This window comes from Pedobacter glucosidilyticus (genome assembly GCF_002483235.1).
GTDB lineage: Bacteria > Bacteroidota > Bacteroidia > Sphingobacteriales > Sphingobacteriaceae > Pseudopedobacter > Pseudopedobacter glucosidilyticum_B.
The window spans coordinates 247-57,917 of the sequence record NZ_DLHN01000028.1 but is presented as its reverse complement, the minus strand read 5'-3'; the positions used below and the strand labels follow the sequence as shown (position 1 = coordinate 57,917).

Annotated in this window: 37 protein-coding genes (1 of these 37 running past the window's edge); 10 read left to right on the top strand and 27 right to left on the bottom strand. The window is 33.8% G+C overall.

Annotation, left to right across the window (positions count from 1 at the left end):
- The 5 genes from B2745_RS12595 to dinB all read right to left on the bottom strand — a co-directional run.
- Positions 1 to 571, bottom strand: partial view of a hypothetical protein gene (locus B2745_RS12595; protein ID WP_304067187.1) — the 5' portion only. The gene continues 101 nt to the left of window position 1, outside the view; only the first 571 of its 672 coding nucleotides appear in the window; it begins with the start codon at positions 569 to 571; its stop codon lies beyond the left edge, outside the window.
- A gap of 12 nt (positions 572 to 583) precedes the next feature.
- Positions 584 to 1,840, bottom strand: coding sequence for a dihydroorotase (locus B2745_RS12590; RefSeq protein WP_304067184.1), 1,257 nt, complete (start codon positions 1,838 to 1,840; stop codon positions 584 to 586).
- Positions 1,841 to 1,842: 2 nt separating this feature from the next.
- Complete coding sequence (locus tag B2745_RS12585) at positions 1,843 to 3,888, bottom strand: BatA domain-containing protein (protein ID WP_304067182.1); 2,046 nt, start codon at positions 3,886 to 3,888, stop codon at positions 1,843 to 1,845.
- A gap of 111 nt (positions 3,889 to 3,999) precedes the next feature.
- Positions 4,000 to 6,972 carry a DNA polymerase III subunit alpha gene (locus B2745_RS12580; RefSeq protein WP_304067179.1) on the bottom strand — a complete coding sequence of 991 codons (2,973 nt, stop codon included), beginning with the start codon at positions 6,970 to 6,972 and terminating at the stop codon, positions 4,000 to 4,002.
- Between the two features lie 297 nt (positions 6,973 to 7,269).
- Positions 7,270 to 8,451: a DNA polymerase IV gene (dinB, locus tag B2745_RS12575; protein ID WP_304067176.1), complete on the bottom strand. Its 1,182-nt coding sequence runs from the start codon at positions 8,449 to 8,451 to the stop codon at positions 7,270 to 7,272.
- Positions 8,452 to 8,646: 195 nt separating this feature from the next.
- On the opposite strand from dinB, the gene B2745_RS12570 reads away from it, so the two are divergent.
- Together B2745_RS12570 and B2745_RS12565 are read left to right on the top strand one after the other, a co-directional pair.
- Positions 8,647 to 8,988, top strand: a complete 342-nt coding sequence (locus B2745_RS12570; RefSeq protein WP_304067173.1) for a hypothetical protein — start codon at positions 8,647 to 8,649, stop codon at positions 8,986 to 8,988.
- A 45-nt stretch (positions 8,989 to 9,033) separates the two neighbouring features.
- Complete coding sequence (locus tag B2745_RS12565; RefSeq protein ID WP_304067171.1) at positions 9,034 to 9,558, top strand: DUF3347 domain-containing protein; 525 nt, start codon at positions 9,034 to 9,036, stop codon at positions 9,556 to 9,558.
- Positions 9,559 to 9,615: 57 nt separating this feature from the next.
- Here B2745_RS12565 and B2745_RS12560 read toward each other — a convergent pair whose 3' ends face one another.
- The 4 genes from B2745_RS12560 to B2745_RS12545 form a co-directional block, all read right to left on the bottom strand.
- Entirely contained in the window at positions 9,616 to 12,987 is a 3,372-nt protein-coding gene (locus B2745_RS12560) for an efflux RND transporter permease subunit (RefSeq protein WP_304067168.1), read from the bottom strand.
- A gap of 61 nt (positions 12,988 to 13,048) precedes the next feature.
- Positions 13,049 to 14,137: an efflux RND transporter periplasmic adaptor subunit gene (locus B2745_RS12555; RefSeq protein WP_304067165.1), complete on the bottom strand. Its 1,089-nt coding sequence runs from the start codon at positions 14,135 to 14,137 to the stop codon at positions 13,049 to 13,051.
- 25 nt (positions 14,138 to 14,162) lie between these two features.
- Positions 14,163 to 15,515 (bottom strand): TolC family protein, encoded by a 1,353-nt coding sequence (locus tag B2745_RS12550; protein ID WP_304067162.1) that lies wholly within the window; start codon positions 15,513 to 15,515, stop codon positions 14,163 to 14,165.
- 7 nt (positions 15,516 to 15,522) lie between these two features.
- On the bottom strand, positions 15,523 to 16,134 hold the full coding sequence (locus B2745_RS12545) for a TetR/AcrR family transcriptional regulator (RefSeq protein WP_304067159.1): 612 nt from the start codon (positions 16,132 to 16,134) through the stop codon (positions 15,523 to 15,525).
- A 159-nt stretch (positions 16,135 to 16,293) separates the two neighbouring features.
- Between B2745_RS12545 and purB the strand changes: the two genes are divergently transcribed.
- Positions 16,294 to 17,640: an adenylosuccinate lyase gene (gene purB / locus B2745_RS12540; RefSeq protein WP_304067156.1), complete on the top strand. Its 1,347-nt coding sequence runs from the start codon at positions 16,294 to 16,296 to the stop codon at positions 17,638 to 17,640.
- Positions 17,641 to 17,776: 136 nt separating this feature from the next.
- On the opposite strand, the gene B2745_RS12535 is transcribed toward purB, so the two are convergent.
- From B2745_RS12535 to B2745_RS12500, 8 genes are all read right to left on the bottom strand, one after another.
- A complete protein-coding gene (locus B2745_RS12535; RefSeq protein ID WP_304067154.1) occupies positions 17,777 to 18,748 on the bottom strand; it encodes a YpdA family putative bacillithiol disulfide reductase in 972 nt (323 codons plus the stop codon).
- A gap of 35 nt (positions 18,749 to 18,783) precedes the next feature.
- Entirely contained in the window at positions 18,784 to 21,390 is a 2,607-nt protein-coding gene (locus tag B2745_RS12530; protein WP_304067151.1) for a glycoside hydrolase family 3 protein, read from the bottom strand.
- A gap of 11 nt (positions 21,391 to 21,401) precedes the next feature.
- A complete protein-coding gene (locus tag B2745_RS12525; RefSeq protein ID WP_304067148.1) occupies positions 21,402 to 24,095 on the bottom strand; it encodes a glycoside hydrolase family 2 TIM barrel-domain containing protein in 2,694 nt (897 codons plus the stop codon).
- Positions 24,085 to 25,521, bottom strand: coding sequence for a hypothetical protein (locus tag B2745_RS12520; RefSeq protein ID WP_304067145.1), 1,437 nt, complete (start codon positions 25,519 to 25,521; stop codon positions 24,085 to 24,087). Before B2745_RS12520 ends, B2745_RS12525 begins: the two co-directional genes overlap by 11 nt.
- A gap of 2 nt (positions 25,522 to 25,523) precedes the next feature.
- Positions 25,524 to 28,067, bottom strand: a complete 2,544-nt coding sequence (locus tag B2745_RS12515; RefSeq protein WP_304067142.1) for a T9SS type A sorting domain-containing protein — start codon at positions 28,065 to 28,067, stop codon at positions 25,524 to 25,526.
- Between the two features lie 100 nt (positions 28,068 to 28,167).
- Complete coding sequence (locus B2745_RS12510) at positions 28,168 to 29,685, bottom strand: DUF7594 domain-containing protein (protein ID WP_304067139.1); 1,518 nt, start codon at positions 29,683 to 29,685, stop codon at positions 28,168 to 28,170.
- Between the two features lie 11 nt (positions 29,686 to 29,696).
- Positions 29,697 to 31,211: a RagB/SusD family nutrient uptake outer membrane protein gene (locus B2745_RS12505; RefSeq protein WP_304067137.1), complete on the bottom strand. Its 1,515-nt coding sequence runs from the start codon at positions 31,209 to 31,211 to the stop codon at positions 29,697 to 29,699.
- A 4-nt stretch (positions 31,212 to 31,215) separates the two neighbouring features.
- Positions 31,216 to 34,296, bottom strand: a complete 3,081-nt coding sequence (locus tag B2745_RS12500; RefSeq protein ID WP_304067134.1) for a SusC/RagA family TonB-linked outer membrane protein — start codon at positions 34,294 to 34,296, stop codon at positions 31,216 to 31,218.
- 472 nt (positions 34,297 to 34,768) lie between these two features.
- Between B2745_RS12500 and B2745_RS12495 the strand changes: the two genes are divergently transcribed.
- Positions 34,769 to 36,325, top strand: a complete 1,557-nt coding sequence (locus B2745_RS12495) for a right-handed parallel beta-helix repeat-containing protein (protein WP_304067133.1) — start codon at positions 34,769 to 34,771, stop codon at positions 36,323 to 36,325.
- Here B2745_RS12495 and B2745_RS12490 read toward each other — a convergent pair.
- Positions 36,322 to 40,500 carry a hybrid sensor histidine kinase/response regulator transcription factor gene (locus B2745_RS12490; protein WP_304067130.1) on the bottom strand — a complete coding sequence of 1,393 codons (4,179 nt, stop codon included), beginning with the start codon at positions 40,498 to 40,500 and terminating at the stop codon, positions 36,322 to 36,324. The genes B2745_RS12495 and B2745_RS12490 overlap by 4 nt on opposite strands.
- 272 nt (positions 40,501 to 40,772) lie before the next feature.
- Positions 40,773 to 42,380 (bottom strand): alpha-L-fucosidase, encoded by a 1,608-nt coding sequence (locus B2745_RS12485; RefSeq protein ID WP_304067127.1) that lies wholly within the window; start codon positions 42,378 to 42,380, stop codon positions 40,773 to 40,775.
- Between the two features lie 165 nt (positions 42,381 to 42,545).
- Here B2745_RS12485 and dctA point away from each other — a divergent pair, with 165 nt between their 5' ends.
- Positions 42,546 to 43,790 carry a C4-dicarboxylate transporter DctA gene (dctA, locus tag B2745_RS12480; RefSeq protein WP_304067124.1) on the top strand — a complete coding sequence of 415 codons (1,245 nt, stop codon included), beginning with the start codon at positions 42,546 to 42,548 and terminating at the stop codon, positions 43,788 to 43,790.
- A gap of 4 nt (positions 43,791 to 43,794) precedes the next feature.
- Here dctA and B2745_RS12475 read toward each other — a convergent pair whose 3' ends face one another.
- From B2745_RS12475 to B2745_RS12455, 5 genes are all read right to left on the bottom strand, one after another.
- Positions 43,795 to 45,006 (bottom strand): hypothetical protein, encoded by a 1,212-nt coding sequence (locus B2745_RS12475; RefSeq protein ID WP_304067122.1) that lies wholly within the window; start codon positions 45,004 to 45,006, stop codon positions 43,795 to 43,797.
- Between the two features lie 138 nt (positions 45,007 to 45,144).
- Positions 45,145 to 45,678, bottom strand: coding sequence for a pyridoxamine 5'-phosphate oxidase family protein (locus tag B2745_RS12470; protein ID WP_026903583.1), 534 nt, complete (start codon positions 45,676 to 45,678; stop codon positions 45,145 to 45,147).
- A gap of 46 nt (positions 45,679 to 45,724) precedes the next feature.
- Entirely contained in the window at positions 45,725 to 46,633 is a 909-nt protein-coding gene (hemF, locus tag B2745_RS12465; RefSeq protein ID WP_304067119.1) for an oxygen-dependent coproporphyrinogen oxidase, read from the bottom strand.
- Positions 46,633 to 48,411 carry a chloride channel protein gene (locus B2745_RS12460; protein ID WP_304067114.1) on the bottom strand — a complete coding sequence of 593 codons (1,779 nt, stop codon included), beginning with the start codon at positions 48,409 to 48,411 and terminating at the stop codon, positions 46,633 to 46,635. Before B2745_RS12460 ends, hemF begins: the two co-directional genes overlap by 1 nt.
- Position 48,412: 1 nt before the next feature.
- Positions 48,413 to 49,633: an MFS transporter gene (locus B2745_RS12455; protein WP_304067111.1), complete on the bottom strand. Its 1,221-nt coding sequence runs from the start codon at positions 49,631 to 49,633 to the stop codon at positions 48,413 to 48,415.
- 144 nt (positions 49,634 to 49,777) lie between these two features.
- Here B2745_RS12455 and B2745_RS12450 point away from each other — a divergent pair, with 144 nt between their 5' ends.
- The gene (locus B2745_RS12450; RefSeq protein WP_304067108.1) at positions 49,778 to 50,938 is read left to right on the top strand and encodes an iron-containing alcohol dehydrogenase; all 1,161 of its coding nucleotides are present in this window, start codon (positions 49,778 to 49,780) and stop codon (positions 50,936 to 50,938) included.
- Between the two features lie 75 nt (positions 50,939 to 51,013).
- On the opposite strand, the gene rpsO is transcribed toward B2745_RS12450, so the two are convergent.
- Both rpsO and B2745_RS12440 read right to left on the bottom strand, forming a co-directional pair.
- Positions 51,014 to 51,298: a 30S ribosomal protein S15 gene (rpsO, locus tag B2745_RS12445; RefSeq protein WP_026903579.1), complete on the bottom strand. Its 285-nt coding sequence runs from the start codon at positions 51,296 to 51,298 to the stop codon at positions 51,014 to 51,016.
- A 78-nt stretch (positions 51,299 to 51,376) separates the two neighbouring features.
- Positions 51,377 to 52,171, bottom strand: coding sequence for a DUF547 domain-containing protein (locus B2745_RS12440; protein ID WP_304067106.1), 795 nt, complete (start codon positions 52,169 to 52,171; stop codon positions 51,377 to 51,379).
- A gap of 79 nt (positions 52,172 to 52,250) precedes the next feature.
- On the opposite strand from B2745_RS12440, the gene B2745_RS12435 reads away from it, so the two are divergent.
- The gene (locus B2745_RS12435; RefSeq protein ID WP_304067105.1) at positions 52,251 to 52,964 is read left to right on the top strand and encodes a TIGR04283 family arsenosugar biosynthesis glycosyltransferase; all 714 of its coding nucleotides are present in this window, start codon (positions 52,251 to 52,253) and stop codon (positions 52,962 to 52,964) included.
- Position 52,965: 1 nt separating this feature from the next.
- Positions 52,966 to 54,030, top strand: a complete 1,065-nt coding sequence (locus tag B2745_RS12430; protein WP_304067103.1) for a VOC family protein — start codon at positions 52,966 to 52,968, stop codon at positions 54,028 to 54,030.
- Here the strand turns inward: B2745_RS12430 and B2745_RS12425 are convergent.
- Positions 54,001 to 55,242 carry a 1-acyl-sn-glycerol-3-phosphate acyltransferase gene (locus tag B2745_RS12425; RefSeq protein WP_304067100.1) on the bottom strand — a complete coding sequence of 414 codons (1,242 nt, stop codon included), beginning with the start codon at positions 55,240 to 55,242 and terminating at the stop codon, positions 54,001 to 54,003. The two genes, B2745_RS12430 and B2745_RS12425, sit on opposite strands and share 30 nt — an antisense overlap.
- Before the next feature lie 53 nt (positions 55,243 to 55,295).
- Between B2745_RS12425 and B2745_RS12420 the strand changes: the two genes are divergently transcribed.
- Both B2745_RS12420 and B2745_RS12415 read left to right on the top strand, forming a co-directional pair.
- The gene (locus B2745_RS12420) at positions 55,296 to 57,053 is read left to right on the top strand and encodes an SLC13 family permease (RefSeq protein ID WP_304067097.1); all 1,758 of its coding nucleotides are present in this window, start codon (positions 55,296 to 55,298) and stop codon (positions 57,051 to 57,053) included.
- Positions 57,054 to 57,467, top strand: coding sequence for an acyl-CoA thioesterase (locus tag B2745_RS12415; protein WP_304067093.1), 414 nt, complete (start codon positions 57,054 to 57,056; stop codon positions 57,465 to 57,467).
- The last annotated feature ends 204 nt before the right edge of the window (positions 57,468 to 57,671 follow it).

Sequence of the window (57,671 nt, the reverse complement as noted above, 5' to 3'; positions counted from 1 at the left end):
TGATATTGAAGAAAAATGCCATCAGAGGGAAAAACAATTCTCTAATTTCTGAATCTGGAGAAAGCTTTTTAGATATTCTGGCAATTTCTTGAAGCGAGCTTTCCATTAATACTTGGTTGGCTATGACATCTTCATAAATACGGTGCTCGTCTTGAAACTCATCCTCATCAACCAACAAAAACTCTTTTAAATAGTCATCTAAAGAAGGGTTAATATCTTCATCATCACACTCTTTTAGATATAATAAAAGATTTAAAAGCTCGGTACCTCTATCAATAGTTTCTTCCTCTATTTTCTCCCATTCTGGAGATTCTAGATAATCTTCATCTAATTTTTTAGCGTCTTCTGCAAAAAAGTTGATTAACAACAAATCAAAAGTTAGCTCTCTTACCGGATCTAAAGCTGTTGAAGTATCAAAAACTTCATCCATAGCAGACAGTTTATCCATAAAATGCTGATCGGAACCAAATATGGTATTTAACTTCTTTAGTTCTTGTTGAGCAGATACACCTTCTAATGCAGAAAATGTGTTGAAAAGGCTCTCTAATGCTGCTTTTACTTTTGTGTCCATAAGCTTTTTATTTTATTTAGCTTCGTAAAGCTGATGATTATTAATGGTTAACCAAACTTTTCCTTTTAATTTTTCTCCTATAAAAGGCGAGTTTTTAGATTTTGAGTAATTATTTTCAGTTGTATAATCCCACTCGCTCTCATCAAACAAGGTTAAATTGGCTTGTACGCCTTCTTTAACTTCTGGCTGTGGTAAACCCAAGATATTTCTTGGACTAATTGCTAATTTTTCTACAATTTCTTGTGCTTTTAAACCCGCTTTAAATAGTAATGGCAAAACTGTTTGCAAACCTGTGATGCCGTAAGCAGCGGTTTCAAACTCTACTTCTTTAAACTCTATCTCGTGTGGCGTGTGCTGAGAAACAACAGCATCAATAGTGCCGTCTTTTATACCAGCAGTTAAAGCTTCAACATCAGCATTTGTTCTTAAAGGAGGTTTTACTTTATAATGGGTATCAAAATCATGTAAAGCTTGTTCTGTTAAAACTAAATGGTGGGCTGTAACATCGCAGGTAACTTGTAAACCTTTGGCTTTGGCAGCTTTAATAAGTTCAACGCTGTGTGCGGTAGAAATACTGGTAAAATGTATTTTAGATTGGGTATATTCTGCTAAATATAAGTCTCTTACAATCATTAATTCTTCGGCAATGTTAGGAATACCTTTCATCCCTAAATAGGTACTCATTTCGCCTTCATTCATTTTAGCTTTTCCGGCTATAGCGCTATCTTCGGGATAAGAAATTACCAAAGCATCAAAACCTTTAGCATATAATAAGGCTCTTTCCATTAAACCAGCGTCTTGTACAGGTGCTGTACCATCTGTAAAAGCTACAGCGCCAGACTGGGTCATATCGTACATTTCTGCAAGGTCTTTGCCTTCTTTCTTTTGCGAAATAGTACCATAAGGATAAATATCAACCAATAATCCTTTAGCTCTGTTTTTTAAATATTCTACCTGAGCTTTAGCATCTACAGGCGGCTGTGTATTAGGCATAACGCCAACCCCTGTATATCCACCGGCAGCTGCTGCTGCACTACCGCTTATAAAATCTTCCTTATTTTCTAATCCTAACTCTCCTAAATTAGCATTCAAGTCAAAAAAACCTACCGATAAGTATTTCCCTTTTGCATCAATAGTTTTAATATCAATTGGGTTAATATCAGTAGCTATTTTACTGATGATACCATTTTCTATCAGTACATCTACGACTTTTAAATGATGTGGAGAGGCAGGACTTACAAGCGTACAAGATTTTATAAGGATATTCATGATTAATTTATTGCAGTTTTATTTGCCTGGATATTGAAATACCTAACAAGAAGCATCTCAATAGCCAAAAATATCAAAATCAAAATTATACAAAGTTTCCATAAAGAAGCACCTAATTTCACTTCTTTTATCTGATTAGCTATGGATGATGTACCAGCTTCAATAATTTCGGTATTTTTTCCAAAACTATTATTCAAATCAGCATCACTGGCATAGCTTAAATCAGACTCTTTTCTACTTTGGTTAAAGGCCAGTACAGCCACTTGTTTATCTTGTTTGTAAAGTTCATAAAAACCTTGTTCTTTAACTTGGTCGGCAAAAAAAATAACCGTTCCTAAACTTGTATTTCTAAGTTCGGGTATAATTTCTTGTTGTACCGATTTTAATGTTAAAACTTCACTAGCGGCTAAATCAACATTATCTATTAACGCTGTTTCTTGCATCCCTAAAGTATAAAACAGGGTTTGCTCTTGCCTTTTTAGCAAAGCCATTTTAAATAAAAGCGGCAAAAACAAACCATGGTTAGTAAAATTAGAAATCTGCGGTTCTAGCGGTATGGCACTTAAATAAAGATTACCCTTCCCTACCTGATAAGCCTGCAAAAGAGGTAAAGCAGCATCAACCTCCATTAAATTTTGCTTATTGGTTTTGGTAACATTACTTAACTGGTAATAGCCAGATGTTTTAGGTAAATCTATTTGCTGAGGGATGTTTTCAAAAACGTTTTCAAAAACAGGATGCTTTAAATTTAAATTGGCAGCCATTACGCTATCTTTTTGGTAACGGATGGGGTAGTTTGTACCAGCTGCTTTTAGGAAATTGATGTAAGAAGGTAAATCAGCCGCTAGAGGCAAGAAAACACTTAAATTACCACCATTTTTAATATAAGCTGTCAATTGCTGACTTAAGCCCTCAGAAATACGCTTTAAATTATGCAGTACAATTAAATGTTGCTGTTTTAAATCGCTATAATTTATTTGGCTTTCGCCGATGCTTTGCACTTTGAAAAAGCTATCCGTATCAAAAGCTGATGAGATAGCATTAGCTTCTATAGTTGAATTGATGATGGTTATAGGGAGGTCTTTTTTAACCTGAAAAGCAAAAAATAAAGCATCATCAAAAACCATTGGATAATCTTTAACCCTCAACTCTCCTTTTTGCCAGCCGGTATTTAAACCAGAAAAAGTAAGGGTATCTAAACTGCTTTCTCTTGGTGCTATAGCTACTTTGCCAATAGCTTTTATTTGGTTATTGATTTTTAAAGTAAGCGATATATCTGCCAGGCTTTTATCAGAATAATTTTTTACCCTTACTACCAATTGCTCTTTACTTTGCGGACGATGCAAAGGAGAAATAAACCAAACACTATCTACCGCAACATTTGGTAAGCTATTGGCTTTTAGTTTAATGAGATGATATTTTGCTGTGCTATCTTTTTGTAACTGGAGATTATCTTGTTGCTGAAAATCAGACACCAGATAAGCGTGTTTTTGATAGCCGTTGTTGGTCTTAAAAAATCGTTCTTGTTGATTTAAAACTTGCTGATAATCATAGGCTCTTGCGCTAATTTCTATGGCATCTAAAGCTTCTAAAAAAGCTTCTCTATCTAATAATCGGTTTTGTGAACCATTAAAATCATTACTCAACAATTGAAATTTATCACTTAAACCATAAGTAGTTACAATTTCTCTGGCTTTGCGTTTGGCTTCATCTAGTAATCTTCCATCCTGGTTTACAGTTTCCATAGAGTAAGAGTTATCTATGTAAATACTTACCAAATGATTTTGCTGATTATTAATATCATCACCTTGAGGTATATAAGGCTTAGCGAAGGCTAATACTAGGAAAGTAACTGCTAAAATCCTACTTAATAAGATTAAGCGTTCTTTTATATTTCTTCTAGATGATGTTTGCTGCTGTATATCCTTTAAAAAGCTAGTATTAGAGAAATAAACTTTTTTGAACTTTCTAAAATTGAAAAGATGAATAATCACCGGAATGGCAATTAATAATAATCCGAAAAGAAATTCAGGATAATAAAGCTTCATTAAGCATCAAATATATTAATAAATCTGATTAGTTAACGGTGATTTATACAACAAAATGCTATTGACATGGCATTAACCTACTTAAAATTATGAGGTATTAAAATTTCTTCATCAATATAATTTTTTATTGCTTTCATTCGCATTCCACCAATGGAGTTTACGCATGTAACTTACTTCTAAAGTGTAAAAGTTAAACTCAGCAGTTACTTTTCCTTTAAGAAGATAACAGCCTTTACCTTTAAAAGTATATTTGGCTGCCACATCTGGAAATAAAACAGTATCTATCCAATTGCCATCTTCATCTAAAAAAGTTCCAAAATACATCACTACCCCGTGTTTGGTACGGGCATATTTGGTAGTTACTAAATGTCCAATAATTTGTACTTCTTGGTTTAAATATTCAGGAATATCCTTTGCTTTTATACTTTTAATATCGGGCTCATCAATCAATTTAAAAGGTGGATGAATGGTAAAACCTAGAATTTCCAGCTCATCAAGCATATCATTACGTTCATCATAATGTAATGGAGGCATGTTAAAATCGCTATTTATAGGTTGCTTAAATAAGGTGTCTTGTATAGGAGCTTGTAAGGGTTTGTTTAATAAAAAATGTACCTCCCAAAGTAAGGCTTGCTTGCTTTTTTGGGTAAACCTAAAAGCTCCAATTCTGATAAGTATGATGGTTTGTTCCAAACTAATAGCTGTACGTTCAACAAAATTTGCCAAGCTGATGTAGGGTTCCTGCTGTCTTTGGTATAATATGTTCTCTATCACCCTGTCTTCTAGGTTTGCAATATGTCTAAATCCTAAATAAATAGTTGTATTTGAGATATGAGTAAGGTAATGGCTTTGGTTAACACAAGGTAATTCTACCTTGGCACCAGCTTTACGGGCTTCGTGTACATAAAACTCGGTTTGGTAAAAACCACCCGCATTATTGATAACCCCTACCATAAACTCCAAAGGAAAATGTGCCTTTAAAAACATACTTTGGTAGCTTTCTACCGCAAAAGAAGCCGAATGCCCTTTGGCAAAAGAATAACCAGCAAAAGACTCTATCTGTCGCCATATTTCTGCTGCTAAAGCTGGCTCGTAACCTAGTTGTTGGCAATTTTTAAAGTATTTATCTCTAACCATCAAAAACTCGTTTCTAGAACGGTATTTACCAGACATACCTCTTCGTAAAACATCCGCTTCTGCTAAATCTAGTTGAGCAAATTCATGTGCTACTTTAATAACATCTTCTTGATAAACCATGATACCATAAGTCTCTTTCATCAAATCCCACATCGTTGGATGGGCGATAGATTCACCCTTATCAGGCATTTGATGGCGTAAAACATATTCTCGCATCATACCAGATTGTGCCACACCTGGCCTAATGATAGAACTTGCTGCTACTAACGTGAGATAATCGTTACAAGCTAGCTTTGCCAGCAACATCCGCATGGCTGGAGATTCTACATAAAAACATCCCATCAGATTACCACGTTCCAGATGTTCTATAATCTTTTTATCTTTCATGAAGCGAGGAACATCATGGATATCAATAACTACTCCTCTATTTTCTTGCACAATACTGATGGTGTCTTTGATGTGTCCTAAACCACGCTGACTTAAAATATCAAACTTATAAAGTCCTAAATCTTCGGCATTATACATATCAAACTGGCTTATAGGAAAACCTTTGGGCGGATGCGAAGTGGCTGTATAACAGTAAATAGGCTTTTCAGAAATTAAAATTCCACCAGCATGTATACTCAGATTACGCGGAAACTCATGAAGTGCTTTAGCAAAATGTACAATTTCTTTGTGTAATGGCTCTAGGGTATTTGGTTGCTCTAACCGAGTTAATATTTCTTCTATTTCTGCAAGAGGTAAACCATAAACTTTACCAAGCTCTCTTATAGCAGATTTAACCTGAAAAGTAGTGTAAGTTGCCTGTAAACAAGTATGTTCTGTACCGTATTGATCAAATATAAACTGGATAATTTCATCCCTATCCTGCCAAGAAAAATCAATATCAAAATCTGGTGGATTTTTACGATACACATTCATAAAACGCTCGAAATACAAATCAAGCTCAATGGGGTCCACATCAGTTATTTTTAAACAGTAAGCTACGATACTGTTAACTCCACTACCCCTTCCTATATAGTAAAAACCACGACTAATGGCAAAAGAAATGATTTCATGGTTAATTAAGAAATAAGATACATAACGTTGCTGCTTGATGAGATTTAGCTCTTTTTTTATGCGAGTTTCTATCTTGGCTGTTAAGTCTTTATACCTAACTTTTGCACCTTCATAGGTGAGTTTTTTTAGCTTTTCAAAATCCAGATTTAGCGCTTCTTCAAATTGCAGATGCGAGCTTAAAACGGCTTTATTTTTGTGTTGACCCAGTTTAAAATCTACAGGTTTACAAGCATATAACAATTGGGCTGTTTGAGCTAAAATTTGTGGGTAATCTTGATAAGCATCGGCGAAAGCCATTTCATCTAAAAAAACTTCTTTTCCGCTAGTGCTTAGCTCTGGCATTTTAGAAAGAATGGTGTTCTCATCTATACAACGTAATAATTTATATAGCTGCAAATCTTTAGTTTCGTTAAAACAAACCGTGTGTAGCAACACCATTTTATGGCGGTTTTTATGGTATCGTGGCAAATTTATATAATGTAAATCGTTAGGTTTTACCCCTATAAATTCGTGGTTTTGAAGCTCGGTAAATACCTTATCAGGATGAAAAGGATAAACTACAAAGCTATTCTTCAAGTAAGGACATCTCTCAGGAATAGTACTTTTTTCTTTTAGATAGGATGATAGTAAACGATTAAGTTCTTCAAAACCTTTTTCATTTTTGGCTATACCGATGAATTGCTGCTGTACATTATTTCTAAAATCGATACCGGGGATGATATCTAAACTACCTTTAGCCTCTCTAACACATTCTATAATAGCTGATGTGTTATTGATATCCGCTACAACCAAACGCTCTAAGCTTATAGCCCTAGCTTGTTGTACCAAATCCTGTGGTTTGATAGTACCGTATAGAAAACTAAAGTAGGTTTGACAATGGAGGTACATTTAGGTGGTTAGTTATTAGATGGTTAGGTTATTAGTTTGTTAGGTGGTTAGTTTATTGGGTGATTAGTTATTAGATGGTTAGGTTATTAGTTTGTTAGGTGGTTAGTATCATTAGTCACTAGTTTGTTGGGTGATTGGTCATTAGATGGTTAGTACCGATAGCTGTGGCGAGTTAGTATCATTAGTCATTAGTTCATTAGGATGGTTAGTTCATCGTGATAAGGAACGAAGTAGCAAACTCATTTTATACTATTTCTACCCTAGACTTCGGACGGCGGTCTTCGGTCTTCGGACTTTTTATGTCATCCCATTAAACGGATTAAAACTCCTATTTTCTATACCGATGCCTATGGCCCTGAATACGGTTTTGCTACCAAATCTTTTATTGAGTTTATCCATAGCTTGATAAAGATGAATTTGCTCTTCGCTATCTTGAAAAAGATTAATTTGATGATGTCCATGAACTAAATTGCTAAAACGTACACCTATAAGTCTGATGAGCATACGGCGGTTATACAATTTCTTAAAAAGCTCTTTCACTTGCGGAATAAGCAGGTGATCTGCCGAAGTATAAGGCACCTTAATTTGTTGTGTATGGGTATTAAAATCAGAATATCGTATTTTAACAGCTACGCATCCACACAAAAAATGTTCTTTCCGCATTTTAGAACATAAATCTTCTGTCATAGAAACCAGTAAAGCTTCTAGCATTTCTACATCCATGGTATCTTGCTCAAAAGTATTTTCGCTAGATAAGGATTTACGCTCTGTATAAGGCACCACAGGACTTAAATCTATACCATTTGCTTTTTCCCATATCATAATACCCGATTTTCCAAAGGCAGATTCTAGCAAGCGACAAGGCATTTCTTGTAAAGTTTGTACTTTTTGCACACCCATTCTACGCAAGCTTTCTGCTGTTTTATCGCCAATCATAGGAATTTTCTGGACTGGAAGAGGAGCTAAAAAAGGGCGCTCGGTACCATAATCTACATGTTTATAACCATTAGGTTTAGCTAAACCAGTAGCTACTTTAGAAACTGTTTTATTTTTTGATAAACCAAAAGATATAGGCAAACCGGTTTCATGTATTACCTTTTCCCTCAGTTCTGTTGCGTGTTTTAAAGTCCCGAAAAACTTATCCATACCCGTCATATCTATATAAAACTCGTCGATAGAGGTTTTCTCAAAAACCGGAACTTGTTCATCTATAATTTGAGTAACTTCTAAAGATGCTTTGCTATAACTTTCATAATCTCCGCGGATAAAAATCAAATCAGGGCAAAGCTGTTTGGCTAGTTTACCGGGCATGGCCGAGTGTACACCGTATTTTCTAGCCTCGTAGCTACAAGAAGCTACTACGCCACGGTCTCCGGAACCGCCTATAGCCACCGGTCTGTTTAACAAACGTGGATTGCTACGACATTCTACCGAAACAAAAAAAGAATCTAAGTCTATATGTATGATTTGCCTTTCCATCTTATCTAAATTCTTTATTTTTAAAACTAAATAAATTAGTTTTTATACAAAATTACTAAATTATTTAGCTAAAAATACAAGTACTTTTACAAATTATTTTAAAGAAAATAATTGCCAAAAAAAATTTAGAATAGCTAGTAAAAATTTACATCATAAACTATTGTGGTTTGTATAATTATTTTTATTTTTGAGAATATGATTTTTTCTACTAAAAGGATATTCATCTCATTAACAGTTATTGTACTTCTGGTATCATCGGTACTGGCTGGTATACATCCTTTTACCAATCAACAAAAAAATCATAATACCCAAAACACTTCTTTAATACTTGTCAAAAAAGACTCTTCAGTTGTAAAGAAAACCACAACAACTACACCTGCTAAAGAAATCAAGAAAGAAACGCCTTCATCAAAATCCTTTAAAGACTTTATTAACTTTGATGCTGATGAAGAAGAAAAAGAAAACAACAATGGTTTTTCTTTGTTCCCTCTGCTCAAACAAGGGTTAAAAGTCATCCTTAATCAGATGACGAAATAACGTTTGTTTATCTACAATTAGCAAATTAATTTATAATCATACACCATGAGGAAAATTTATATCCAAACTGTATTATGTGCTGCTTTAATAGCTAGCTATGGCTGCAACAATCAGCAATCTGGTACAGAAACAAAAGACTCTACAGCAGTAGCGGCAGAAGCCAGCGTACCAGTGACGACATTTAAAGACAGCAAAGCAGATAGTATTTACCAAGGTTATATCAACTTAAAAAATGCTTTAGTTGCCAATAATGAGGAAGATGCAAAACAAGCAAGTGCTACTTTAGAAGGTATTTTAAAAAGTACTAATGATTCTTTAGTGGTACAAGCAGGAAAAATTAATGCTGCTGCTAGTATTGCTGATAAAAGACTAGCTTTTAATGATTTTACAGAGAATATTCTAAAAGAAATACGTACTCAAGTAAGCAGTGGAACCATATATAAGCAATATTGCCCTATGGCTAATGATGGTAAAGGAGGTTTTTGGCTGGCAAGTGAGAAGGAAATTAAAAACCCTTATTACGGAGAGGCCATGTTATCTTGCGGTACGGTAGAAGAAGAAATAAAATAGCTATTACAGATTTATCTGATGATTAAAAACAAAAAAGGGAGCTTTCGCTCCCTTTTTTTATGCCTCAACTTCTTGAGTTTTCTTTTTAAACAATCTTTCTTTTATTCTTATCCTAATCAAATACATAGAAGGTACAAGAATTAAGGTTAAGAAGGTAGCGAAACTTAAACCAAATATCATGGTCCATGATAGAGGGCCCCAGAAAGCTACGTTATCTCCACCAAAGTAAATATGTGGATTACCTTCTGAGAATAGTTTAGCAAAATCTAAGTTTAAGCCTACTGCCAGAGGAACCAAACCTAACATGGTTGCAGTTGCTGTAAGTAGTACAGGCGTCATCCTAGTTCTACCCGCTTCTAAAACAGCCTCGAAAGGTTGCATTCCTTGTTCTATCATTAAATCGGCAAATTCTACCAATAAGATACCGTTACGCACCACAATACCTGCTAGTGCCACAATACCTACCCCCATCATCACGATAGACATTTCCATTTTAAATAAGCTAATACCTAACAATACCCCAATGATACTAAACAGAATTTCACTTAAAATGATGATTGGCTTACCTATAGAGTTAAACTGAATCACGAGGATAATTAGAATCAGGAAGAAAGCTACACCCAGAGCTAAACCTAAGAAAGCTGCGGTTTCTGCCTGCTCTTCTTGCGCACCAGCCATTTTCACCAATACACCATCAGGAGCATTAAATTGATTAATTTCTCTTTGGATATTAGCTACAACTTCGTTCTCATTATAATCAGACAATACGTTTGATGATAAAATAATGATTCTTTTTTGTTGCTTACGCTTGATACCTCCGTAAGTGTTTACATAATCAATATCAGCAAAAGAAGAAACTGGCACTTGACGAATCATACCGCCCATACCCATATCACGATAAGTGATTTTTAAGTTTCTTAAAGCTTCTAAGCTATTACGTTGGTCTTCCTGAGCTCTTACGTTAATTTCATAATCCTCATCCAAATCACGGAATTTAGAAACTTCTTTACCGTAAAGAGCGGTTCTTAAATCCAAAGCAATTTGTCCGGTAGAAATACCTTCACGGTTGGCTCTTTCTCTATCAATATCAAAAATAATTTCTGGTTTATTGTTTTGGAAGTCTGATTTTAACTCCTCAATCCCAGGTATATTTTTGGCTACTAAATAGTTTTTTAATCTTTCTGATGTTACTACCAAAGAGTCTAAATCATCACCCGTAATTTCTATACTGATAGGTTTAGCTGTTGGCGGACCAGATTGTTCTTGGGTTACAGAAATTTCTGCTCCAGGAACACCTTTTACAGCTTCTCTTATGGCTGTCATATATTCTGTAGTTGGTTTGCCGCTACGCTTACCAAACTCTACAAAGGCTACAGTAACCTTACCACGGTTTGGATAATCGCCTTGATCTTCATCTTGAGGATCTGTTACACCTTTAGTTACGTTAGAGATGATAGAAGAAACATTTTGTTTTCCCATACTATCTACTACAGCTGTAACTTTAGCTTCAACTTTTTTGGTTACTTCGTTGGTATAAGCTTGGTCTGTACCTACTGGCAAACTGATGTATACATAAGTAAAGTTAGGATCAGCCTCTGGGAAGAACACAAATTTAGGCTTCATAATCATGGTGAAAATGATAGAAAAAACCAATAAACCTAAAGTACTTCCTAAAATAGTATAAGGCCTGTGTAATGCCCATTTTAAGAAATTAGCATATTTATCTTGATACCTTGGCCATACTTGATTTTGGAATTTATAGATAACCCTGTTAAGATAAAAATGCTGTAATAAGTAAAACAATGCTAATACAACTACCATATTACCAAAGCCAAAATCTATGATATAAGCTAAAACAGCAGCACCAGCAAAGTATTTAAGCACCTTTTGAACTTGTTTATCAAAAGTTGGCTTATGGGTATCATCATGTTCATGAGCTGTCATAAAATCAACCGCAAAAACTGGGTTAATGATATAAGCTACCAGCAAAGAAGCTAATAGAGTGATGATGAGTGTTATAGGTAAAAAGAACATAAACTCGCCTATAATACCTGGCCAAAATGCTAAAGGAATAAATGGTGCTAGGGTTGTCATGGTACCAGAGAATACGGGTAAGAATACCTCGCCGGCAGCCATTTTTGCAGCTTGTTTAATAGGAACTTTTCCGTTATCAAAAATTCGATGGGTATTTTCGATAACCACCACAGCATCATCCACCACTATACCTAAGGCAAGTAGGAAAGAGAACAATACAATCATGTTCATGGTAAAACCTATGGTAGGCATCAATAAGAAAGCTACACACATAGATAATGGTACCGATAAAGCTACGAAGAACGCATTGGTAACCCCCATAAAGAACATTAATATCAGAGTAACCAAAATAAAACCAATGATGATGGTATTAATTAAATCGTGTAAAGTAACACGGGTTTGGTCTGATTGATCTCCGGTAGTAACAATTTCTAAGCCTTTAGGAAATTGCTTTGCCTTCATCTCGGCAATAACAGCCTCTATTTTATCTGATGCTTCAATTAAGTTCTCGCCAGAACGCTTTTTAACGTTTAGTGTGATTACATTTTTACCATATAAACGAGCAAAAGATTCTTGCTCTTTAAAACCATCTACAACTTGCGCAATGTCTCTTAAATAAATAGAAGAGCCAACCGGGTTTTTAACCACGATATTGGCAATCTCCTCGGCAGAACCAAATTCTTTTTTAATGTTTAAGGTACGTCTAACACCATCCATAGGAACAGTACCACCAGATGCTGAAACGTTTTCGTAATCTACAGCTCTTTCTATATCAGAAAAAGATATTTGTGCGGCAGCCATTTTGTTCATATCTACATTGATTTGAACTTCTGGGTCTAAAGCACCAACAATATCAACACCTGAAATTTCTGGTAAAGCCTCTATCCTATCTTTTAAGTCATCAGCATATTGCTTTAATGTTTTCAAATCATAATCTCCGGATAAGTTGAGATACATGATAGGCAAATCAGATAAATTAATATCTAAAACCTCTGGATCATCTGGTAAATCTGTAGGTAAATCTTGCTTGGCTTTATCTACGGCATCTTTAATCCTTTGTTTAGCATCTTTAATGTCAACATCAGCATTAAATTCTGCCGTGATGAAAGAAAAATCCTGATAAGAATTTGAGGTAACTTTTTTTAGCCCTTGCTGAGATTTTATTTGCTTCTCTAGCTGTTTGGTTACTAAATTCTCCATATTTTCTGGAGAAGTACCCGGATATAAAGTGGTTACAAATATTTTAGGTATAGAAATCTCCGGAAAGTTTTCTTTAGGCAAGCTTACATAAGCAAAGTAACCTGCTATTAACAATATCACCGTAAGGACATAGATAGCAGTTTTGTTATCTATTGCCCAACTGGCGGGTTTAAATTCTTTTTGTACGTCTTTCATTGTTGTTTATTTAATCAACCCTGTTTTATAAACAGGTAAAAACATCTTATTTATGGTACGATTAAAACTTAACTAAATCACCTTCGTTAAGGTTGTTAAAGCCTATTGTGATAACTTTATCACCAGTATTTAAACCACTTAACACTTCTGCCATACCGTTATAAACATTACCTATTTTAACGGCTACACGTTTTGCCTTTCCGTTATCAGCAACTAGTAAATAATCTCCTGCTTCTGATTTTTGTACTGCTTTGATGGGTACGGTTAAAGCATTTGCTTTTTCGTAATCAACAATTCTTAAAACTGCTAGCATGTTAGGGCGATAGATTTTTTTGCTTGGCAAATTTACCTCTACACTAAAGCTTCTTGAGGCTGGATCTATCACTTTAGAAGTGAAAGAAATTTTGGTGGTTAAAGAATCTTTAGCATCAGGAATGATGATTTCTACTTCATCACCTTTATCTATTCTTGAAGCGTAAGTCTCTGATAACAATGCTTTTGCTTTTAAATCATTAGCATTTACAATTCTTACACCTGGTGCGCCTGGTTGTACAGCCATGCCAATTTTCCAATCTAATTGGTCTATGGTACCATTAATTGGCGATTTTACTTTGTACATAGCTGCTTGTTGTCTTAAAACCGCCATTTGCTTTTCTAAACCTTCTTTTTGGGTTTTAGCATTTAGGAACTGTACTTCGGTACCAATTTTCTGGTCCCAAAGATTTTTTTGACGGTTGTATAAATTGGTTGCTAAATCTAACTGTGTTTGTAACTGCGCCATACTCTGACGAAGAACAGCATCATCTATCTGAGCTATAACTTGTCCTTTAGATACGTTTTGACCAATATTTACAAATATTTTGGTAAGCACACCAGCAGCCTCAGGGTTAACTTGTACGTTTTCTTCGGCATCTACCCTACCTTGTATTTCTATATAGTTTTTAAAGGTTGATGATTTAACTTCGTAAACATTAACATCTTTAGCTAAAGTGTCTTGATTAGAGCCTAGTTCGGCTTCAAGCTTTACTATTTTAGCATTTATTTCTGCTTGTTCTTTTTTAAGCTTATCTAGCTGTGCTTTCTTATTATCATCGCCGCTTCCGCAAGCTGCTAAAAACACGATAACGGTTAGGTATATAAAATTTCTCATTGTATTATGGATTATATTTTTTTGATTATTCATTGATTTTACCGCTTGCTTTATCTAAGTTAACTTTGTTTACTAAAGCATCATACAACGCATTGATATAGTTATTTTCTGCTTCTTTTAATGATGTTTGCGCTTGTGTAACCTCTATACTAGACCCCACACCTTGTTCGTATTTAATTTTAGAAACTCTTAAAATTTCGTTAGCTAAGTTTAGATTGGCTCTTTGGTTGTTTAAAGAAGCTATACTATTTCTGAAATTGGTTGCACTACTTTTAATCTCCAGATTGATGTAGTTTTTAACCTGAAATAAATCATTATTTGACTTTTGTAGAGCAAGTTTTGCCTGTGCTACCCGGTTTGCTTTTTGGAAACCACTAAAAATAGGTACATTTAATTGTAAACCTACCACTACCGTTGGGAATCTATTATCGTAAAGTTGGCTAAAATTGTTGCTTTGAAATTGGTAAGCACCAGAACCAAAAGCTGCTAAACTAGGCAAGTATTGAGATTTGTATCTTTTTAGGTCTAACTCGTTTAACTTAATTTGAGTTTGGCTTAGGCTATACTCAATCCTGCTTTTATAAGCCGTAGTATCTAATACTACTTCTTCTGTATCAGCTAAGTTAACATCAGCAATTTTGCCCTCTACTATAAGCGTATGTTCTACTGGCATTCCAATTTGAAACTTCAACATTTGGTTGCCTAGCGCTAATAAACGTTTTATGTTTTCTCTTTCGGTAATTAGGTTATTATACAATACATTTAACCTATCTACATCAATTTTTTCTGCAAAACCATTTTCATTTAAAGCTTTTGTTTGTTTTAACTGCTCTTCTAATTGGCTAATATTTGCATTTAACAAGTCTAATTGCTCATTATTTACCAAAACCATGTAATAAGCCTTTCTTACTGCTACATTGGTTTCTATCTTGGTTCTTGTAAAAGCTCTCTGAGACAACTCTTTAAAAGTTTTAGAGGCTTGTAAACCTACGATGTAACTACCATCAAATAAAAGCTGACTAACGTCTATACCTGTACTTGATTGATATTTAACCCCAAATTGTACTGGAGTAAAAGTACCTGGAGTACCACCAAAGATTTCTGAGGGTATCAAAGATGTTGGTATCTTCAAAAAATCCTGAAACGTTGCATTTCCACTAATTTGTGGTAAACCTATACCAATGGTTTCTTTTACTTTAGCATCGGCAATTTTCTGGTCTATATCAGCATTTAAAACATCTGTTTGATGTTTATAAGCATATTGTATACATTCTTCTAAGGTAAAACTATGCGTAGTTACCGTATCTGTTTGGGCCAGTAAAACAGAAGAAGAAATTAAACTTAAAATTGCTGCAAGCAGCATTCTGTTGGCTATCATGTGTTTACTATTTGTACTTGTCTTTATATTCTGTTATTAATTCTAATCCTTTTTGAGTTGCTACACCACATAAAAAGTGGTTAGTAAGTTCGGTTATGACTTCATATAAACTATATTTTCCGCCTCGTACCAAGTCTGATTCAAATACCCAATCTATCTGGCTTACCCTTGAAGCTGCCAAAACTTCGATATTTAAATCATCGCGATACAAACCTTCTTTTATACCACGTTCTAAATTGATTTTACATTTCTGTAAAATATGGCCATGTTTAAAATCTTTCATAATACCATTTGCTTCTGTATGATATTTCTCTAAATCGTAAAAAACTATCGGATTGATACCAGACAGGCTATCTTTTAGATAATTCATGATTTTGAACATCTCATCTATTGCGTTTTCAGCCTCGGCACTACAACAATCTAACTGACACTCGTCTTCCTTTAAAATGGTGGTAAACATGTGGTTCACCAAATCATTCTTATCCTTAAAATTTACATAGAGTGTTTTTTTAGACATACCTAAATGTTTGGCAATGTCATCCATGGTAACACTGCGCAAACCGTATTTCATAAACAGTTTCTCTGCTTCTTTAATGATGTATAACTGCACTTCTTCCATAATTTCTAATCGCTGACAAAACTATGGAAACTTTTATCATTTCCAAAGTTTCCTCTAAAAATTTTATTTTTCGTAATTCAATGATGGATTTTTTGAGAATCATTTCATCTTTCCTTAGCCTATCCCACTCATTTTTGTATTTTTGCAAAAATTTTTATCATGAGTTTATCTTCTTTATACGCAATTTCTCCGGTTGATGGCAGATATCATCAAGCAACTAAACAATTAGGTGAGTTTTTTTCTGAGGCTGGTTTAATCAAATACCGTGTTTTTGTTGAAATAGAATACTTTATTGCTTTATGCGAAGTAAAGCTGCCACAACTTCAAAACTTTGATACTAAAAAGTTTTCTGATTTAAGAAAGATTTATCAAGACTTTAGAGAAGCGTATACTTTAGAAATTAAAGAGATTGAAAAAACCACCAACCACGATGTTAAAGCGGTAGAATATTTTATCAAAAACAGATTTGATGAATTAGGCTTAGGCGAGTTTAAAGAGTTTATCCATTTTGGTCTAACCTCACAAGACATCAACAATACAGCTATTCCTTATTCTTTAAAATTAGGTTTAGAACAAGTTATTTATCCAGAAATAGAGGCTTTAATTGCTTTATTAAAACAATTAGCTGCTGATTGGAAAGATATTTCTTTACTAGCCCATACGCATGGGCAGCCTGCATCGCCAACTAAATTGGGTAAAGAAATTTTGGTTTTTGTAGAGCGTTTAGAAAAACAATACGAACAACTAAAAGCTGTTCCTTTTGCGGCTAAATTTGGTGGTGCTACCGGAAACTTTAATGCCCACCATATAGCTTATGGCAACATCAATTGGCAAGATTTCGGTAATAAATTTGTAAACCAACAATTAGGTTTAAGTCGTTCTCAATACACCACACAAATAGAGCATTACGATAATCTTGCGGCACAATTTGATGCGCTGAAAAGAATCAATAATATCATATTAGATTTAGATAGAGATATGTGGACTTATATCTCTATGAACTACTTCAAACAAAAAATAAAAGCTGGCGAAGTTGGCTCATCTGCTATGCCACATAAAGTTAACCCTATTGATTTTGAAAACTCTGAAGGAAATGTGGGTATTGCAAATGCCCTTTACGAGCATCTGGCTGCTAAATTACCTGTTAGTCGTTTACAAAGAGATTTAACAGATTCTACCGTTTTAAGAAACGTGGGTGTGCCATTAGCACATACTTTAATTGCCTTAAAATCTACGGTTAAAGGTTTAAATAAATTATTGTTAAACCAAGATGCTATTGCACAAGATTTAGAGGATAACTGGGCTGTAGTGGCAGAAGCTATTCAAACAATTTTAAGGAGAGAAAACTACCCTAACCCTTACGAAGCTTTAAAAGCTTTAACACGTACCAATACTGGTATTAATGCAGCTGTTATTGCCGAGTTTGTGAATACTTTGGATGTTTCTGATGCTATAAAAGCCGAATTAAAACAAATTACCCCATCTAATTATACAGGAATATTTTAAAAGGTTTGGATTAGATGCTACATTAAGCGTGGTCGATATCCTCTTCTATACTACTTAGAAGAGGCTTCGGCTCTGTTAAGCCCAACAAAAAATGGTGATTAGACAGCCTCTTTTTTTAAGCTTAAATGTTTGAAACTTAACTTTGATTTTTAGCTAATATTGCATTGATAATCTTATCAGCATGTTCTCTAGAGTTTTCTATAAACCAAAGATGGGTATCCATACCTCCACAAATTACCCCAGCTAAATAAATACCCTCTCTATTGGTTTCCATAGTATCTGGATGGTGTTGAGGATATTTTTTTTCATCATCGGTTAAAGTAATTCCCATTTTATTTAAAAACTCAAAATTAGGTTGATAACCTGTTAGGGCTAAAACAAAATCATTTTCTAGGCTTATTTCACCATCAGAGGTTTCAACAATAACTTCATTTGCTCTTATTTCTTTGATAGATGATTTAAAATATGCTTTTATAACACCTTCTTCAATGCGGTTTTTAATATCAGGTCTAACCCAATATTTAACTCGTTCACCAATATCATCTGCTCTAACAATCATCGTAACATCAGCACCTTTTCTATAACATTCTAAGGCAGCATCTACAGATGAATTACTAGCACCAACCACTATAACTTTCTGTAAAGCAAAATAATGGGGGTCTTTATAATAATGATAAACTTTTGGCAAACCCTCACCACGTACATTTAATAATACAGGTAAATCATAAAATCCAGTTGATATGATGATATTTCTGGATTGATATCGGTTTTTTGATGTTACAATTTCATAATGCTGTTTTCTATCCAAAGTTTTTACTTCTTCAAAAAGCTTTATCTGAAGCTTGAATTTTAAGGCAACTCTGCGGTAATATTCTAATGCCTCAGACCGGGTAGGTTTTGGATGATTAGAAACAAAAGGAACATCGCCAATCTCTAACTTTTCTGATGTAGAAAAGAAAGTCATGTTTTGTGGATAATTGTAAATAGAGTTTACTAAACATCCTTTTTCAATAATTAAATAACTGAGCTTAGCTTGTTGCGCTTTTATGGCACAGGCTAATCCAATAGGGCCACCACCAATAATGATGATATCATAAATATCTTCCATAAATTATTTTGTTCCTATCACAAATAACGCAAGTTTTAGTTTTGAACAAAGAATTCAAAATTTAGTTTAGCGTCTTCTGAATGAGAACCAATAAATAAGCCATATTTTCCTGACACCAAAGTTAAAGCTTGTTTAGTATCGTCCCATTTTTTTAAATCGTTGATAGGGATATTTATTTTAGTATTGGCTGATTGTTTTTGGTTTATGGATAATCTTTTATAATACCTTAATTCTTTTAAAGGCAACAACTTATCGCTTTGCGGATATTTGATATAAACTTGTAGTACCTCATCTCCGTCTTTATTACCTATATTTTTAATATTTACAGCTGTATTGATAATCTCGTTTTCTTTATAAACGTTTTGTGAGGGCTTATTATCCCAAGTATAATTAAAATTGGTATAGCTTAAACCATAGCCAAAAGGAAAAAGTGCTTTACCTTTAAAGTATTTGTAAGTTCTGTTAGCCATGTTATAGTCCTCAAAATCTGGTAAATCTTTATCAGAGGCATAAAAAGTTAAAGGTAATTTACCTGATGGATTATAATCGCCAAAAATAACATCAGCAATAGCGGTGCCTGCAGATTGGCCAGCATACCACGCATTGATGATAGCTGGTACATGAGCTGCTTCCCAAGGAGTAGCAATAGCGCTGCCAGTCATCATCACAAAAACAATGGGTTTTTGTGTTTTCTTTAAGGCTTTCATCAAATCTGTTTGAACCTGAGGCAACAAAATAGAAGTTCTATCGCCACCGTTAAAGCCTGGATAATTCACAGGCATTTCTTCGCCTTCTAATTGAGGTGATATCCCACCCACAAAAATGAAAGCATCAGCATCTTGATGTTTTTTAGCTAAAGCATCAAAATCTTGCTTGTAACGCGTTCCGGTTCTTAACTGAATGGATGCTTTTCCTTCTGTTTGCTGATATTCTACCACCAAACGATAAACTTTATCTTTTTCTATAGCAAGTTTAAATGTTTTTGCGCCCCACCTATTTCTTGTCCATGCGTTTAAAACTTCCTTACCATTAATAAAGAATTTATAGCCATCATCACCTTCTAGTTCAAAAGTGATTTCTCCTGTTTCATGAGCTTTATAATCTGCTGTGTACCGAGCTGAAAAATTGTAAGCTTTTAGATTATTAACTACAATTTGCCCTTCTTGCCAAAAGTTTTGTATTGATTTTTCATTTCTTACAAAAATTGGAAGACCACTTAGGTTTTGGTTATCAAAATATTCTGCTTTAAAACCTTGCTTGCCTTCAAAAGAAAAATAGTTATCAAGATTAATATACCTTAACAAAGTATCATTGGTAAAATTAACTGCTTGTTCATAAACCACTTGTGTTTGTGCCCCTACTTTGTCTTGAATACCTTTTAATGCTGTGATGGTTGTGGATGGTATACCATTATAATTACCTAAAACGGCAATGGTGTTATCAGCATTTGGACCTAAGACAACAATTTTCTTTAAGTTTTTACTTAGTGGTAAGATTTGGTTTTGATTTTTTAACAATACCATGGATTCTCTGGCCATTTTTAAGGCATGAGCCTGATGTGCTTGACTTTCTAAAACAGATTTTGGTGTTTGAGCATATTTTACTTTAGCAACATCATCAAACATCCCTAATCTAAAACGTATGGTAAATAACCTTTGTACAGAAATATCTATTTGTTTCTCTGATATTTTGCCTTGTTTAACAGCATCTACCAATGCTTTGTAGGCTGCTGTTCCGCAATCAATATCGGTACCATGTATCACGGCATCAGCTGCTGCACTAGCAGCATCTGGATGGGTTTTATGGTTTTTATAAAAATCATCAATAGCCCAACAATCTGAAGTTACATAACCTTTAAATTGCCATTGATTTCTTAGAATATCAGTCATCAAATCATCACTAGCACAACAAGGTTGACCTTTAAAAGCATTATAAGCACACATAACACCAGCTACTTTGGCATCAACAACCAAATCTTTAAACGCGGGTAAATAAGTATCCCATAAATCGTACATGGTTGGCGAAACATTAAAAACATGTCGGGATGGCTCTGGCCCACTATGAACCGCATAGTGTTTTGCACAAGCTGCGGCTTTTAAATACTTAGGATCATCACCCTGCAAACCTTTTACAAATGCTTTTCCTAAAGTTCCTGTTAAATATGGGTCTTCACCATACGTTTCTTGTCCACGGCCCCAACGTGGGTCTCTAAAAATATTGATATTGGGTGTCCAATAAGTTAGACCTACATAACGTTGGCCAGACTTTCCTGTTTTAATGGCATCATTATAAATAGCCCTACCTTCTAAAGCGGCATAATCTGCCATTTTATTTAAAGCATCTGGGTTAAAAGTTGCGGCCATAGCTATGGCTTGCGGAAAAACAGTAGTATAATAAGGTGTACGAGCTACACCATGTAAAACCTCATTCCACCAATCATAAGCAGGAATACCCAATCTTGGAATTGCAGGTGCAGCGTTTAACATTTGGCCTACTTTCTCTTCTAGGCTTAATAAACTCACTAAGTTTTCAGAACGTTCCTCGGCACTTAAACGGTCGTCTTGAAATTTATAAGTTTGAGCGTGACTAAGGATAGAAAAGGTTAAAAAACTAAGTATTATCAAATATTTCTTTGATTGCATGATGCTTTGTTTCATCGGATTTTTTTGAGTTGAATGGCATTTAAAATCGGTTCTGCTTTATTAGCTTGAAAAGAAATTGTTATACCTTCATTAGCTTTTGTACTCACACTTAATTTGGTTGAAAAAGCAGTTTCTGGCGTTAAAAATTCTTTATTACTTAGCTGTAAAGTTTGTTTATCATTTACAACAACAGCAAATACCCTCTCTGTAAATTTATCTTGCTGGTTTTGGTTACCTAAGTTATAAATTAAATCTTCCTTTTTTTCATCAGAAAGTAGCTCGGCAAAATGTAAAATAAGCTCGTAATCTCCGGCAGGAACATCAAATTTAAACTGCTCAATACCTATTCTTTGTGTTGCATAAATAGGATCTAAATCTGTATTCAGGATATTTTTATCTGTACCGTAGCTTTGTCTTTGACTGTTTTCTATAGAAAAAACTTTACCTCCAATATAACCCCAACTGCCGGGTTTATAAGCTTGTTCTGGTATCCAAATTTGATTACTTAAGTTATCATTAAAATATCTATAATCGCCTAAACTGATATTGATATCATCAAAAGGAATAACTGTATTGGCTAAATCATCTGTTAACAGTTTAAAATTTACGACTAACTGATCTGTAATTTCTTCAACGCCGTTAATTTTTGATGAAGCGATGAGGGTATTTTCGCCGTTTACAAAAGGCACTTCAAAAGTGGCAATACCCAGTACTGATTTAGCCTCTGCTATAAACTTACCATTATGCTTTAAAGTTATATAGGGCTGATTACTAAACACTAATACAGTTTGATTGGAAGTTAGATTTGAGTTAGAAACAGCAAAACCAGCCCTTAAATTCCATTCTTTAGAGCCAATTTGTAGATATGGTTTCTTTAATAAATTAGCTTGATAAAATCTGTATCCGTCTTTTGGTATTCTGTCCCAAGTCATGATACCTTTATTGTTAATATGCGGCATAGATTCAGTCCTTGTTTCCGAATTAAAATCGGCCAAATTCCAAATCATACCTGCAACAACAAAAGGTCTATCCATCATAGCTTTAAAATAAACCTGATGGTATAAATTGGTATATTCTATAGATTTATCAAAACGTACCGGCTTGAAGCTATGCAAACGTGGGTCGGCATCTGCGCCATATTCGGTTATTAATAAAGGTTTATCAGGTAATTCGCGATGATGCTTATCTAAAAAATCTGCAAAGCCATCTAATTTACCAGAGTACCAACCTTGGTATAAATTCCAGCCTACTAGCATAGGAATTTTTGTTAACTTAACTTGTTGATATAAATCAAAATTACCATGATTTGGAATCATCGTGTAACGATAAGTATCTTCTTTTCTGGTTATATCTTCCAGTTCTTGAGCTAGTTGAGTAATTTTATTGAAGTAAGCCATCTGTGCTGATGAATTTTTCTCATAAGCAGGCAAACGTAAAAGCACTTCATTCATATAAGTCCAAATGATTAGGCTAGGATGATTATAATTTTGCCTTATCATCTCTAGATGCATGGTTTTAGCATTATCAGCGAAAGCATCAGACTCTGTAATTTGGTTCACGATAGGCGTTTCAACAGAGGCCAGAATACCTAACCTGTCACAAGCTTCTAAAATTGCAGGATCTTGTGGATAATGGGCAATTCTTAAAAAATTACCTCCCATTTCTTTCAGTAAAACCACATCTCTTAGATGCATTTCATCTGTTAAAGCATGGGCCATATCTTTAAAATCTTGATGACGACTAGCCCCCATCAATTTTAAAGGTTTACCATTTAAGAAAAAGCCATTTTTAGCATCAAAACTAAACCATCTGAAACCTAAAGGATTAGATATTTCATCTAAAACGGTATTCGTTTTACTATCTGTTATAGAAGATATAAGACGGTATAGGTATGGAGATTCTGGTGACCATAATTGAGGATTCTTAAGGCCAACCATATTTTGGTTTAAACTTATTTTTTCTTGAGCTTTTGCTTGAATATTTTGTTTGATTTCTTTTACGATATCGCCTTGAACATTTAATAATTTATGACTAATGACCACAGTTTTAGTGGTATTACTACGATTGATAAAAGCGCCTTTGATATTTACCGATGCCTCTAAAGCTGATACTTTGGGCGTGGTGATAAAAACACCAGAAGAAGCGTAATTATCCATATCAAAGTGAACTTTATCTACTGCCTTTAAATAAACATCACGATATAAACCGCCAAAAAAAGTAAAATCAGCGGTTAATGGAGGAATATCAGGATGGTAACTGTTATCTACCTGAATAAGCAATTCGTGACTTGAATTGATATTTTCTTTAAAATTTAGATAAGATGTAATGTTAAAACTGAAAGCATTATAACTTCCAATATGTTTACCAATAAGTTTTCCGTCTAGGAAAACTGTGGTTACTTGTGCAGAACCTTCAAAATGCAAATAAACGTCTTTCTTGCTCCAGTTAGCTGGGATATAAATTGTCTTTTTATAGGTACCTAAGCCACGATAATAACTAGGCTCATCATCCATAACATCAAACTTATTCCAACTGTGAGGGATAGATACGGTTTCCCAATTACTAGGCTTGTCTTTTTGAACCGTTCCTTTAGTAAACTGCCAATTAGCATTTATAGAAAAACTTTCTCTTACTTGGGCATTTAAAGAGAAAGAAAATAATAGAAAAATAAATAATTGTAAGGTAGATGAATTTTTAATGTTCATGATTTATAGAATCGAAATAGGAAATTAGTTTATAGCGATTGATATTAAGCTGCTGCATTTTATTAAATAGAGGTTGATAGGCTTTATAATCATTATCAAAAATTCCTTTATTGGCATCTCGGTTAGATGGTTCTGCATTTTTATCTTCAGGGTCGTTATCCTGATATTTAAACCAATGCCAGCCCACACAATTTTTAGACTCTAATAATCCTAGGCAAAAGTTTTGGTAGGCTTTACCCCTATCCTCCTGAGTTTTTACTTGCCAGCCAGCACCAGAAATGTTAGGTAAGCCAGAATCCATACCTTTTGTATAAAACTCTGTGATGATGAACGGCTTGCCAGACCATTCTGTCCATTTAGCCATGAAAGACTTAGTAGGTGTCCATACGCCATAATAATTGATAGATACGATATCTAAATACTTTCCAACAGCTTGCATAAACTCTGGAATGTTTTTCTCGCCAGAGTAAAACCTACTTCCAATAATCATGTGGTTAGGATCATACTTTTTGATGGCCTTAGAAACGATAGAGAAATATCTATCCCCAACATAAGCTAAAAAAGCTTTTCTGTGTTCATCAGTAATATCAGCCTGTTCAATACCTTTATCAGCAAGCCACTTTTTAGCAGCTTGGTAGCCATAATCCTGAGGATTGTTTATACCTAAATAGCCTTCTAAATTTTTAAGATTAAAAGGCAACTCGTTATCCGTAAAATATCCAAACAAGTTTGGATCATCTTTATAAGCAACTAATTTTTGAGCTTGCTCATCGCAATATTTTTCAAAATCGGGGTCGAATACAAAAATGGCATTCCCTAAGAAACCTGTATGCCCCGGAACGATAAAAGTACCACCTCTTTTTTTTCCATAAGAGGCCATAAAGCTTAAATTTAAACTATAAACAAAGGGCTTTTCTGTTTCATTATTTTTAATGATTAAATCATTTCTAGACCAAGATCCAGAAGAATTAAAACCCATTCTATGAAGCTCATTTATGGTATTTTTCATCCATAAATCTTCATTTTTAAATAAATGGTTAAAGGCTTTTTTATTTCTTGTAGATGCACCCAGACTTATAGCATTAACACTAACATTAGTCCCCAAGTAACCTTCTGGGTCTACTATCCACCATCTGTCTTTAACTTTTTCTGTTCTAAAAAAGCCGGTAGCCTTAAGTTTAACTTCTTTTTGGCTACCGTACTTATTTAAGTCGGGTTTTGTTAGCGGTACAAAATCCGTCATATTATCAATTAACCTTGTTTCATAAGGTTTCCAGTCTGAGTATTTGGAACTTCCTGATGCGTCTGCACTTCTGGTTTTAGCATCTACATATTCGGGCTTATAGTTGCCACTTTGCTGTGCATAAGTATTTATAGAAACAGCTATTAAAATAAGAGCGTAGAAAAGTGCAGTTGCTTTAGTCATTATTATTGAAGTTGAATTTTTGATGATTTGGTTAAACCTTGTGTGCTCGCTTGTATAAGGTAAGTGCCTTGCCCTAATTTACTTTTTAAGGATAAAGATTTAACAGTATTATTTAAAACATCAAATTCTTCTTGATATACAAGCCTACCCAACATATCAGTTATTGTTAGGGTTGTTGTTTTACCTTCAAATTCAGATAAATTAACATTGATAACATCTGCTGATGGGTTAGGATAAATCATTAAGCCAGCATTATCTGATGAATTTAAGCTAAAATTAATAGATTTGATACCTTTCTCGGTAAACTTACCATCATAATCATATTGTAATAATTTATAATAATTAATACCAATTGCCGGATTGATGTGTTTAAAAGAATAAGTATGAACTGCATTTGTGGTGCCGTTGCCTTTTACTTTAGCTATAGTTGTAAAATTATTAGCGGTAGTAGCATGTTGAACTTCGAAATAATCGTTAATTCTTTCGGAAGATGTAACCCAGCTAACATCTACTTGATTAGCATTTTTACTAACTTTAAAATCTTTAAGTTCTACTGGCAGAGTTTGTGTTAGTAGATATTCTCTTAAACGATATACGTCTTGCCCAATTTCTGTAAAGGACTGACGCATAGGCTCCCACCATCTGTATTCTGAATCTAGCAAACCTTTATTATCACCCTTGGTTGGGTCTGATGGATCTAAAGGATTGTCTTTATATTCGAAATATTGAAAGCCAACACTCGATTTATTCTTCAAAGTAGTCAGGGTAAAATTTTCAAAGTAATCAGCTCTGTCTTGTTGTGTAAAAACTCTAAAACCTGCACCTAAAGAGTTAGGCAAACCTGCATCAGATGCTTGAGCGTAAAACTCGCCAATTAAAAATGGTTTATTCGTAGTAGCCCAAACATCATATCTGGCATTTAGTTCTGCTTCTGTCCAAACGTTATAATTGTTTACTGAAACAACATCGCAATGTAAAGCGGCACTTTGAAATAAGAAAGGGTTTTGCAAATCCTGATGTAAGCGGCTACCTAAAAATAAATGGTTAGGGTCTCTTTCCTTAATAGCTGTATTACAAACTTCATAATATTTAGCAGCAACTACACCTGGCCATTCTTGCTTATCAGCATTGTTAGGAGCCACTAAATTACCACCATGTCTACTTTTCATCCAATTTACAGCGGCTATATAATTTGGATCAGTATCAGCAGCAGCCTGCCCGCCGTAAAAAGAAACATCAAGCCATTTTTCAATTAAGCTAGGTCCTGTAAAAGCATTGGCTAAAGGCACTTCATTATCAGAAAAATAACCTACCAAGAATTTATTTGTTATTTCTGCAGTAGTAATTTCGGCAGCAGCTCTATTTCTACAATACGTTAAAAAGGCAGCATCAAAAACAGGAATAATAGAATTATCATAAAGTGTTCGTATTCTGGTATCTACACCTCTGTAATTTAAAGCAAAGTTTAATCTTGATGTCCATGGAATTTTATTATTAATAGTTTCATCAGAGAAGTTACCTATAGTGTTAGCATAAATACTGGTTAACTGGTTTACAGGGTCTACACCACCGCCTTTATTAACCACGTTTACGCCCATCATGTAAAATAAATGCCCATCAGGGTCTAAAAAATGCCACACGCCAGTTACAGGATCTTTGTAGGTACTAAAATATCCGGTACCAGCACCTTTATCGTCTGCCAAAGAAGCCCTGTAAGGTGTTAAAGCCTCAACACGAGTAACGCCACTTACAACATTGGTAGCGTAAGTATTTCCATTTTGGGCAGTTATATTTTTGTTGGTGATGGTATAACCTGTAAATGGTGGAGGCGCTGGGGCAGTATCTACGACAAAATTATCTATAGCATAACTAGGTCTATCGTTTGAACTTGCTGGGTTATTATCGCCAGAAATATATCTTAAAATCCATCTTAACTGTAAAACAGGAACATTACTGCATTCTTCTGGCAATATGAAGGTAAAGTTTTGTAAACTCTGGCCGTTTGTACCTGATGTTTGTGCAGTTGTACCATTTCTTACCGTATTATTTACATTGGTAAACTCTCCGCTAGTACCAATACGATATTGTAAAACTAACGATGTAACCAAATTTAAGGTAGTACCGTTATAAACATTACGTATAACCATGGCATCAAACTTAACCCTTACTCTTTGGGTAACGTTAGCAGTATTTAATGCTACCATAATGGTATTATCTGATGAGTTTCCACTTTTAAAACCTATTTTTCCAGCGAAGTTGTAAACGTTGTTACCCGAGGAAGCGGCTGTTCCATTCAATATGGTATTTATATTTGCTCTAGGCTCTTTAACACGTGGATTTACCGAACCACCTGGAGCAGATTCTTCAACATTCCATCCATACCAACCTGTGGGATAGGTTGTTCCCATATTATCAAAATTTTGAGAATAACCACCTGCAATACTTACAGCACTTGGGTGTGTAACGGTAGCTTGACCTAATGCTACATCCGTTGAGGCTAAAAAAAGCAAGCCAACTAGTAGTTTTTTTAAGTAATTGTATTTCATAAAATGCCTTTAAAATGATTTAATAATTGGTTTATTTTGAGTAAAGAAGCCCCATCCTATCTTAAAATAAGACAGGGCTAATACTTGTATTTAGATTTTACTATCTGATATTGATGGCTATATTAACTGCTTCGTCATAAATTCCTCCTTGAAAGTCTTTAGCTTCAACAGTAAAAGAATCTGTTGCTGCTGTTGTGCCTGCAAATAGGTATTTTACCACTCCTTTAGTGATTTGCTCTTGTGTAAAAGATGAATTTATAGAAGCAGGTAACCCGTTAATGACAATGAAACCGTTTTGTGGCGAGTTAGTTATGGTATAGGTTATATTTTTATTGGCTGTACCGCTAAATTCTAATTCATTTAAAGTTATTGCTTTTACTTTTTGAGCTAACTCAACTTGTAATGGGTTATTATTAACCGGACTTATAATAGTAACCGGTGGACTATTCAAGATAATTCTGGCTCTAAAACGGCCACCCTCAAATTCTTTGGTTCTAAAGCCAATGGTTTGGTCGGCAGAAATTGAAGAACCAATATTCATAAAAGTTTTTCCATTTGCCAATGCAGAAATATAAACTGGAGAAATATCAACATTTTGCCAAGTATTTCTTAAAGCTGTGGTAATATTTATACTCGCAATTGGTACAGGCCCATATACCGGAGCATTATTCCAGTTTACTGTTAATTCATTAAAATCAACATTCTGGTCTTCATAAAAATTTAAATTTGCAGGTCCTGTGATGTTATGAAAGTACATTTCTAGCTTCACTGTACCAATTCTATCATTAAAACTAGGCTGTCTAACAGGGAACTGCGTTAATATTCTTCTAGCAAAATTAGCGTTATTTCCTGTGGCATCTGCTAATTTTGTAATGGTTTCTAATAAGTTTCCATGATTTCTGTTTTTATTAGCGGTACTTCCATTTTGGTTGTAAGTATCTTTTGTTATATAAATGGTATCGCTTAAAAAATCAACTAAATTATTATCTACTTCATCAGGAAAATTAACTTTACCAATATAATGGGTAAAATTATTGACAACATGCCCCACACCATTTTTAAATTCTAAGTTTTGTGTTCTAACAGAAGTACTTGAGGAATTAGAAGTTGTAGATGAATTTACGGTTAAAACATACTCATTAGATACAGTTACAGTTCTAGTAAGGTATAAACTATCATTACTTAAACTTACAAAAGCTGTGTTTTTGCCTGCTTCTAAATCAAAAGAGCGCACTTTAGTGTCTATAACAAGGTTCAGTAGTAGATTTTTGAGTACAACAGGAGGCACATCAGTAACAGACGCATAGCCCAAGCCTGCTAAAAATGCTCTTAAGGTGGTATTTGTTGGTATAATTACGGTTAAGCTAGCATCTTGCTGATTTAATAAATCTTTTAAGCCAGCGTGTTCTATAGCTCTTCCAAATAAGCCAACGTTTGTAGAATCATTTGCATGAAAATTATTTTCTGATAAAAATTCCCAAATGGTTTTATTTAATAGATTTTGTCCGGCTGGCTGATGGTCAATATCAACACTTTTGAGGACAGAAAATTTTTCACAGGAAGTTAAGCCGATAGCTACTATCAGCAAACAAACCATTGATTTTGTTAATGCTTTCATATTTTCCTGATTTATTTATAGAAATTATTTTGCTCTATTAAAGGGTTTTGCCTAATGATATTAAGATTGATAGGGAATAGAATATTTTCGGCGTTAACTACTATAGGGCGCTCTGTATCATTAACGATTACTTTGGTAGTAAATACTCTGCCAGTTCTTACCAAATCAAACCATCTTTTACCTTCAAAACATAGTTCTTTTTGTCTTTCTTCTAAAATAACATCATGAGCTTCATTTACGCTTAAAGCTAAAAAAGCTGCTCTTGCATTAGAACCTGTGGGTCCAGTAATATCATTATTATAATTGTTGGTTGAAGAAGCCACGCCAAAGACACGTTCTCTAACTCTTCTTAATAATGCCCAAGCACCATTTCTATCACCTTTTAATGTTAAAGCCTCGGCTCTCATCAAAATAATATCTGCTAAACGGTAAAGAATAACATTTTTATCATTAGCAGTAACCCTATCAAAAGTACCTTTAGGAAACATTTTAAATATCTGAACATCAGATTTAAAATTAGCCAGCACTCTTAAATCAGTAGGGAGAAATTTTGATGCAAATTCTGATTTGGCAAAATACTGAGCCAAACCTTCCCCACCTCCAAATAAAGAAATTAATCCTGATGTTGTACCTTCATCAAAACTAAAGGCCATTTCAAAGATAGACTCGGGACCAAATCCATCAATAAACATCTTTGCATACTCTGTATTGTCAATATCAACCTGTGGTCTTGCTAAATAATCAATAGCAGGGTCATATAAATTAGCTAATCTGTATTGCGTGTTGCTTAATATTCTTGCTGATGTAACTAAAGCGCTATCTAAATCATTTCGCCACATGTAATAATCAGTTAATATAGCATCAATTCCACCTCTTGTTAAGGTTGCTCTGGTTCTTCTGGCATCAGAACTATAGGATGTTGGTAATAAAGGTTGTGCTCTTAACAAATCTGCTACTATTTGATTGTAAACTTGTATAGTATCTGTACGAGGAGTTTTAAATGCATTAATATCACCATTACTTATAACAGGTTCTGTAATTAATGGTACTGCTCCCCAAACTTTAACCATATACAAATAACAAAGTGCTCTTAAACCTAAAGCTTGGCCCAAAACCCGGTTGTACTCAGCATCTTGATTTACATACAAACCTTTGGCCCTCATTTCTTGAACATTTTTGATAATAAGGTTAGCTTGACCTATAACACGATAGAAATTTGTCCAATCGGTTAAACCTAAATCAGGGTTGAGGGTGTTATTTTGTAATGCTAGAGTAGTTACATTATCAGGTCTGGTAACCTCTAAAATATCAGCTCTTGCTTCACCATAACTGATAAACTCTGTATTTAAGGTAGATTGCAACCTGAAATATGCACCACTTAAAGCTGCACTAGCTTGTGCGGGCTCGTTCCAAAAATTATCATAAGTATATTCTGTAAGTGGATCTTTATCTAAAACCGAGTTACAAGAGGCAAATACAACTAAAAAGCTGATTGCTATGAGAATATGTTGAATTTTAGTTTTCATATAATTAAAATTTAACGTTTAAAGACAGGTTATAAGAACGAGTTTTTGGAAAAGCACCATTATCAATACCAAAGCCTAATGGATTAGCGCCAGAACTTACCTCGGGGTCGTAACCAGTATAGCTTCCTAGGGTTAAAAGATTTTGTACGTTTATACCAATATTAGCATTGGTTAAACCCAATTTGCTGATTGTTTTTGCAGGTAAACTATAAGATAATGCCACATTTTGGAATCTGATAAAAGAACCATCTTCAACAAATCTGCTGCTGATAGCATAACTTTGCATACGATCTCCTTTAACCAATCTTGGTATATCGGTTACATCTCCTTGCTGTCTCCATCTTCTTAATTGTTTATCAGAATAGTTAGGGTCAAATTGGTTACTATCCTGATTTCTGTTTAATTGATTGAATATTTGGTTACCAAAAACATAATTCACAAATACACTAAATGTAAAGCGTTTGTAAGCAAAAGTATTTTGCAAACCGCCAAATGCTCTAGGTGTTGGATTACCAATAATTTGTAAATCATTGATATCTATAATTCCATCGTCGTTGATGTCTTCATAAATTACATCCCCACCTTTGTAAATATCACCATCAGCAGAACCTCTTCTGTATTGCGAAGAAACACCATTTGCATCTATATAAACATTATCTTCATCCCTAGCATAAATACCTAAAGCTCTAAATCCGTAGAAAACACCAACTGCTTCGCCAACTCTTGCTAAACTAAAAGGATTTGGACGGTAATCTTCTCCACCAGGTAAAGATGTTACCCTATTTCTATTAGTACCCAAGGTAAATGAAGAAGACCATCTAAAGGCTTTGTCTATGATAATTCCATCAACACTTAACTCAAAACCTTGATTACTTAAGCTTCCAAAGTTGAAAGGAATAATGCTGTAACCTGTTTGTGAAGGTATTTGTACGTTAAATAGTAAATCGTCGCTGTTTTTGGTATAATAATCGGCTGTAAGATTTAATCTTCCTTTAAGGAAAGATAAATCAACCCCTAAGTCAAACTGCTTTGTGGTTTCCCATCTTAAATCATTATTACCCAAAGCATCAGCAACCAAAGAAAGTTCACCTAAATAAGAGCCTGCTCTTGTAATAGCTCCTTGAGAAGCATAATTACCAATACTTTGATTTCCAGTGATACCATAACTAGCTCTAATTTTTCCATCATAAAGCCATTTATAGTTCTTCATGAATGATTCTTGAGAAAATCTCCATCCACCAGATAAAGAAGGGAAATAAGCATTTTGATAGCGCTCGCCAAACCTTGAAGAACCATCTCTACGCATGATAAAGGAGAATAAATACTTTCCTTTATAATTATAATTAGCCCTAGTAAAATAAGAAAGTAATACGTTTTGCTGCTCGCTTTGGCTAAAGTTTGCTATACTAGCAGAACCACTAATAGAAGTTATTTGATTATCAATATTTCCGATACCTCTTACGAAAGTAGCATTGGAATTAAATATTTGATAAGACTGCCCTAATAATAAACTTAAGCTATGGTCTTTTTTAATTTTAGTGCTATAAGATAAAGTATTAACATTTTCAAACATGGTTCTTAGCTCGGGACGGTAATCACTAAAAACAGATCTGCCTGAAGAGTTAGTTGCCAAAATTGGGGGCGAGTAATAAAATGCCTCTGTATTACTAAAATCTAAGGCTATACTACTTTTAAATTCTAATGCTTTAGTAATATTAGCACCAACTTCTTGCTTTCCAATTAATCTCCAACGTTTAATATCATTGGTAACAAATTGTGCTTGTGCTAAAGGGTTGGTTTTAGAAGCCTCAAATAAAGGAATAATATTACCTGTTATAGGGTCATAAGGAGCATAAACAGGCATGGTAGTTAAATACCTTGAGATAATGCTATTATCCTGTCTATTATACCCATAATTAGAAAGATTAAAAGTTGTAGAACCTTTTATAGCATTACTGATTTTGTAATTTACTTTAGCATTACCAAAAATTTGGTTGTATTTAGTTTCTACAACTATGGGTGCTAAATCTCTAAAACCTGCACTTATGTAATAGTCAACGTTTTTCTCTTTTGAGCTACCACTAACGCTAAAATCTAGCTTTTGCTGATAAGTTTCGCGGTACATGATGTCTTGCCAATTAAATGAATTTCTAAAGTATGGATGTAAAGAATCATATAATGGAACCCTATTAGGAGGCAAACCTGTTGCGTTTAAATTGGCTTCGTAGTTAGCTTCTCTAAATTGTGCAGCATTAAGATTTCCAATTTTTCTGGATATACTTACCAAACCACTGTTATAAGCAAAGTTTATAACTGGCTTGCCTGCAGCACCTTTTTTGGTAGTGATGATGATAACGCCATTAGATGCTCTTGCCCCATAAATAGAGGCTGTACCAGCATCACGTAGAACCTCTATAGATTCTATATCTGCCGGGTTAATATCATTTAAAGGACTAAAAGAAGCTCCATCGTTTAATGATTCAAAAGCATCATTATTAACTGCAACTCCATCAATAATGTATAAAGGTTGGCTAGCTCCGTTAATAGAAGAAACACCTCTTAAAGTTATATTAGCACCCGCACCAGGCTCGCCAGAATTGGTGGTAATTTGTAAACCAGCTATTCTTCCTTGTAAACTAGTATTGATAGAACCACCAGCAAATTGATCTATTTGATCTGCCTTGATAGAACTAACCGAGCCGGTTAGCTCTCTTTTTGTTTGTGTACCATAACCAATAACTACAACTTCATCCAAATCTTTAAAAGACTCTTTTAATTGTATATTGATATTTCTTTGATTACCAACTACTTTTTCTTGGGTTTCAAACCCTAAATAAGAAAATATTAAGGTTGCATTATCTGTTGTTATATTGATATTATAACTGCCATCAATATCTGTTAAAACGGTGCTATTTATATTTTTTACTTTTACTGCAACACCTGGCAGGGGTTCTCCTTTAACATCAGTAACAATACCTTTAATAGGAATTTTAGTTTGTGAAAATGCATTTGTACAGAGCAAACACATGAAAACAAAAACTCCTAAAAGACGGGGTATCCCGTAGTTTTGATAAAATTGTTTCATATCATTAATTTAAATTGGTTAGTAAAGAGATTAAGATGCTCTTAGTTCAATATCATTAAATCAATCCTAAATCAAAAAAGAATTAAGACTGTGGTTTAATAAATTGGTTTAGCTTATACTATTAAATGAAAGAAAAGAAACATAACAAGAATTAATGATGCAGCTACTAACAATAATTTTATTTGATTCTTTTCCATAATTTCTTTTAGCACTCAGCTAAAACAAATGTATTATGGCTCTTTATTTTCTTTCCAATACTAATCTTACACATTAGCCATACAAATCTTTCAGAGTTTCAAAAACCTTTGTTTTGAGAGATTAAAGTCCATGATTCTAAAAAAAGCTAAAAGATTTAAGAGGTAGATATGCATGATTTGAAGGGGTTAATATCTTTCTAATTGATATAGCTTGCAGTATTAATTCTTTTAAGTGTACAACACATTTAATAAACCAATTTAAATCAATTATGAATATGAGAAATTCGCTCACCCTATCCTATCTTTTACTATTTAATTTATTTGTTGGTGCTGCATGCAGTAAGACAGCTAAGCAACAAATAGTAGAAGAATTGCCAGCCAACGGAAACACCAACTATTATGTAGACGCCATTAACGGCGATGACAAAAACAATGGTCGGTCTAAAAACACTCCTTGGAAAACACTTTACAATGTTAATATAAGAACCTACAAGCCCGGAGATTCTATTTTACTTAAAAGTGGTTCTACTTGGGAGAGCAGACTTGTTTTAAAAGGATCTGGTAAAGAGGGCTCTCCTATTGTTTTATCATCGTATGGTGAAGGTGCAAAGCCTCATATCATGGGAAATGGAAAAGTAAACCAAGTAATATTGTTAGACAATGTTGATTTTTGGAAAATAAACAATATTGAAATAAGTAACAAAACCACCGTTATTGGAAATAGAACAGGTATTTTAATACAAGCTTTACAACCAGGAGAAAAAAAGCATTTCCATATCACTAATAATTACATACATGATATTATGGGCGATTATTCTTTTGAAATGAAGGGTAAAAACACCGGAGGTATAGGTATTATTGGTGGCCCCGACACCAAAATAGATAATATCTTAATTGAAAATAACGAAATAGGTAATATTAACCGAGTAGGTATTTTCACTAATTTAACTGATGCAAAAAAAGCTACCCGAGGTAACCGACCTATCACTAATTTGATTATCAGGAATAATAAAATTCATCATTGTGCTGGTGATGGCGTTATTGTACGTTACGCTTACCGCCCGGTCATATCACACAATATAGCTTATGAAAACCACAATGCTCCGGAAAACTTGGTAGACCATGGCGTTGCTTTATGGTGTAGAAGTACTGATGAAGCTTTATTTGAATACAATGAAGTTTACAATACCAGAGGCAGTATGGATGGGCAAGCTTTTGATGCTGATTTAGATAGTTATAGAACCATCGTTCAGTACAATTACAGCTATCATAATGAAGGTGGTTTCATGTTGGTTTATGGCTCATCTAGCGAAGCCATTGTAAGATATAACATCAGTGTAAACGACGGAAAAAAAGGTAACCATATTTTTGATTTTCCTGTTTGGACAAATCCTAGAGGTTCTGGTATATTCCATAATAACACCATTATACTTGCAGAAGGTAGTAGCCCTGTAATTGCTGATGAAGCTTTGGAAACAGCCAGATTTTACAATAATATTTTTTACAATGCTGGTAGTGGTAAATTGGTTGTAAAATCAGGAGGTAGAACAGCACTTTTTAATAATAATGCCTATTGGGGATATCATATAGCTGATTTAACAGAGACTAATCCTACAACTACAAACCCTATGATTATTGCTCCACTTACCATAAATGCTGGTATTAATAACACTAATAACTTTAAATTAGACGGAAATAGTCCATTAATCAACAAAGGTGTTGGTGTAAAAAATATAGAGCAACAAAATTATTGGCTGCCAGATGAAGGTTTAAAAGATTTTGCTGGCAAAACCATCGTGAATTATAATTTCATGGGTGCTTTTGCAGATTAATTTTCTATCATTCTGGAAGTATAATCTTTAGGATTTACGCCAAATTGCTCTTTAAAACATTTTCTAAAATAATCGAGGTTGCTGAAACCTGTATGATAGGCAACCTCGTTTACATTAAACTTCTTTTGTGCTAGCATTTGGGCAGCAATATTTAACCTTACACTTCTAATAAACTCGTTGGTATTTTGGTTGGTTAATGCCTTTAGTTTACGATAAAGTGTGGTTTTGCTCATCCCAACTTCTTTGCTTAGCTCTTCTACACTTAAAGTAGGTTCGGTAATATTTTCTTCAATAAACTTAATTGCCTTTTCTAAAAACTTTTCATCAGGTGATGTTATAGCTAGTTGAGCGGGCTGCATATCTACCTTTTTGATATATTTTTCTTTAAGTTTTATTCTAGATTCCAGCAAATTCCACATCCTCATTTCCAAGTATTTCAAATTAAAAGGTTTGGTGATATAATCATCAGCTCCGGTTTCAAGACCTTCTATTTTGTATAGAAGTGGTTCTCTGGCAGTAAGTAAAATCACCGGGATATGGCTTGTTCTAACATCAGATTTCAACTTCACACAAAGTTCTGTCCCGATCATGTTTGGCATCATCACATCACTTATAATAATATCAGGGATGAGTTGTGTAGCAAGTATCCAACCTTTTTCGCCGTCTTCCGCTTTATAAACATTAAAATCATCGTTAAAATGATTACTCATAAAGTTCATCACCTCTTCGTTATCTTCTATCAACAGTAAAATCAGTTTTTCTTTACCTGCTGCTTTTAAAACTATTTCTCTGCGTTCTTTAATTTTATTTTTGATGACTGTGTTTTCCTCAAACTCATAGGCATTAATATCTTCGCTATTATTATAATCTGTAACAATATCCTCATCATTAAAGTGATTTTTACCTAAAGGAAGTTGTATTTTAAACTGTGTTAAACCGCATTCATCTAAGAAAGCAGCTTTACTTTCAACCTCAATTTTTCCGTGATGAAGCTCTACCAATTCTTTAGAGAAAGATAAGCCTAAACCTGTTCCTTCTTGATTTTTCCCTTGTGTATTGAAATATTGAAATTGATTAAAAATTTTATGGATATTATCAGCAGATATACCTATTCCATTATCCTCAACAACAACAACAAGTTTATTTTCATCTTTTAAAGACTCATCATCTATAATAACATGAACATAACCGCCTTTATTGGTAAACTTTAACGCATTAGAAATTAAGTTAAAAATGATTTTCTCCATTTTATCTTTATCAAACCAAAGTTTAATGCTGTTTTTGTTTGTCATAAGCTTTAAGGTAATATCCTTACTAAGGGCGTAAGATTGAAAAGCTGCTATAACTTCATTTAGAAACTTAACTATATTACCTTCAGACACTTGCAAGTTCATACTTCCAGCATCAAATTTTCTATAATCAAGAATCTGGTTGGTTATACGCATCAATCTTTCTCCATTACGTTGTATAATTTGTAGCTGATTTTGAACCTTATTATCTAAGCTATCAGAAGAAAGCATTTTCTCTATAGGTGATAAAATTAAAGTTAAAGGCGTTTTAATTTCATGAGAGATATGTGTAAAAAAAGATAATTTTCTTTGAGCCAATTCCTGATCTTTTTCGTGACTCATTTGCTCAAAATCAAGTTCGTTTTTAAGCCTGATGGTTTTGTAAGAGAAATAATAGAAAGAGTATAATAAGCTTGAGAAAACCGTAAGATAGATTAAATATGCCCACCATGTTTTATACCAGGGAGGCAATATCTTAATTTTTATTGTTGCTGGGTTTACATTCCAAACATCATCATTATTAGATGCCATAACCATAAAGGTGTAAGTGCCGGCATTTAAATTGGTAAAACTTACTGTACGTTGGTTACCTATTTCTTGCCATTCATCATTAGAGAAACCTTCTAACCTATATTTGTATTTATTTTTATTGGGGTTTACAAAATTTAAAGCAGCAAATTTTATGGTGATGTTTGATTGCTCGAAGGGCAAAGTTATTTCTCTTAATACGTTAATATGTTCTTTTATAGGAGCGTCTTCATCTTTAATATTTATAGGTTTATTATCAATATAAAAATCTGTAAAAGCTATATGGGGAATGTGTTTGTTTTGAATCAATTTTTGGGGATTAAAAATTGTTAATCCATCAATACCACCAAAAATAAGTTCGCCCTGTCGTGTTTTTGCCGTAGAACCAGACAGGAATTGATTACTCTGTAAGCCATCTGTAATGGTATAATGTTTTATAGATTCGATTTTAGGAATACGCCGCTTACTAAAGCTAATCACGTTAATTCCTTTATTACTACTTATCCAAAGTCTACCTTGTTTATCTTCATTTATAGCTCTAATCACATTATTAGCTAAGCCATCTTTCTCTGTAAACGAGCCAAATTTTTTACTTGAGTTATCAAAAACATTCAACCCTCCTCCTCTGGTTGCAATCCATAAACGGTCTTTACTATCTATAAATAAACTGGTGATATTGTTATTATTTAATCCTTGTTTTTGTTGAGGGTGACTTACATATCTGCTAAACTTTCCGCTTGTTTTATCATAATAATTAACACCTTGTAAAGTACCTATCCATAAATTGCCTTTCTTATCTTTTATAATAGAACTGATATGATTTCCGCTAATACTATTAACGTTTGAACTGCTATTTACAAAAACCTTTAAACCCTTAACAGGATGATAATATAATAATCCACCGCCGTTAGTACCTAACCATACCCCGCCATAATCAGCCAAAACACTGTAAACCTGACTTCTTCCTGAAACTTTTTCAGGATTTATACTAATCGGATTAAAACTTTTAGATGTAGTATTAAAGTAATATAAGCCATCAAAAGCACCTACCCAAAGGTTACCTTTTTCATCCTTTGATAAAGATTTTATCAAGTTTTCTGATAATTCTAAGCTATTTCTTTTAAGACTAAAAACGCTAAATTCTTCTTTTGATTTATTCAGATAATTAATTCCTCCGCCTTCTGTCCCAATCCATAAACCACCATTTTCTTCGGTTAATATAGCACTAACTACCGGGTTATTTAAGCCGCGAGTATTCCCTAATTGCTCACCAATCTTTAAGAAATTAGTGCTTGAAGGATTGTAAACATTTACACCTCCAGCAAAAGTTCCTATCCATATACTACCCGCTTTATCCCGCATAATCTTTAATACAGAACGATGAGATAAACTCTCTGGATTATATTTATTGTGGGTATAGGTATAAAATTGTTGTGTATCTAAATAAAAAATACAAAGTCCTTTTCTGGTAGCTATCCAAACTTTATAATCATCATAAAAGAAAATATCTCTCACCACATTTATAGGTAAGCTTTTACTATCAGCAGGGTTGTGGGAGTAGTTTCTACAAATTTTTGTGGTTATATCATAAACAAATAAACCAGCTTGTTCTGAACCTAGCCAAATATTCCCTTTCTTATCTTGCTTAATAACTCTTATATCTCCAGGAAAACTTTTTAGTTTCTCTTGAAGAGAAGAAGGTATAGCTACCACGCTTTGCTTCTTGCTATGATAACATAGAAGCGTTTGTTTTAAGCTTATCCAAAGTATACCATCTTGATCTCTCAATAAAGTTTGTATCTTAAATTTATCTGTTTTTTGGGTTATCAGGTTATTTTCTAATTGCTTAGTTTTTAAGTTTAATAATTTTAATCCATCAAAAGTTGCTAACCACAATTTGTTATTTTCAGCTTCTACAATTGCGGTTATATAATTTACCAGTTGTAAATTTTTACTATTTGAAGATGGAATACTGATATTTTCAAAATCTTCTGTATCACGATTATAAATGGATAAGCCACCAGCAGATCCTATAATTAAACGATGATTTTTATCTTCTAAAATAACATTTACCTGGTTATTGATTAAACTTTTACGATCTGCCGGATCATTTTTAAAAACTTTAAATTCATACCCATCAAATCTATTCAATCCGTCTTCTGTACCTATCCAAATAAAGCCACTAGCATCTTGATAAACGCTAAAAACAGTATTCTGAGATAAACCTTCGTTAATAGTTAAATGCTTAAAAATAGGTTCTTCATGCTGAGCATATAAAGAAATAGAATGTAAGAAATTAAATAAAATTAAACAGCACAACATCTTAAATAAAGCGTTGCAAGACTGTAGTTTTTTCAAGAGAGTTACACTAAAATAATAAGACATTAAAAATTCAATTTTAGATATTTTTATTCTTATGATGTTTGAGGGTTAAGCCTAAAATTGGTTAATCAGCTTAATTTAAATATTTAAATTAGAATAGGAAACAAAAGCAATATCTTTTTATTACGATAAATCTTATTTTTAACAAAGAAATAAATTTAAAATCTCATAAAAATTTGTGTTGATTTTAAATGAGTAATGCCCGGGCAATAGCCGAGCATTAAACACCAATTAACTATAATAAACCATTAACCTTCATTCTCTTTAGCTGTTTTATTAGGCTCTTTCATGATATTGTAGGGTTCGTCCATTGCCTGTACTTGTATTTTTATTGTAGTAGCTAAACCTTTGATAGCTTCTGCTGGTGCTTGTATCACTAAACCTTTTTCAGTCTGTGTCCATTTTATTTTTTCATCTGAACCAATAAAAGAAACATTTCTTACACGCTCTATTTTAGGTAATTGGTCTTTAGCAAATGATTTTAAAATAACTTCTTGTCCTGCGCCTAATTCGCCCAATAAAGTAGCATAAATAACACCTGTTTTTGTGGTATATCTAACATCTTTAGCAGAGTACTTTACTTTCAAAAACGCTTCTCTATTCTCGAAATGACCTTCTGGCTCTTTGGTAGGTCCTTCGCCATAGGTATACCAAGGTCTGGTATTATAAATGGCTTCTCCGTTGGTTTTTAACCACTTACCAACACCCAATAAAACTTCTCTTTGATTTTCTGGAATATCTCCAGAAGGTGTAGGTGCTATATTTAATAACAATACGCCATTCTTGCTTACCACATCAATAAGGATATGAAGAATATCTGGTAAACTTTTGATTTGTAGGTTTGTAGTATAACTCCAATCTTTTATACCAATGGTTTCATCAGTCATCCAGGTTTTAGCTTCTAACCTATTTTTTCTTGATTTTTCTAAATCATCAACACTCATTTCTAGCGGTAAATCTCTTTGCTTTCTCACAATTACCACTTCCTGGTTTTTCTTTTTAGCATGATTTAAATAATAAGCAGCCATTTTTAAACGGTAAGCTTCTGGTATCATGTGTAACCATCCATCAAACCATAAAATATCTGGATTATATTTATCAACCACTTCTTTAATTTTACCAAACCACTGATTTTCTAACCATTCTTTTTCAGGGATATTGCCATAAAGTAACCTCAACTTAGGGTCTGTAGACGTGGTTGGCATGCCTTTAAAAAATGGGAAATGGCTCTCCCAAAATTTTTCATAGTTTTTCTTATTACTAAACTCTTCATTGGGCTTATCTACATAGCGTTGTAATTGCCTTTCATGATGAAAAGTGGTAATAAATTTCATGTCCAATTTTCTGATGGCCTTCTCCAATTCTCCAGTAATATCCTTTTTGGGCCCCATATCTTTAGCGTTCCAAGGTGTTAATTTACTGTCCCACATAGCAAAACCATCATGATGTTCTGCCACCGGTCCTGCAAACTGTGCCCCCGCATCTTTAAATAGCTGTGCCCATTCTTGAGCATTAAAATTCTCGGCCTTAAAAAGCGGAACTAAATCATGATAACCAAATTTAGCTGGGTCTCCATATTTTTCTTTATGGAAATTATATTCTGCCATTCCTGGGATAAACATATTCCGCGGATACCAAGTACTAAAACCAGGAACCGAATAAACTCCCCAATGGAAATAAATACCAAATTTTGCATCATTAAACCACTCTGGCGCTTCTTGATGTTTGTTTATAGACTCCCAGTTTTCTTCATAAGGTTTTACCTTTTGCGCATAAACTCCAGTAGTTAAAATTACAGCGGTAATGAATACAGAAATACCCTTTCTTAAGGATATAGAATATTTACTTATCAACATTTTTGTAAAGAATGATTTATATTAGGTTTATCCAAAACTACAAATAGCACATTTATTTAAGCACTACAATTCTTTTAAATAAACCTTGTAAATCTTTCATCATTTAATTTTAACACTAAATCTTAAATATTTACTTTAGCATATAAACCAATCCAATTATAAAAATTGAAAATATTTAAAAACTTAACAGCATTAGTTTTAATTGCTATTGTTGCTGGTATTTTAACAGGCTTATTTTTTCCTGAATTTGCTGATACCGCCCGGATATTGAGCGAAACATTTATTAACATGATTAAGATGGTGATAGCGCCTATCATTTTCTTTACCATTGTGTTGGGTATTGCCAGCATGGGCGATATGAAAAAAGTTGGTCGTGTTGGTGGTAAGGCATTACTTTACTTTGAGGTTGTTACCACATTTGCCCTTTTCTTTGGACTTTTTATTGTGAATTGGGTTAAACCCGGAGATGGTTTTGCCTTTAATAGTACTACCAATGAAAAAGTAAACCAATATGTTGAAACCGCCGAAGGCATTAAATGGCTAGAGTTTTTTACCCATATAGTGCCTTCTAATGTTATTAATGCTTTTGCTGAGGGCGATATTTTACAAGTACTTTTCTTTTCCATTTTGTTTGGTTTGGCTTTAACACAGATGGGTACAAGTGGGCAAAGTTTACTATTAACTTTCGATAGGCTTTCTAAGGTGTTTTTCAATATCATGAAATTTATCATGAAACTGGCTCCGGTTGGTGCTTTTGGCGGAATGGCTTATACCATTGGAACGTATGGACTAGAAGCATTAATGCCTTTGGGAAAACTGATGGTATCTGTTTATGCCACTATGGCTTTGTTCATTTTCATAGCACTAAACCTGATTTGCTACTTCTATAAATTTAGTTTGTGGCAATATTTGAAGTTCATCAGACAAGAAATTCTCATCGTTTTAGGTACTTCTTCATCAGAATCTGTATTGCCAAATATGTTAGATAAAATGGAACGTTTTGGCTGTTCTAAATCTGTAGTAGGTTTGGTTATCCCTACTGGTTATTCTTTTAATTTAGATGGAACAACCATTTACTTGGTGATGTGTACCGTTTTCCTAGCTCAAGTATTTGGTGTTGATTTAAGTTTTACGCAGCAACTTACCATCATCGGAATTTTAATGATTACCAGTAAAGGTGCTGCCGGAGTTACAGGAAGTGGCTTTATCGTCTTAGCTTCTACTTTAACAGCTTTAAAAGTTATCCCAACAGAAGGTTTAGCTATTCTTCTTGGTGTTGATAGGTTTATGAGCGAGGCAAGATCCATCACCAACTTAATTGGTAATGGCGTGGCTGCTATTGTGGTTGCTAAAAGTGAAAAAGAATTTGATGAAGAAAAAAATAAACTGGCTTTAGCCGAGCAGAATTAATCATTTAATTATTGATACTTCCAGGATGATACTGATAAACTACCTGGAAGTTTTGATGCTGAAACTCCGGAGCTATTTGACCAATTTTTAAGTCTTTTTTCTGCGGAGTAGGCTCGCAAACGCTATATTTTTCTCCTTTATATTCTATGGCTTCCCCAATAGGTTTATCAAATTTTACAGCCATGGTAATATGCGAAGGATACAATAAGGCTATCATAGGTAAATTATAAATCTCTTTTACCAGATAAAAAAATAAGGCTACCCTATCATCGCAATCGCTATATTCTTGAAACAAGGTTTGCTCTGGCGATAAACGTTTTTCTTTACCAAAATTTTGCTCATCGTTTTCGTATAAAAAAGCATTTCTGGTAAATCTCATCAAATAATCAACACCTTTCTTTTGGCTCATTCCTTTTAAATTATGCTTTAAATATGGAATTAAAGAACTATAGGTTTCTCTGCTTAAAGGGATATTAAAATAAGATTCAAAAGTAACACCCGGATAGTTTTTAAAAATAGCCTGAATATCGGCGTTAAGCTTTATTTTAAAATGATATGCTTTTTGTCTGTAATTAAAAGCCAATTGTTTTTCACGATAATCTTCTGGCTTAAAATCTGGTATTTGCGTTACCTTATAAGAAAAGGCTTTAGTAGCTTCGGGTACATTTAATTTTACAGGGATGATTTTATCTTTTGCATAATCAGCATATTTATAATCATGAAAATTTAAACACATCATTTGCTTACCACCCTCTAAATAATAAGGTATATCAGCTATGTCTTCATCACTCCAAACATAAAATAACAATTGGCTGGGGCCAATGGCTAATTTAGTATCATAACCAGATTTTGCCAGTAAAAACCATTTATACAGCGTATAACGTTCGTAATTATCTTCTTTTGGACTTATTTGTTGCGCTGTTTTCCTAATTAATTGATAATAAAACCAATCGTTCAACTGCTTTTTTTCTTTGTATTGTGTTAAAGTTTGGATAATAGGTTGATAATTACCTTCGTTTAAACGATTGTAAAACTGAATAATAGATGCTGAAGAGAGCCCATCGTTAAAAGGAATATCAACAGATGCATCTGTTGAGAAATTAAAGGTTTCATCATAAAACTGAAAGGCAAAATTTTGTGCTTTTACCTCTTGTTGCAAAAGAGATAAAAACATCAAAAAGAAGACAGAAATGCAATTTCTTGTAAAGCCTTTCATGACGTGTTAATAATTTGGTTATTTTAAATTTACATAAAATTAACATCAAATTCATGTCATGGGTTTATAATTTTACAACAAAAAATAAGGCTTCGTTATTAACGAAGCCTTAAGTCCCAAACTTATTTTATGATGTTTTTATAATTCCAATTTACCTTCTATGCTGTCATCCATTGTTTTACCAGTTACCAAAGACAGTGCCATTTTTGCAAAAGCCACTACCTGTCCGTTTTTGGTATCCCAATAATAAGATTGTGTAGGCACAACTTTTATAAGACTAATATTTGGGTCGTCAACACCTTCCTGAAACCAAACTTTATGTAAAGGTTTCCATAACTCTTCAATTTTAGCTTTATCTAAAATAATTTCTGATATACCGTAAACATTTAAAAAGCCAGCATGCTGATGCTCTTGAAAGAAAAGGTGTGTAAAAGGATCTGTTTGTAATTCTTGATTTCTTTGGCTGTCTTTAGCACTCATGAACCAAAGATTGCCTTCTTCGTCTACTTTTAACAACTCCATAGGCGATGCAGTTAAAGGTAAACCTGTTTTGATACTGGTACAAAAGAAGCAGGTTTTTGCACCTTCTGCCAATTCGGTAAGTTTAGCAATAGCCTCTTTACCAGATAAAGATTGGTTATGGTTGTTTTCTGATGTTTGTTGGTTTTCCATAGTCTTTGTTTTTTATTGAAGAAATACAAAGACTGTTCCACAGAAATTAAACCCAGCTAATATCCTTTTTAAGCAAGTTTAAAGTTTCTTCTTCTTTACTACCTGCTGGCGCTTTATAATCGTACACCCAAGCTGCCATTGGGGGCATACTCATCAGGATAGATTCTATACGTCCATCAGTTTCTAAACCGAATTTTGTACCAGAGTCGTATACTAAATTAAACTCGGCGTACCTGCTTCTGCGTTGGTATTGCCATTGCTTTTCTTCCAAGGTAAAGTGTTTATCTCTGTTTTGATTAGCTAAATGAGCATAAACCTTAGCAAAAGAACGACCCACGGCTTTAGAAAAATCAAAAATATCTGTCCAGCTATTTCCTGTACTTTCAGGTGTTAACCTATCATAAAAAATACCGCCAATACCTCTGGTTTCTTGTCGATGCTTGATAAAAAAATATTCATCAGCCCATTTTTTAAATTTTGGATAAAACTCAGGGTTGGTATCATCACAAACATTTTTCATCGTTTGATGAAAAAATTTAGCATCCTCAGGAATAACATAATGCGGAGTAACATCTATACCGCCACCAAACCAACGGATGGGTTCTTGGCCGTCACTTTCCATTTCAAAATACCTGATATTCATGTGGATAATAGGCACCCAAGGATTATGCGGATGTAAAACTATAGAAACACCTGTTGCAAAAAATTCTTCTTTATCAGTTTTAAAAGCTTTTTTAATCGCATCAGGAAGTTTGCCATGTACGGCAGAAAAATTAACACCGCCCTTTTCTATCAAAGCACCGTTTTGTAAAACTCTGCTTCTGCCACCGCCACCGCCATTTCTTTCCCAGTTTTCTTCTTCAAACAAAGCTCCTCCGTCTAATGCTTCTAAAGCATCGGTTATTTCTTGTTGAATGTTCTTGTACTCTTCGGCTATGTGTTCTTTTTTTAGCATCAGCTTAGTGTTAACCTTAATTTATTCCTATATGAAGCAAGTAATTTGGTTTTAGAAATTACGCCTATAAAAACTTCTTTATCAAAAACAGGAAGATAAACCATATCAGTTTTGTCAAAATAATCAACCATTTCTGAGATATTATCTTCTATGTTTAGTTTTACAGATGTTTTGCTAACAAGCTCCTCAACAGTCAGCTTATTTTGCAAATCGGCATCTAATAAAACCTTTTTAACTTTATCAAACCAGATAAAGCCCGCAAATTTCTGATGTTTATCCTTACAAATAATCAATTGATGGTCAGAATTTTTAAATACCCTTAATAAATCTATCAATTTGCTATCGGTAGAAATCTCATCATAATCTGTCTCTAATATCTCATGAATTTTTATCAAACTCAGGATATTCTCATCATAATTTTCAGTAAATATTTTTTTATCCTCTATTAAGTCTTTAACATCCATAGAATGAGGCTCAAAAATCTTAGCAATAACGTAAGCAGAAGTAGCTACCAGCATCAAAGGAATCATTAATTCATAACCACCAGTAATTTCGGCTATTAAAAATATACCTGTTAAAGGGGCATACATTACACCACTTAACACACCACACATCCCAACCAAAGTAAAATTATTTACTGGTAAGGTATGGATACCCATTTTATTAAACAGTGATGCAAAAAAGAAGCCCATAAAGGCACCAGTAAATAAAGAAGGAGCAAAATTACCTCCGCTGCCACCGCTTGCTAAGGTAAAACTGGTTGCCAAAACCTTTGTAAGAAAAATTAACCCCGTAAAAATGATAATCATCCAGCTGTTTTCTGTAGGGGTGTTAAAAAAAGTACCCTGTAGCAAACCTTCTGGATTATTTGAAGCCAGGAATTTTACAGCTCCATAACCTTCCCCGAATAATGGCGGGAAAATAAAACATAATAAAGCAATGATTAAGCCTCCTAAAATAGCTTTATTGTAAGGACTCCATTTTAGTTGATGATGAAAAAAGTGTTCTATTTTTCTGGAAACACGTGAATAATAAACCGCTACCAAACCACTAAATACACCTAAAAGAATGTAATAAAACACATTACTATGGTCAAATTCTTTTAAGCTTCTAAACTCAAAAAGAATCTCATCATTTAAAATAATTTTAGATATTAAAGCACCAGAAACAGCAGAAATAATTAAGGGGATAAAATCAGAGAAAACAACGCCAACTAAAATTACTTCTATAGCAAACATTAAACCTGTAATTGGGGCATTAAAAACTGCCGCTATACCTGCAGCTGCACCGCAGGCCAATAATAAAATACGCTCACGGTAAGTTAATCTATACGTTCGGGCATAATTAGATCCTATAGCAGCACCAGTAACCGCAATTGGCCCTTCTAAGCCTGATGAACCACCAAAACCAACCGTTATAGCGCTTGTAATAACCTGGCTATACATCTTAAACTTAGGTATAACGCCAGACCTTTGCGCTATATCTAACAGAATATTGGCTACACCTCTCCCATCTTTTCCTTTCAAAAATTTACGTATTACCCAAACGGTAATCAATATACCTGTTAAGGGCAAAAAAAGATTTAGATATGGATAATGAAATACTTTTAGCTGGCTATTAATTAATACATGTATATAATGAACCATAGACTTTAAAAGTATAGCTGCGGTTCCGGCAGATAAGCCAACCAATACGCCTGATAAGATTAAAAACTGATTTCTAGTAAGACGATGGTGAATTAATCTGATAATAAATTTATGCTGGTTCCAAAACTTCATACTATTCTTCTACATAATCTAAATCTTTGCCATAGGTTTCCTCGAGGTTATAAACTGCAATAAACGCAATAATTAAAGTTATAACTCCCACAATTAAACCCGAGTTGATAATACCTACCTGATGCTTCAAATACTCGAAACTAAAAGTTACTAAAACCAAAGAACCTCTTATAAAATTAGGAACTGTTGTGGTTACTGTTGCTCTTAAATTTGTACCAAATTGTTCGGCAGCAATGGTTACAAAGATAACCCAAAACCCAGTAGAAATACCTAAAAGAAAGCAAATAAGATGATACGTTGAAGCATTAATACCTTTAGAGAACAGATATATCAAGATACTGGCTAAAGTTGCTATCAAAAATACAAATACTACTTTTTTACGCGTTTTAAAATACTGACTTAAAACACCACTCAATATATCTCCTGCCGATATACCTAAATAGGTGAATATAATCCCTTTTCCGGCACTTAAGGGTTCCGTAGCACCCATCGCAATACCAAATTCTGGTGCAAATGTTATCAATATACCCACTACAAACCATGTTGGTAAAGCAATTAAAGTACAATTGATATATTTTTTGAAACGAGGCCAACTGGTAAACAACATTAAAAAATTGCCTTTACTTACATTTTTATGTTGAATTTTGTTATAAATATTTGATTCCATCACGCCTAAGCGTAATACTAATAGTAAAAGCCCCATACCACCACCAATAAGATATGCTGTTTGCCAAGTAAATTTATCACCAACCAAGCCAGCAGCAACCGCCCCTAGCAAACCTATAGCCGCAACCAGCATGGTACCATATCCTCTTTTTTCTTTACTCATGCTTTCCGCAACCAAGGTTATGCCTGCACCTAATTCTCCTGCTAAACCAATACCAGCAATAAATCTAATAAAGACATAAGTAGGCACATCAGTAACAAAGGCATTGGCAATATTTGCTAAAGAATACATCAAAATAGAGCCAAATAGAACTTGTAATCTGCCTTTTTTATCGCCCCAAATACCCCACAAAATTCCACCTAGTAACATGCCTATCATTTGGGCATTAATTAAAGTAACGCCTACAGAAAGTAGGTCTTCTTGAGCAACACCTATAGATTTTAAACTCGCCACCCTAATCACAGAAAATAATACCAAATCATAAATATCAACAAAATAGCCTAGTGCGGCTACAGTGATTAATAAGGTCACGTTTTTATTATTCGAAGGATTCATAAAAAGCTGAAAGTGAGCGGCAAAAATAAGATTTACATCTTATTATAAAAGTAAATAAGAGCTTTAAAAAGAATTCATTCTTATTTTGTTTAACAAAAACATAAAAGACCTAAACATTTTTATCCCTTTTTAGTTATTAGGATGATGGAAAACTTCATACATTATAATCCTACCAAAATCCTTTTCGGAAAAGATGTTGTGGATGATATTTGTCAGGAAATTTCACCTTATGGTAAAAAAGCACTCATCATCATAGGAAAAGGTTCTGTTAAGCAAAACGGTGTTTATGCTCGTGTGGTTTCTTTGATGAATATTTGTGGGTTAGAGCATTATACCTACGAGGGAATACAATCTAATCCAACTTTTCAAGATGCTGATGCTGCTGTAAAACTAGCTAAAGAGAAACAAGTAGATATGATTATTGCTTTAGGCGGTGGATCTGTGATAGATACCGCAAAAGCTGTAGCTGCAGGTTTTTATGTTGAGCACTCTGTTTGGGATTTTTATCTAAGAAAAGCCCCAACACCAACGAAAGCCTTGCCTATCATTTCTATACTAACGCTAGCAGCAACAGGTTCAGAAATGAATAATGCAAGTGTTTTACAGGATAGTGAAAATGGTATTAAAACGGCTATTCTTAACGATTTGCTTTATCCTAAAGTATCATTTTTAGACCCTGCCTTAACAGTTTCTGTACCGCTCAATTATACTGCTTATGGTGTTGTTGATTTAATAGCACATGCTTTAGAGCAGTTTTTCGGAAAAGGAAATGCTCCTTTAACAGACCATTATACCGCTGATATTATCAAGCTAGCCATAAGCTATGGTCGTAAAGTGATGCAACAACCACAAGATTATGATACTAGAGCACAAATTATGTGGTTAGCTACCAATGCTTTAAACGGAACACTTAGAGCAGGTAAAAGCCCGGGCGACTGGGGCGTACACAATATAGAACATACCCTGAGTGTACTTTATGATATCCCGCATGGTGCCGGTTTATCTATAGTTTATCCTGCTTGGCTAAAAATTCAGCTACCAAAGACTAAAGATAAACTTGCATTCTTAGCTAAAAATGTGTTTGAATTTACTTCTATTGATGATGAAGTTTTAGGCTTAGATTTTATTGCAGCCTTAGAAGCTTTCTTTAAAGAAATAAACTCGCCACTTAGCTTAACAGAAGTGGGTATAAATGTTCAAGAAAAGCAAAGCATCTTAAATAACCTTGCTCAAAACAAGGTAAGTGGAATGGTTTACGCCCTAACAGCAAAAGACCATCAAGATATTGTAGATGAAATGTTCTAAGTTTTGATTGTTGTTGCATGAAAAAGCCGCTTCGAGATAATCGAAGCGGCTTTTTAGATTTTAGCTCTTTAAGAATTATATAGATTTGATAATATCTCTTAATCCTAATGATTTGATGATAGCTCTATATCTGTTAATATCTTTTTTGAAAAGATATGCTAATAAAGCTCTTCTCTTACCAACCAGTTTTTGAAGTGCTAACTGGGTAGAGTAATCTTTTTTGTTTTTCTTTAAGTGACCAGTTAAATGCGCAATTCTGTAAGTGAATAACGCAATTTGACCTTCTGCAGAACCAGTATTGGTTTCTACTTCACCATGTTGTTTGAAGATTTCTTTCTTCTTCTCTGTACTTAAATACATTACCTGAATAATATTGAAGCGTAAAAAATTTAATTAATTGCCTGCAAAGGTAAGGCTAAAAAATTAAATATCAAATCATTATTCTGCATAATTGTTAATGTCTAATTCCCAACTGTAATCAGCATAATCTATTTGAGGTTTTTTATCCTGTGGGATGAGCTTAAAATCTTTTAATATCTTTAAAACACCTTTTTTACCACCAAAATCGCCTCTAAACCAACTCATCAATGGACTTACCATAACTTTATTTTCAGAAGATTGATACTTGACCACCTCAGTTAGATAAGACTTTGTTGCCTCTTGTAACTGCTTTTCTAATGTTTCAGCCTTATAAATTCTTACTGGCGGACAACTTTTTGCACCACAATTTAATGCAAAATGTATACGATAATCTCTTTCTGAAACCCTTAACTTACGCTCTGTTTCAGGAGGAAATACCTTACGAATATAACCTAAACCAAACTTAAATTGCGATTTCCTGATGATGCCATTTTCGATATCATCAAAACTAAAATCATGCTCTGCAATTCTAATTTGTTTAGTTGTAAAAAAGTTAGCCCTGTCTTTAAACTTGTTTGGCTGCTCTTTTAAAGTAACTATGATATAAGCATTATAAATATTTATCCAAAAAGCCATACGCTGGTTATCGTTAACTAAACTTTTGGCTAAATCTTCCACTTTTGTGTTAGCCAATTTTTCCTGAATATCTTTTACAGATTTACCTTCCTTCAGCTTCATCAGCATGTCTTCTGAAAGCTTATTGTAAGAAGTGCTTGTAACCTTATTTTGTGAATAATTGGCTTTTTTTACTCCACAAGAAGCTAATCCTAAAGTAAAAACAAGAGCAAATATAATGTGGGTAACAATATTCATCTTAAATGTTTTATTTTTCAAATCTTAATCTCTAATATAGACGTAATTATATCAAGCTTGGTTTTATTAATTTTTATCTATGATATCCGTCAGCGTAATTATTCCTACTTATAATGAAGAAGACAACATACAAACATTGCTCCAGCACTTAAAAAAGATAGAAAATTTCCAAGAGATAGAAATATTGATAAGTGACGGCGGCAGTACAGATAAAACCATACAGCTTATTCAAGCAGAAGGTTTTACATGTTTACAAGGCGGACAAAAATCCAGAGCTAAACAACTCAATTTTGGAGCTAAACATGCTAAAGCTTCTATTTTGTATTTTGTACATGCGGATAGTTTGCCACCTTTAACCTTTGTAGCTGATATAAAAAAAGCTATTGAAGAAGGTTTCCCTATCGGGTGTTATCGCTTTAAATTTAACTCGCCCAAAAAGATTTTAAAAGTTAATGCCTATTTTACCCGTTTTGATAGGCTGATGTGCCGAGGCGGAGACCAATCTTTATTTATAACCAGAAAGATTTTTGACGAACTTCAAGGATATGATGAGCATTATAAAATTATGGAAGATTATGATATCATCATCAGAGCAAGAAAAAAGTACGCTTTTAAAATCATCCCTAAAGATATTATCGTATCTGCAAGAAAGTACGACCATAACAGCTATTTCAAAGTTAATATTACCAATTTAGCGGTTTTCATGATGTTCTTTTTAAAGGTAAATCAGGATAAAATGATAACCTTTTACAAGAAAATGCTAAACCATCAAGAAAGCGAATTAAAATACTAGCATGACTAAAAAAAACATTTGTGGAATACAGCAAATAGGTATAGGTTATAAGGATATTACAGAGTCTTGGAAATGGTATATCAAATATTTTGGTATGGATGTACCCGTTTTTGAAGATACAGCAGAAGCTAAACTTATGACTAAATATACCGGTGGACAAGTTTTTAACCGCCATGCTATTTTAGCCATGAATATGCAAGGTGGCGGTGGTTTTGAGCTTTGGCAATTTAAAAACAGAGAGCCTCAGAATCCTAAAGAAGCCATTAAAATGGGAGATTTGGGCATCCAAATCGTAAAAATTAAAAGCCCTGATGTAAAAAAAGTATATGATTTCTTTGTAACGGAAAATCTGAATTTACTTAGTCCGTTGATGGAATCGCCAGAAGGTAAATTACACTTTTATGTAGCAGACCCTTACCAAAATATCTTTGAAATCATAGAAAGTAAAAACTGGTTCAATTTAAAAAAGCAGCTCACCGGGGGTGTTGCGGGTGTAGTTATTGGCGTTTCTGATATAAATCAATCTCTAAAGCTTTATAAAAATATATTAGGTTATGATGATATGGTTTATGATATAAGCAGTAAGTTCGAGGATTTTGGCGGTTTACCTGATGGAAACACAGTTTTTAGAAGAGTTTTATTAAGACATAGCCAAGCAAAATCTGGCGGATTTAGTAAACTTTTAGGTGCCACAGAAATAGAACTTATTGAAAGAAAAGATAAACAAGGCGTAAAAATTTATAAAGACAGATTTTGGGGCGATGCTGGTTTTATTCATATCTGTTTTGATGTGATTGGCATGCAAAGCTTAAAAGCAGAATGTGCTACTGCTGGATTTAATTTTACGGTTGATAGCTGCGATAGTTTTGATATGGGTAAAGCTGCTGGACATTTCTCTTATATTGAAGACCCTGATGCTACACTTATCGAGTTTGTAGAAACACATAAAGTGCCTGTCATTAAAAAACTAGGTTTATTCTTAAGTTTAAAAAACAGAAATCCACATAAAAATTTACCAGATTGGATGGTGAAACTTCTAGCACTTAACCGAGTGAAATGCTCTTAGTAATTCGTTTTTAAGCCTATCAATACGTTTGTAAACATCAGGATGTTTGACTTTTAGCAGTTTTAACTTCAATGTTTCTAAAATTATGAGATAGCTTTCTCCTAAATAATAATGTGTAATACTTATAAGAAGTAGAGCAAATAAATAGATGTTATCAAAATCAAACATCACAAATAAAAGAATAACCAGCATTATGTAAATGATGTAAATAAAAGTAGCGGAAACCATTCTTACTGCACTTATAAACTGTTTATCTTTTATCTGTTTTATAATTTGCCTTACCGCAAAACTTGGTAAATAATTAAATACAAAACCTATCAAAACTAAAGGAATTGCAAAAATTAGCACTATAAGTTTTACAGCATTTTGTTTTTGAAAAGCTTTCAAAGTGATATTATTTACAGAAAGTATATTTTTTAGCTCTTCTACTTTATTTTTAGCAGCTAAAAACAGATTCAGGTTTTCTTCTTTCTGTATTTCAAAATGAGTAATTATCTTTTTTGAGCGATTTACAAAAGGTTCATCAGCCAAATCTTCCTTCAAAAGCTTAAACATAAATTCATAAAAGCTATCATCACCAGCATCAGGAATAATCAGCATTTGTGCGGAAATACTAGAGTGAATGCTTTTTAAAAGTAACTGTTTACGATTTTTAAATTCATCTTTTGGGTTTATATCGTCCACAAAAATCAAAGGTAATGCAGTTACGCTCACTTGTGTTTGCAGCAGATAAGGTTCTTCATAATCAATAACTAAAGGCAAAATTGCTACATTTTTAAGGTCATCTCTTAAAGCTAAATCTGCTATACCACTTTTAAATGCTCTTAATCTTTTTTCTACTACGCAGTTTCCTTCCGGAAAAATCAGTAAAGCACCATTTTCTTTAAGTAAAGCAGCGCATGCATCAAAAACCTCGTGGTTATATGTTAAAGCCTCTCTCCCATCTCGCAGCCTATAAACTGGCATCATATTTAGTCTTTTTAAGAACCATCTCTTTATAGGACTGTTAAAAACATCGGCTCTTGCCAGAAAATGAACTTTTCTGGGTATAAGAACTGCTAATAAAATGGCATCTAAGAAAGAGTTACCGTGGTTACTGCATATTATGAATGCTTGATTTTGAGGTATAGTTTTTAGTCCATGTGTGTATATTTTTTTAAAATAAACTTTAACAACCAAACTAAAAATGAAATGAAATATGTGGTATATCATGAATATCAAAACTTAAAACTAAAAGAATTTTATTTAATATAGCCTAGCAATTTATGGAAATAGCCCTGGTTTTGGGATTACTTTTACTGGCCATCATTTTATTTGCAACAGAAATTGTTTCTGTTGATGTGGTAACCATCTTCCTGCTTATAGCTTTAGCCTTGTTGGGCATTTTAACTCCCGAAGAAGCTTTTGAAGGTTTCTCAAGCGATTTTATCATCATACTGGCCTCTATTTTTGTGATGGTAGGTGCTTTAAAAAAAACCGGAGTGATTGATAATTTCATCTCCAGGGTGGTTAATATCAAAAAACAATCAGCTAGTATGTTAACCATTATCGTGATGCTATTTGCCTCTTTAACATCTGCTTTTTTAAATAACACTACCATAACAGCTTTAATGCTTAATCCTACCATAGGATTATCAAAATTATCTGGTGTAGCCCCCTCCAAAGTATTAATGCCACTTGCCTTTGCTTCTATTTTAGGGGGTACATGTACGCTTATTGGCACCTCTACTAATGTTGCGGTAAGTGGTTACTTGGCAAAACAAGGTTTAGAAAGAATAGGTATGTTTGATATAGCTCCTATTGGCTTAATTCTACTGGTTGTAGGTATTTTATTTATGATAAGTATTGGCAAAAAAATGCTTCCTGTTAATTCTAAAGAAGATTTAGAAGAAGATTATGCCGTAAGAAAATACCTAAGCGAGGCGGTTATTCTAGAAAAATCTTCTATGGTAGGGCAAAAAATGGTAGAATCTGAAATTGCAAAAATGGGCTTTAGCATTATTTCTATCATCAGAGATAAAGCAAAGTTTATCCCTAACAGATATACCAGATTAAATTTAGGCGATACCTTGATTATCAAAGGTGATATTGATGAACTTTTGAAAATAAAAGACATCCCTGGCGTTGAAATAAAAGCTGATCTCTTAGATTTTAATACTAAAGATGATGAATTACACCTGGCAGAATTGATGGTTTTGGGAAGGTCTGATGTGATTAAGAATACCGTAGAAAAACTCAACTTTAGGCAACGTTATGGTATAAGCATTTTAGCTATTTTCCGCAAAGGAAAAACCATTAGCGATAAAATAGGGAAACTTCGTTTGCAAATTGGCGATTTGCTTTTGGTACAAGGTAATAAAGAAAGTATAGACCTCATTCGTACAGAAACAGATGATTTTATTATTCTGGAAGATTATAAACCCAATTTAAACCTCCGTAAAAAAGGAATTTTAACCTTATCTTTTTTCTTACTGTCTATCATCTTGGGGACAACAGGTGTTATGCCTTTGGCTATTGCCTTTTTATTTGGCGCCTTTTTAACTGTAGCTTTTAGGTGTATCAATGCTAATGAAATTTATGAAGATATAGATTGGCGTTTGTTGGTTCTAATTGGTGGGATGAGTGCTTTCGGTATTGCTATGACTAAAACCGGAGCAGATAAATTTGTAGCAGACTTTATCATTCAAATTTTTGAACCTTTAGGCTCTTATGGTATTTTAGGAGGTTTCATCTTATTAACCGTATTGTTAACCCAACCTTTAAGCAATGCTGCTTCTGCACTGGTAGTTTTACCCATTGGTTTACAAACAGCAGCGCAATTACAGGTTAATCCTATTACGTTTGCTATTGGTATCATGATGGCGGCTTCGGTATCGCTACTTACCCCTTTTGAGCCTTCTTGTATTTTAGTTTACGGGCCAGGCAAATACAAATTCTTTGATTTTGTTAAAATAGGTGGTTTATTAACCTTAATTTTGATGGTTATTTTATTGATAACCATACCGATATTTTTTCCTTTTTAGATGACAAATTTTAGCAGGTTTACCACCAACTATAAAGTAAGGCCAGACGATATAGACATGTTTAACCATGTACACAATAGCAAATATTTAGATTATGTATTAGCCGCCAGATACGAACAAATGGATACACACTATGGCATGTCTATGGAGAAGTTCTTAGAGCTAGGTTATGGCTGGGTAGTACAAAAAGTAGAAATAGCATTTAAAAGACCTTTAGGTTTGGGCGACCATTACAGCGTTACCACAGGTTTGGTGGATATTAACCATCGAGGTTGTAAGGTAAGTTTTGAAATTAAAAACCTAAAAAACAATAAACTAAGTGCCGATGGTTGGTTTGATTTTGTGATGATAGATTTAAAAACCGGCAGAGGTGTTGAAGTTAGCGATGAAATGATTGCTAAATATTCAATTTGATAAATTGGCTTTTTTATTCTAACGACTATTGCGCTCAAGGCTTTCCGGCCTCATAGGCGGCCAACCCTATTCACTTTTTTCTTGATAAAAAAGTGAACAAAAAATCAAGGCTGATGAATATTTGTCATTACGTCTAAATAAATCTTTATCCACAATCCTGAGTGGTGTGAAGGGTTTTGAATATTGAAAGCTACTACAACACCC

What these genes read in the sequence shown, in the direction of transcription:
- B2745_RS12580 (WP_304067179.1), bottom strand. Translation starts at nt 6,972, where the DNA reads ATGTACCTCCATTGTCAAACCTACTTTAGTTTTCTATACGGTACTATC.
- B2745_RS12470 (WP_026903583.1), bottom strand. Translation starts at nt 45,678, where the DNA reads ATGGAAAACCAACAAACATCAGAAAACAACCATAACCAATCTTTATCT.
- dinB (WP_304067176.1), bottom strand. Translation starts at nt 8,451, where the DNA reads ATGGAAAGGCAAATCATACATATAGACTTAGATTCTTTTTTTGTTTCG.
- B2745_RS12485 (WP_304067127.1), bottom strand. Translation starts at nt 42,380, where the DNA reads ATGTTGATAAGTAAATATTCTATATCCTTAAGAAAGGGTATTTCTGTA.
- B2745_RS12440 (WP_304067106.1), bottom strand. Translation starts at nt 52,171, where the DNA reads ATGAATATTGTTACCCACATTATATTTGCTCTTGTTTTTACTTTAGGA.
- B2745_RS12430 (WP_304067103.1), top strand. Translation starts at nt 52,966, where the DNA reads ATGACTAAAAAAAACATTTGTGGAATACAGCAAATAGGTATAGGTTAT.
- B2745_RS12500 (WP_304067134.1), bottom strand. Translation starts at nt 34,296, where the DNA reads ATGAAACAATTTTATCAAAACTACGGGATACCCCGTCTTTTAGGAGTT.
- B2745_RS12505 (WP_304067137.1), bottom strand. Translation starts at nt 31,211, where the DNA reads ATGAAAACTAAAATTCAACATATTCTCATAGCAATCAGCTTTTTAGTT.
- B2745_RS12415 (WP_304067093.1), top strand. Translation starts at nt 57,054, where the DNA reads ATGACAAATTTTAGCAGGTTTACCACCAACTATAAAGTAAGGCCAGAC.
- B2745_RS12425 (WP_304067100.1), bottom strand. Translation starts at nt 55,242, where the DNA reads ATGATATACCACATATTTCATTTCATTTTTAGTTTGGTTGTTAAAGTT.
- B2745_RS12560 (WP_304067168.1), bottom strand. Translation starts at nt 12,987, where the DNA reads ATGAAAGACGTACAAAAAGAATTTAAACCCGCCAGTTGGGCAATAGAT.
- B2745_RS12450 (WP_304067108.1), top strand. Translation starts at nt 49,778, where the DNA reads ATGGAAAACTTCATACATTATAATCCTACCAAAATCCTTTTCGGAAAA.
- B2745_RS12475 (WP_304067122.1), bottom strand. Translation starts at nt 45,006, where the DNA reads ATGAAAGGCTTTACAAGAAATTGCATTTCTGTCTTCTTTTTGATGTTT.
- B2745_RS12420 (WP_304067097.1), top strand. Translation starts at nt 55,296, where the DNA reads ATGGAAATAGCCCTGGTTTTGGGATTACTTTTACTGGCCATCATTTTA.
- hemF (WP_304067119.1), bottom strand. Translation starts at nt 46,633, where the DNA reads ATGCTAAAAAAAGAACACATAGCCGAAGAGTACAAGAACATTCAACAA.
- B2745_RS12460 (WP_304067114.1), bottom strand. Translation starts at nt 48,411, where the DNA reads ATGAAGTTTTGGAACCAGCATAAATTTATTATCAGATTAATTCACCAT.
- B2745_RS12525 (WP_304067148.1), bottom strand. Translation starts at nt 24,095, where the DNA reads ATGAACATTAAAAATTCATCTACCTTACAATTATTTATTTTTCTATTA.
- rpsO (WP_026903579.1), bottom strand. Translation starts at nt 51,298, where the DNA reads ATGTATTTAAGTACAGAGAAGAAGAAAGAAATCTTCAAACAACATGGT.
- B2745_RS12550 (WP_304067162.1), bottom strand. Translation starts at nt 15,515, where the DNA reads ATGATAGCCAACAGAATGCTGCTTGCAGCAATTTTAAGTTTAATTTCT.
- B2745_RS12495 (WP_304067133.1), top strand. Translation starts at nt 34,769, where the DNA reads ATGAGAAATTCGCTCACCCTATCCTATCTTTTACTATTTAATTTATTT.
- purB (WP_304067156.1), top strand. Translation starts at nt 16,294, where the DNA reads ATGAGTTTATCTTCTTTATACGCAATTTCTCCGGTTGATGGCAGATAT.
- B2745_RS12555 (WP_304067165.1), bottom strand. Translation starts at nt 14,137, where the DNA reads ATGAGAAATTTTATATACCTAACCGTTATCGTGTTTTTAGCAGCTTGC.
- B2745_RS12435 (WP_304067105.1), top strand. Translation starts at nt 52,251, where the DNA reads ATGATATCCGTCAGCGTAATTATTCCTACTTATAATGAAGAAGACAAC.
- B2745_RS12570 (WP_304067173.1), top strand. Translation starts at nt 8,647, where the DNA reads ATGATTTTTTCTACTAAAAGGATATTCATCTCATTAACAGTTATTGTA.
- B2745_RS12515 (WP_304067142.1), bottom strand. Translation starts at nt 28,067, where the DNA reads ATGAAATACAATTACTTAAAAAAACTACTAGTTGGCTTGCTTTTTTTA.
- B2745_RS12520 (WP_304067145.1), bottom strand. Translation starts at nt 25,521, where the DNA reads ATGACTAAAGCAACTGCACTTTTCTACGCTCTTATTTTAATAGCTGTT.
- B2745_RS12565 (WP_304067171.1), top strand. Translation starts at nt 9,034, where the DNA reads ATGAGGAAAATTTATATCCAAACTGTATTATGTGCTGCTTTAATAGCT.
- B2745_RS12510 (WP_304067139.1), bottom strand. Translation starts at nt 29,685, where the DNA reads ATGAAAGCATTAACAAAATCAATGGTTTGTTTGCTGATAGTAGCTATC.
- B2745_RS12545 (WP_304067159.1), bottom strand. Translation starts at nt 16,134, where the DNA reads ATGGAAGAAGTGCAGTTATACATCATTAAAGAAGCAGAGAAACTGTTT.
- B2745_RS12530 (WP_304067151.1), bottom strand. Translation starts at nt 21,390, where the DNA reads ATGCAATCAAAGAAATATTTGATAATACTTAGTTTTTTAACCTTTTCT.
- B2745_RS12455 (WP_304067111.1), bottom strand. Translation starts at nt 49,633, where the DNA reads ATGAATCCTTCGAATAATAAAAACGTGACCTTATTAATCACTGTAGCC.
- B2745_RS12590 (WP_304067184.1), bottom strand. Translation starts at nt 1,840, where the DNA reads ATGAATATCCTTATAAAATCTTGTACGCTTGTAAGTCCTGCCTCTCCA.
- B2745_RS12585 (WP_304067182.1), bottom strand. Translation starts at nt 3,888, where the DNA reads ATGAAGCTTTATTATCCTGAATTTCTTTTCGGATTATTATTAATTGCC.
- B2745_RS12535 (WP_304067154.1), bottom strand. Translation starts at nt 18,748, where the DNA reads ATGGAAGATATTTATGATATCATCATTATTGGTGGTGGCCCTATTGGA.